The sequence below is a fragment of the Mycobacterium sp. NGS48 genome (genome assembly GCF_059812585.1).
In genome coordinates this window covers 336,044-391,717 of sequence record NZ_JCALCY010000003.1, presented here as the reverse complement: position 1 = coordinate 391,717, position 55,674 = coordinate 336,044, and the positions used below count along the sequence as shown (strand labels likewise).

The following is a 55,674-nucleotide window of genomic DNA, read 5'->3' as shown; positions in this document are numbered from 1 at the left end:
CGCGTCGAGCTGCACGGCGACTCCGAGCAGGCCGCCGAGCGTGCGGAGCAACATGACGTAACCGGGTGGGATCGTCAACTGCCGGGCCACCTTGAACCGGTCGGCGAATCCTTCCGCGAGCGGATCGGTGGTGATCAGGGCTGACTTCTGGAACCAGCGCCGGGTGAAGTGAAACTCGCCGGAGCGCAGCGGATCGATGTAAGCCCACAGCGGCCCGAGGTACTCCACCAGCTGCTCGGCAGTCAGATCGTAGTGCTGGGGCATGAACCCGAGCTTCTTCAACAACCGGATTGCCTCATCCCACTGTTCATCTCGCGCCCAGCACAGCAGTTCGCCGAATTCGGCGGGCACACCGCCGGGATGCTCGGCGACGGCGCCGAAATCGATAACTCCCAGCCGGCCGTCCGCCAGCATCATGAAGTTGCCCGGATGGGGGTCGGCGTGCACCAGCCCGACACGCGCGGGTGAGCTCATGGTGAACTCAAGCAGTAAGGTGCACACCGCGTCTCGTTCATCTTGGGTGCCCTCGGCGATGATTGTGGAAAGGCGCCGACCCTCCGCCCACTCCGAGATGATGACCTTGGGCGCACTCGCGACCACCGCCGGTACGAAGAATTTCTGGTCGTTCGCAAAGGCTTTCGCGAAGGCACGCTGATAGTCGGCTTCCTGCCGATAGTCCAGTTCTGCTTCGATACGCTCGCTGACCTCGGAAACGAGGCGGTCTACGTCCGCTCGCGGCACGATCTGCTTGGCGAGCCAGGAGAACCGTTGGATCAGCTTGAGATCCGCGCGTAGCGCGTCGTCGGCGCCGGGGTATTGGACCTTGACCGCGACCGTGCGGCCGTCTTTCCACGTGCCTTTGTGAACCTGTCCGATACTCGCCGAGGCGACCGGGGTGTCGTCGAAGGATTCAAAGCGTTGGCGCCACTTGGTGCCGAGTTGGGCGTCGAGCACCCGGTGCACCTTTGCTGCCGGCAGCGGCGGCGCCTCGGTCTGCAGCTTGACCAAGGCCTCCCGGAACGGATCGGCGAACTGCGGAGGTATTGCCGCCTCCATCACCGACAGCGCCTGACCGACCTTCATGGCGCCGCCTTTGAGCTCCCCCAGCACTTGGAACAGCTCGTCGGCGGCAGTTTCCAGCAGTTCCGCGTTGACTTCTTCCTTGGACTTGCCCGTCATCCGCTTGCCCACACCCAGCGCGGCCCGCCCGGCCACTCCTGCGGGTAGTCCCGCCAGTTTTGCGACGCGTCCCAATCGGCCCCGCACGATGTCGGCCATGAGCACATCATGCCTGGCGGCAACCGTGGTGTCTGCTCGCGAGGGTTAGGCCGCCCCGGTGACCATGTCGACGAACAGCCGGTGGATGCGACGATCGCCGGTCATTTCCGGGTGAAACGCCGTCGCCAGCACGGGGCCCTGCCGCACCGCGACGATGTGGCCGGCCGCTCGGGCCAGCACCTGGACATCTGCGCCCACCCGCTCCGCCCAGGGCGCCCGGATGAACACCGCGTGCACCGGATCGTCGAGACCGTCGAAGGCGATATCACCCTCGAACGAGTCGACCTGTCGTCCGAAGGCGTTGCGCCGCACCGTCATATCGATGCCACCCAGGGGCAGCGCCTCGCGCCCGCCGACACCGGCATCGAGTATCTCTTCGGCCAACAAAATCATCCCGGCACACGCCCCGTAGGCCGGAAAGCCCTCGGCCAGCCGCTTGCGCAGCGGATCGAGCAGGTCGAGTTCGCGCAGCAGGTGGCTCATTGTGGTGGACTCCCCGCCGGGGATCACCAGTGCATCCACCGCGTCGAGTTCGTCGCGGCGGCGCACCGGTTGGAAATCGGCTCCGGTTTCACGCAGCGCCGCCAGGTGTTCGCGGGTGTCGCCCTGCAACGCCAGGACACCTATACGGGGTGCGCTCACTGGCTCCCCGGTCGGAAGTCGCGTTTGTAGCGGGTCAGGCCCTCCTGCATCACCGCCGCGACCATTTCGCCGTACTGGTTGAAGAGTTTGCCCTGGGTCAGCGACCGCCCACCGCACGCCGACGGCGACAACTGGTCATACAGGAGCCATTCGTCGGCGCGGAACGGCCGCATGAACCACATCGCGTGGTCCAGCGACGCGACCTGCAAGTGGTCGCGCTCCTGAAGGTGGATTACCTGCGCCGAGCCGAGCAGAGTGAGGTCGCTCATGTAGGCCAGGGCACAAATGTGCAGCACGGGGTCGTTGGGTAGCGGATCGCGATGCCGAAACCACACCTGCTGCTGGGACGCCAGTCCGGGCAGGAGTGTCAGCTGCTCCCGCGGCACGATGCGCACATCCCACTCTTCGAACTGCCGGAATCCCGCGTCGTCGAACACTTTCATCGACGACAGCCCCGGCAGGTCGTCGGGCGGCGGCGCCGAGGGCATCACGTCTTGGTGCTCGATGCCGCTCTGGTCGCTCTGAAAGGACGCCGACATGGAAAAGATCGTCTCGCCGTGCTGGACGGCGTTGACCCGTCGGGTGCAGAACGAGCCGCCGTCACGGATACGTTCGACGAGAAAGATCGTGGGCGCCTTGGCATCTCCGGGCCGCAGGAAGTATCCGTGCAACGAGTGCACCAAAAAGCGCGAGTCGACGGTGCGCACCGCCGACACCAGCGTCTGGCCGGCGACATGGCCGCCGAAGGTGCGCTGCCAGGCGCCTGATTCGGCGGAGAACACACTGCCCCGGTAGATGTTGACCTCGAGCTGCTCGAGATCGAGGATCTGCTCGATCGCCACGGATCGTTCTTACCAGCCGCGTTCGGCCAGGCGGTGCGCCGCCGCGATCTCCTCGACGTTGATGCCGACCATGGGCTCACCCAACCCTCGCGACACTTTGGCCAGCACGTCGGGGTCGTCGTAGAAAGTGGTGGCCTTGACGATGGCGGCGGCCCGCTGGGCCGGGTCGCCGGACTTGAAGATGCCCGAGCCGACGAACACCCCTTCGGCGCCGAGTTGCATCATCATCGCGGCATCGGCGGGAGTGGCGATGCCTCCGGCGGTGAACAGCGTGACCGGCAGCTTACCGGCCCGGGCCACCTCCACCACAAGCTCGTAGGGCGCTGCGAGTTCCTTTGCGGCAACATACAATTCGTCTTCCGACAACGACGTCAACCGACGGATCTCGCCGCCGATGGCCCGCATGTGCGTGGTGGCGTTGGAGACGTCGCCGGTGCCGGCCTCACCCTTGGACCGGATCATCGCCGCACCTTCGCCGATGCGCCGCAGCGCCTCGCCCAGATTGGTGGCACCGCAGACGAACGGGACGGTGAATTTCCACTTGTCGATGTGGTGGGTGTAGTCGGCCGGGGTGAGCACCTCGGACTCGTCGACGTAGTCCACGCCCAGGCTCTGCAAAATTTGCGCCTCGACGAAGTGCCCGATGCGCGCCTTGGCCATCACCGGGATGGTGACCGCGGCGATGATGCCCTCGATCATGTCCGGGTCGCTCATCCGAGACACCCCGCCCTGGGCGCGGATGTCGGCGGGCACCCGCTCGAGCGCCATCACCGCGACGGCGCCGGCGCCCTCGGCGATGCGGGCCTGCTCGGGCGTGACGACGTCCATGATGACGCCGCCCTTGAGCATTTCGGCCATGCCGCGCTTGACTCTCGCGGTTCCGATTTGCCCGCGGCCGTTCGACGAACCGGCGCTATCCACTGCTGATCTCCTTCACCTGGTACTAAGCCAGTCTAAAGCGTCCAGAAAAGCCGATGGTAAACGGCGCGACCTGGACGGATCGATCAGCCCGGGGGTGGTGCTACGATCCCGCGCATGCTGCCGACCGGTGGACCGCGAGGTCGCAGCACTGATCGAAAACCGCGCCGGCAGTGAGCGTCCGAGCCGTCCCGCCCCTCGCCATTGTCCTGCTGCTCGGGACGATTGCGCGCTGCGTCCTGATCCCGCTGACCCACGGCCAGGACTTCGTGGTCTGGGACATGGCCAGTGCGGCAACCCTGCGCGGCGTCAACATCTACACACACCATCCGCACTACCCCGCCGGGCCGTACGCGTACGTCCCACTCTGGCTGTACCTCGAAGTGCCGTTCCAATGGCTGGCCCAGCACAGTCGCATCCCGTTCCAGGTGACAGGCAAGCTGCCGATCGCGGCCGCCGATGTGGCCTGCGCGCTGCTGATCGCGGCCGCGGTGCGCCGCCGAGGCCGCAGCGGGTTGGTGGCAGCCGGGGCCGCCGCAGGGTTCTTTCTGAACCCGCTGGTTCTCTACAACAGCGCCTACTACGGCCGGTTCGACTCGCTGGGCTGTGCGCTCCTGCTGGCCGCGGTGCTCAGCGTGTCCGCGCGGCGCAACATCGGGTCGACCGCCGGCTACTACGCCCTGGCAGTCGCCGCGAAGACGTTCCCGATATTCGTGCTGCCGACCATGCTGCGCCATGTCAAGGGCCGGCGAGTCGCGACCATGGCGATCCTTGTCCTGGTCGTCGCCGTTCTGTGCCTTCCCTACCTGCACAGCTTTCACGCGCTGTATGCCGATGTGGTTCTTTACGACGCGACGAAGCTTCCCCAGGGGTTGTCGTGGCAACGGGAACTGCTCGGGCTGCTGACGCACGAACAAGCCAGGTGGCTCAGCTATCTGCTGCTGATCTGCTTCGCGGCCGCCGCGGTTCTCCTCGCGTCGCTGACCGACGTGTGGCTTGCTACGGCGCTGACCCTGGTGGCTTTTCTGCTGGCTAGCAAAGTCGTGCTCGAGCAGTACCTGGTCTGGCCACTGCCTTTCCTGATCGTGGTCGGGGCGGGCGCCGCGGCCGGGTTGGCAGCGTCGACCCTATGTCTGGCCGGGTTGCTCACCACGTTCGGCATGCTCGACAACGCCAGCTTCCATCCCTTCGAGCCGGCCGCGGCGATGCCGTGGTTGTTGGCCGGGATCTGTCTGCTCGGGTTGGTGGTGTGCCTGACTCTCAGCCGGATCGCTGCTCAGCGGATGGACTGCAGCTGCCGCCGCGGCGCCGAGGACTCACCATCGGCCAGTGTCATCGCATCGGCCAGCAACTCGGATAACTGCAGCGGGTAAACGGTCTCGCCGGCGGCCACCAGATCGGCGATGTCGGCCACGTCACACCAGCGGTGACAGTGGATGTAGCGGCGTTCCAGCTCGGTCCGGCCGGCGCTGGACGGCTCGAAGCGGTGGGTGCGGTAGACGAAGAAGAACTCCTGGCTGTCCAGCACTGCGCCGTTGAAGTCGAATACCGCGTCGCGTCGCCAGATCGGTCCGACCATGTCGGCGGGCTCGGCCCGCAAGCCGGTTTCCTCGGCGAGCTCGCGGGCGGCGGCCTGCGCCAACCCCTCGTCGTCGCCGACCTGCCCGCCCACGGTGAACCACCAGCGCGGTGCGGTGTCATGGGGCAGCGCCGGGTCGGATCCGCAGAGCAGCAGCACGGCGCCGGTGTCATCGAGTAGCACCACCCGCGCCGACGTCCGCCGGTTGGCCGCGCCGTGGCCGCTCAGCCCATGCATGCGCGACCGCTCAGCGATCTCGAAATAGCTTGGCAATGGGGCTCTTCCGCCCAGGCGCAGCAGCCGCACTATCGTTCGCTCGCGCAGCGCCAGGGTGTCGCGGACCGCGTCGTTGTGGAACCGGCGGGCCAACAGCACCCGGGCTTCGGCGTCGGCCAGCTCGGCAACCAGCGCCGACGGCAGCAACGCCGGATCGACAGCAGCCAGCGCTGCCGACAACTCGTTTTCACACGCCTCGCGGTCGTGGCGGGGCGCACGTTCGGCCGCATCGGCCAGCGCCGCCAGCCGCTTGCCATGAGCCGCGCCGTGAAAGGCATCGATCGCGACGGCGCGGGCCACCACCGCGCGGCGGGCCAGCGCACCGTCGAGCGCCTGCCAGGACAGGTCGCAGCGCACATGTAAGCGGTCCAGGCGGTTGGCGGTGTGATAGCCCCAGGCGCCCAACGCCACCAGCAGCGCGACCAGCGCCGCGACCGCCACCAGCAGCCACACCATCAGCTGGCCACCTGGACCTTGGTACCGGAGCCGGCCACCGTCTCGTAGACCCGCATGATCTGGTTGGCCACCACCGACCAGTCGTAACGGTGCACGGCCTCACTGCCGGCGGCGACGTAGCGTCCGGCCAGCACATCGTTCTCCAGCACTGCGACCAGGGCTTCGGCCAGCGCGGCGCCGTCGTCAACCGGCACCAGCCGGCCCGCCTCGCCGTCGCGCAGCACCCGCCGGAATGCGTGCAGGTCGCTGGCCACCACCGCGGTACCCGCAGCCATTGCCTCAACCAGCACGATGCCGAAACTCTCGCCGCCGGTGTGGGGTGCACAGTAGACGTCCGCACTGCGCAGCGCTGAGGCCTTCCCGGCATCGTCGACTTGGCCAAGGAACCGCAGATGCTTCGCCAAATCGCCTGCAGTCTCGCGCAATTCGTCTTCATCGCCGCGCCCGACGATCAGCAGCTGCACGTCGGGAAGGTGCTCGACCAGCGTGGGCAACGCGTCGAGTAACACTGCCATCCCCTTGCGGGGCTCGTCGTAGCGGCCCAAAAACAGCACCGTCTTGCCGGGCCGCGGATATCCCTCCAGCCGCGGCGCCGACGCGATCGACGCCACATCCACGCCGTTGGGGATCTCCACCGCGTCGGATCCCAGCGCCTCCATCTGCCAGCGCCGCGCCAGGTCGGACACCGCGATGCGGCCGACGATCTTCTCATGCCAGGGCCGCAGCACCCCCTGGAAGACGGTCAGCGTCAAAGATTTGGTGGTCGACGTGTGAAAGGTCGCCACGATCGGCCCCTCGGCCACCCGCAACGCCCACATCGAGAGGCTGGGCGCGTTGGGTTCGTGCAGGTGCAGCACGTCGAAATCGCCGTCGGACAGCCAGCGCCGAACCCGGCCGTGCACCGCCGGACTGAACTGCAGCCGCGCCACCGAGCCGTTGTAGGGAATCGGGATGGCCCGGCCGGCGGAAACGACATAATCGGGCAGCGCGACATGCGGCGACGACGGCGCGAGCACGCTGACCGTGTGCCCCCGGGCGCGCATCACCTCGGCGAGTTGCAGGACATGCGACTGCACCCCGCCCGGGACGTCGAACGAGTACGGACACACCATCCCGATGCGCATCAGGGGCCCCCCAGTTTGGCCCGTCGCTCATCGCGGTTCATTGCCCAGCTTCTCCCCGGGCCGTCCCGGCCCGCATCGTCGCTGGGCGCAGATCAGCCAGCCATTGCGGCTGCAGCATATGCCAATCGGCGGGGTATGCGGCGATGTTGCGGGCGAACTGGTCAGCGAGCGCCTGGGTGATGGCACTGACGTCGCGGCTGGTGCAGTCCAGCGCCGGGGAGATCTCGCACCCCCATCCGTCGCCCTCGAACCGGCAGTGCACCGGCAGCAGCGCCGCGCCGGTCTCGATGGCCAGCTTCGCCGGTCCGGCCGGCATCCGGGTGGGCTCGCCGAAGAAGTCGACCTGAACTCCGGTGCGGGTGAGGTCGCGCTCGGCCATCAGACAGACGACCTTGTTGTCCCTCAGCCGTTGGCTGAGCAGTTCGAACGGTGGCCGCTCGCCACCGGACAGCGGGAGCACCTCGAAGCCGAGGCTTTCGCGGTAGTCGATGAATCGCCGGTACAACGACTCGGGTTTGAGCCTTTCGGCGACGGTGGTGAAGGTGCCGTGGGTCTGCGTCAGCCAGACGCCGGCCATGTCCCAGTTGCCGCTGTGCGGCAACGCCAGCACGGCCCCACGGCCGGCGGCCAGCGCCGCCTCAAGGTGTTGTTGTCCCAGGATCGAGTCGTCGAGCTGTCGGGCCAGCTTGCGGTGGTCCATGGTCGGCAACCGGAACGCTTCCCGCCAGTAGCGCGCATAGGAGGCCAGCGACGCCCGCATCAGGGCACCGGGCACGTCGGCCGGCGGCACCCCGATCACCCGGGCCAGGTTCTTACGCAGCTGCTCGGGTCCGCCGTTGCGCGACGCGTAGAGCGCTCCCGCGTCGAACACGTTGCGCGCGGCCAACTCCGGCATGGTGCGCACCGTCATCCAGCCGGCCGCATACCCCCAGTCGCTCATTCGACTGGCCAGCGGGAAGCGGCTGAGCCCAGGCACTTTCAGTCCCGCCGGCAGCGAGATCACGGTTCGCTCTTTTCCGACTCCCCCGGGCGCAGCGGATCCGCCGCACCCGGCGAAGTCCGCACGGTATGCAACCGCTGCGCGCAGGTGACCATGCTGGCCGCCGCGAGCAGCCACATCGCCACGTGTAGCGCCCAGGGCAACGGGAACAGTGGCAGGTCGGACAATCCCGCGCCGACCAGCACGATGATCAACCGTTCCGGTCGTTCGATGAAGCCGCCGTCGCCGCGCAGACCGCTGGCTTCGGCGCGGGCCTTGATATAGGAGATCACCTGCGAGGTGACCAGGCAGATCAGCGTGGCCACCACCAGCGACGGGCTGCGCATGCCGAACGCCGCCCACCACGCCAGCCCGCAAAACACCGCGCCGTCGCTGATGCGGTCACAGGTGGCGTCCAGCACCGCGCCGAACCGGCTGCCGCCGCCGCTTTCCCGCGCGATCGCGCCGTCGAGCAGGTCGAACATCACGAAAAACCAAATCACCACGGCGCCCGCAAACAATCGGCCGGTCGGGAACAACGTCAGCGAGGCAACCACGGCCGCGGCGGTGCCCAGGATGGTGACGCCGTCCGCGGTGAAACCCACCCGCAGGAACGCCCTGGCCAGCGGCGTGGTGACGCTGGCCACGCCCTCGCGGGAAAAGAACTTGCTCACGGTTGCCTGGCCCACTCGGTGGCCAGCAGCTCACGGGTATCGCGCAGCAACTGCGGAATGACCTTGGAGTCACCGATGATCGTGATGAAGTTGGCGTCACCGCCCCACCGCGGCACGACATGCACGTGCAGGTGCTCAGCCAGCGACCCACCCGCCGACGTGCCCAGGTTCAGTCCGACATTGAAGCCGTGCGGCCGCGACACGTTCTTGATGACGCGAATCGCCTTCTGGATGAACGCCATCAGCTCCGCGCTCTCCTTGTCGGTGAGGTCCTCGAGTTCGGATACCCGCCGATACGGCACGACCATCAGGTGCCCGGGATTGTACGGGTAGAGGTTGAGCACCGCATAGACCAGTTCGCCGCGGGCGACCACCAGGCCATCCTCATCGGACAGCTGCGGGATGTCAGTAAATGGCTGAGTACGACTGCTTTCGTCCTGCTTCAACGGACCCTCGGCCAGGTAGCTCATCCGGTAGGGCGTCCACAACCGCTGCAGGTGGTCCGACTCGCCGACGCCTCTGTCGACGATGAAGTCGTCGTCAGCCACGACTGCTCACCTTCACTGAATCTGCTGTAGGAGCGGTGTTTTCGCGTTCCGCAATCCATTTGACGATGGCGTCGACGGCGTCGTCACGGCTCACCCCGTTGATCTGGGTGCGGTCCGGAAACCGGAAACTGACCGCGTCGGCGGCCACGTCACGATCTCCGGCCAGCAGCATGAACGGCACCTTCTGGTTGGTGTGGTTGACGATCTTCTTGGCCATCCGGTCGTCGCTGGAATCGACCTCGACCCGCACACCGTTCGAGCGTAGTTGGGCCGCAACATCTTCCAGATACGGCACATGACCGTCGGCGACAGGGATGCCGATCACCTGTACCGGCGCCAGCCACGCCGGGAACGCGCCGGCGTAATGCTCGGTCAGCACGCCGAAGAACCGTTCGATCGACCCGAACAGCGCACGGTGGATCAGCACAGGCGTCTGCCGACTGCCATCGGCGGCCGTGTACTCCAGGTGAAACCGGTCGGGCATGTTGAAGTCCAGTTGGATGGTCGACATCTGCCAATTGCGCCCGAGCGCGTCGTTGACCTGAACCGAGATCTTGGGCCCGTAAAACGCGGCCCCACCGGGATCGGGAACCAGCTGCAGTCCCGACTCCTCGGCCACTGCGCGCAGTGTTTCGGTAGCTTCGTCCCACACCTCGTCGGAGCCGACGAACTTATCGGGGTCTTTGGTAGACAGCTCCAGGTAGAAGTCGTCCAAGCCGTAGTCGCTGAGCAGGTCGAGCACGAACCGCAGCAGCGACGCGAGTTCCTCACGCAGTTGCTCTCGGGTGCAGTAGATATGGGCATCGTCCTGGGTCATCCCGCGCACCCGGGTCAGCCCGTGCACCACGCCGGACTTCTCGTAGCGGTAGACACTGCCGAACTCGAAGAGCCGCAACGGCAGTTCGCGGTAAGACCGTCCGCGGGAACGGAAGATCAGGTGGTGCATCGGGCAGTTCATCGGCTTGAGGTAGTAGTCCTGCCCCGGTTTGCGCACCGTGCCGTCGTCGTCGTACTCGGCGTCGATGTGCATCGGCGGGTACATGCCATCGGCGTACCAGTCCAGATGCCCGGAGGTCTGGAACAGGTCCGCCTTGGTGATGTGCGGAGTGTTGACGAACTCGTAGCCGGCCTCGATGTGCTTGCGCCGCGAATACTCCTCCAGCTCGCGGCGCACAATTCCGCCTTTGGGGTGGAAAACCGCCAAACCGGAGCCGATTTCGTCGGGGAAGCTGAACAGGTCCAGCTCGGCGCCCAGCTTGCGGTGGTCGCGACGTTGGGCTTCTTCGAGCAGGGTCAGGTGGCGGTCGAGGGCTTCCTGCGATTCCCAGGCGGTGCCGTAAATGCGCTGCAAGCTGGCATTGTTCTGGTCGCCGCGCCAGTACGCCGCCGAGCTGCGGGTCAACCTGAACGCTGGTATGTGGCGGGTGGTGGGGATGTGCGGACCGCGGCACAGATCGCCCCAAACACGTTCTCGGGTACGGGGATTGAGGTTGTCGTAGGCGGTGAGCTCGTCGCCGCCGACCTCCATTATTTCGGCCATCATTGCCGTTCCGACGGACTTGTCGTCGACGAGTTCGAGCTTGTAGGGTTCACCGGCCAGTTCGGCGCGGGCCTCGTCCTTGGATTCGTAGACCCGCCGGGCGAACAGCTGCCCGTCTTTGACGATGCGGCGCATCCGCTTTTCCAGCGCCTCCAGATCGTCCGGGGTGAACGGTTGCGCCACGTCGAAGTCGTAGTAGAAGCCGTCGGTGATCGGCGGCCCGATCCCCAACTTGGCGTCTGGGAACATGTCCTGGACGGCTTGGGCCAACACGTGGGCACACGAGTGCCGGATGACGCTGCGACCCTCGTCGGTGTCGGCCGCCACCGGAACGACCTCGGAATCGACGTCAGGTGTCCAGCTCAGGTCACGCAGTTTGCCGTCGGCGTCGCGCACCACCACGACGGCGTCGGGCACGCCGCGGACCGGCAACCCTGCGTCCCGTACCGCGGCGGCCGCGGTCGTGCCGCCAGGAACCCGGATCGGGGCGGGCTGCGCAGGGGCGGTCATGACGGCGGTCTCCAAGGCTCGGGGGATCGACGACCATGCTATCGGGGCGGTCAGCAGCCAAGCAGGAGCCGTCGAGCAACGAGCGGACTCAGCGGCGCCGCTTCCAGCAAAATCGTTGGTTCACCCCCGCATACCGTCACCCGGCGTGGACGTAGCGGGCCGCTTCCGGCGCGTGATCGGCGGTAACGCAAATGTCGTAGCGCTGGGCTTCCAACGTTTGCACGCTGGAGAAGTCACGCCGGCCTCGAGTCGACCAGTGTGCGACGAATCCGAAGACTGCACCCCAGAACGCACCGATTGCCACCGCGATGAGCAGCGCCCATATCCAATACGGCCCGACCGTGAAGATCGCGAAAAGCAACCCGATGAGCAGACCCCACCAAGCACCGGCGCCGGCGCCGGCCCACGCCGCCCTTGCGTTGGTCAGGCGGCCGGTGACGTGTTCAACCGTGCGTACACCGTCGCCGACGATGCGGACGTGCTCCACCGGAAACCCGCCGTCGGACATCCGGTCGACCAGTTGCTGCGCAGCGAAGTAATTGTCGAAGGATGCAACAACCTCCCGTCGGACGGGCGGCTCGGCGCGGGCCTGCTGCTGGCTCGCACCGGATTGACCAGACGGATAAACCATTGCAATCTCCTGACGCGTTCTCGACAGCTACTTGCCTCTGGGGTTGACGTGAATCGCGGACCGCAAACGGATTGCCGGCCCGAGGTCACGAGAACGATCGCGGCGAATCAGGCGATGTCCGGCAGAATGTGGCCGTGGTGGTGCAGACGGCTCTGGCACTGTTGCTCGCCGCTGTCGGCGTGATCGTGGTGGTGAGTTGGGTCAGTGAACGCACCGGACTGCCGGGCGCGGCGCTTCTCACTTTGGTCGGCATCGGGTATGCGCTGCTGCCAGGGCCGAACCTCAGCCTTGATCCCGATGTCGTGATGACATGCATATTGCCGCCGCTACTGTACAACGCGGCGCTGGAATCGTCGCTGGTCGGGATACGTCACAGCCTGCGCACTGTCATCAGCCTGTCGGTGGTTCTGGTGCTGGTGACCGCGTCGGCGGTCGGGGTGGCGTTCAGCCTGTTCGTCGGCGGCGCGACGCTCGCAGTGGGCATGGCGCTGGGTGCCGCAGTGGCGCCGACAGATCCGGTGGCCGCGCTCGCCGTCGCCCGAAAGGTCGGGCTACCGCTCAACATCGTCACGCTGATCGAGGGTGAAGGATTGCTCAACGACGCCACCGCGCTCACCACGTTCTCGGTCGCCATTGCAGTCGCTCGCGGCGCCGGATTCTCAGTGCCGTCGGCAGCCGGAATATTCGTGCTGGCGGCCGTGGGTGGTCTGGTGATGGGCGTGGCGCTGGCGTACTGCCGGCGTTTCATCAGGCGCTGGACCCGCGACGTGCTGACAGCCAACGCGATCTCGCTCGCGACACCGTTTTTGACCTATCTGGCAGCCGAGAAGGTCCATGCCTCCGGTGTTTTGGCGGTTGTGGTGTGTGGGCTGATCGTTGGCCACCACTCGCCACGATCGGAATCTGGCGCGAGCCGACTCCAGACCCGCGCCGTCTGGCGACTGGTCAACTTCCTGCTCGAAGGTCTCGTCTTCCTGCTGATCGGTCAGCAACTGCCGGCTATCCTCCACGGCCTCGTTGGTTACGAACTGTCGACGATCATTGCGGCAGTGACGATCACGGTCGCGGTGGTGCTGTTGGTGCGACCGCTGTGGTTGTTGCTCACCCAGGCGCTTCCTCGACCGCTGCATACCCGGCTCGGCAACGTCTCCAGCGACGATGCCCACCGGGACCGCAACGCTCAGCGTCTCAGCGGCCGTGAAGTTTCCGTGCTGAGCTGGGCCGGCACCCGCGGCGTGGTAAGCCTCGCCGCGATTTTCGCGCTCCCATTTGTCACCGACGGTGGCACACCGTTTCCCGACCGGAGTCTGCTGCTGTTCTGCGCCTTCGTGGTCGTGTTGGTGACACTGATCGGACAGGGCATCACCTTCGCTCCGGTGGTACGAGCCCTGGGCCTGCATGCCAATGCCGTCGACGAAGTGCGTCTGCGCAATCAGGCTCGAACGGCTGCCGTGCAAGCTGCCCTCGACAGACTGGACGAACTGCACCAGCAGGACCATGACGACCTTGATCCGCGGGTTATCGATGGCGTGCGCCAGCAGTTGGCGGCGCGGCTGGAGCGTTATCGACATCGACTCGATCTGCTGGAGTCCTGGGATTCCGGTGAGATAGCGGCCTCCCCTGCCTACGAGGCCAATATCGGTATCCGCCGAGCGGCCATCGAGGCCCAGCGGGATGAACTCGTGCGCCGGCGCGACGCCGGCATGCTGCCCGACCGGAGCCTTCGCGTGCTCGAACGCGAGCTCGACCACGAAGAGGAAATGCTGCCGGTGGCGACACCGCTGCCACGCCCGCGCAAGCCCTGACAACTGCCGGCTGATGACCGGCAGCAGGCACCGTCCGGCCGAGCTTGGTGGAACTACGAGTGCTGGGCGATCGGGCTCGTCAGCCACGACTGCTCGACGCCAACCAATTCCGCCGACCAATGGGCGACGCCGAGCAGCCACATCGTCGTCACCACGATCGTCGCGGTAAACGCGACACCCAGCGCCTGTATCCACCGGCTCCTACGGGTGAACCACGCCATCACCGCGTCATATCGGCCCCTGGCGTACGTCAGCAACCGGTGCGCCCAGGCGAATTCACTGGCGAGGATGGCCAAGCCCAGGAACACGATGGCCCACCCCGGCCCGGGATACGGAATCGCAATGATGCCAATTGTCAGAACGGTAAAACCGATCACCGCGACGATCATCCGGAAGCCGAGGTCGACGACGGGCCAACGGCGAAGCCGATCTCGCCACCGGGTCCAGCGGTGCGCGATTGGCGGTCCCGATGGTTTCACGGTTGTCCCGGCCGTAGCCGGACGAAGAGCGCCTCGGCGTCGGCCAAAACGGTCTCGCCGTCGAGCAGGCGTCCCTCGACGAAGATCTTCCGGCCGCCGGTGCGTTCGATCCCCGCATCGACCTGTAGCTCTGTTTCGATCGGCACAATGCGACGGTAGTTTAGGTGCAGATAGGCAGTGCGCTGGTAGGGCCCGCGGGTGAGCACCGCCGACGTCAGGCCCAGCACCGAATCGAACAGTTGCGCAATCGCGCCGCCGTGCACGGCACCGTTACGTCCCAGATGGAACCGGCGGAAGCGGGCCCAGCCCTGGATGCGGCCGTCGTCAGTTTTGGCCATTTTCATCGGCACCGTCAGCAGGTTGCCACGCATCGGCAAATCCATCCGGCGGCCCGATGGCGATCGCCATTCGTCGGTCTCGTACGGACTGAGCAGATCGGACACCTTCTCGACCAAATCCGCCGCCTCGCTGATCACCTCGTCGGGCGCATCAACGGCACGCGCGTGATCCTGCAGCGCGCGCACCGCGTCGATGAACCTGCCATAGTCGGGCCCGCCCCTGACGGTCGGATCCGGCGGATTGAATCCGCCGCCGGGATGCCGGGCGTTCACTCTGCGCTCAGCGCGTGACCTACTCGCACTTTTGTACCGTAGCCGCAGAGTCAATTCTGTTGCGCTGCGCCAGCGGTCCCCAGCGTCTCGAACTCGTCGTCGGACAGCGTGATTTCGGCGGCGGCGACGTTTTCCTCGAGGTGCGCCACGCTGGAGGTGCCCGGAATCGGCAACATCACCGGCGAGCGTTTCAGCAGCCAGGCCAGCGACAACTGCGCGGGTGTCGCGTGGTGTTCGGCGGCCATCTGCTGCAGCGGCCCGTCGGGCGCGGCCAGCGGTCCGGCGGCCAGCGGGAACCACGGGATGAAGCCGACGCCCTGCTCGGTCACCGCATCCAGCAACGGTTCGGCGTCCCGGGCCGTCAGGTTGTACATGTTCTGCACCGACACGATCGGGGTGATCTGCTGGGCGGCGGTCAGTTGATCGACGTCCACCTCCGACAGGCCGATGTGGCGAATCTTGCCTTCCTCGCGCAACTTCACCAGCTCACCCACCTGGTCCGCCAACGGGAAGTTGCGGTCGACGCGATGCAGCTGGAACAGGTCGATGGTGTCGACACCCAGACGCCGCAGACTCATCTCGCACTCCTGGCGCAGATAAGTGGGGTTGCCCAACGGCACCCACACATCCGGCCCGGTGCGCAGCAGCCCCGCCTTGGTCGCGATGACCAGCCCCCGGTAGGGATGCAGCGCCTCGCAGATGATCTCCTCAGACACGTACGGGCCGTACGAGTCGGCGGTGTCGATGAAGTTGACGCCGATCTCCACGGCGCGGCGTAACACTTGCACGGCTTCGTCGCGGTTGGCCGGCGGGCCCCAGACACCCTTGCCGGTGATGCGCATGGCGCCGAATCCGAGCCGGTTGACTGTGAGGTCACCGCCGAGAGTGAAGGTTCCGGAAGCCTGGGCAGGAGTTTGAGAGCTTGGTGCGGTCATGAAGCCGACCGTACGCCGCCAATGTCGATAGCCCGTTACGTCGTGGCAAGCTGAGCGGGTGGACTTGCGCGTGCTGGCCGATTTACCGCTGACCTATTCCGAAGTGGGCGCGACCGCCGGCCCGCCGCCTCCGGGCTATCACCACATGGGCTTTGCCACCCAGATCGGTGCGGGCCAAAAGCGTTTCGACGACGCCGCCGACGCGGTGATGCATTGGGGAATGCAGCGCGGCGCCGGACTGCGGGTGACGGCCAGCAGCGAGGTGGTCGAGGTCGGCGCCGTGCTGCTGGTCAAGCTCGGCTTTCTGCAGGCACCGTGTCGTGTTGTCTACGTCATCGACGAACCGGATGTCAGGGGATTCGCCTACGGCACGCTGCCCGGTCACCCGGAGTCCGGTGAAGAACGATTCGTCGTACGCCATGACCCGGTGACCGCGGCGGTGTTCGCGGAGGTGTCGGCATTCTCGCGGCCGGCGACGTGGTGGAGCAGGGCCGGCGGACCGGTCGTGACGCTGGCCCAGCGCATCATCGCCAAGCGCTACGTGCGCGCGGTGTGATGCGCTGGGCCGCACGGGTTCGCAGCCGGTCGGGCTGCGTCAGGGTTGCCGGGTGGTGTGGAAGCCCTGGGCCAGCCGGCCGAGCGCGACGGCGCCGACCAGCAGGCCGAAGTCACGCAGCGCGACGTCGTAGTGCCCGGACAGCGTCAGCAGGTCGATGATGATGCCGGCCAGCCAGGCCACCACCACCCAGGCCCCGATGCGCGGCGCGACCGCTATCAGGATTCCGGCCACGATCTCGATCACGCCGACGAGGTACATGCACTGGTCGGCGTTTCCGGGAACGATGTCGTTGATCCAGTTGGCCAGATACAACTCGCCCCAGTGATAGGGATGGGTCAGGAGGTTGAAGAACTTGTCCAGCCCGAACAGAATTGGCGCGACGGTGAAGACGACGCGCAACGCGAAGTACGCCGAGTACGTCGGATCCTTCAACCGCTCCGCGAGGGTGGCCGTTGGGGCCGGTGCGTGGGTATTAGTCATGGCTCGCTCCTTACTCTAAAAGATCCTAATTTGAACGTTAGAACAAGGAGTACTCTAACGTCAAGGGTTTAATCCGTTAGAAGTGGAGCTATGAGAGACTTGCAGCGCGACGCGGCCGGAATCGGCGCGCTCGCCGATCCAGTGCGACACGAGCTCTACCTGTTCGTCTGCTCGCAGGCGGAGCCGGTCAGCCGGGATCAAGCAGCCGACGCGGTCGGTATTGCGCGCCACCAGGCGAAGTTTCATCTCGACCGGCTGGAGGCCGAGGGTTTGCTGGAATCTGGCTATGCCCGGTTGTCGGGTCGGTCCGGCCCTGGCGCGGGTCGCACGTCGAAGCTGTACCAACGGGCCAACCGCGACATCGCGGTCAGCCTGCCGCAGCGGGAGTACGAGCTGGCCGGCCGGCTGATGGCCGAAGCCATCGCGCGGTCCGCGCAGACCGGCATGCCCGTCGTCGAGGTGCTGCAGCAGGTCGCGCACGACTACGGCCGCGCCATCGCCGATGCCGCCGTCCGCGATGGCCGGCAGCCGCCCGACGCGCAGGCAGCGCTCGAGCTGGCGACGACCGTGCTGGCCGACTACGGCTACGAGCCGCGGCGCGCCGACGGCGAGGTCTATCTGGCCAACTGCCCGTTTCACGCGCTGGCTCAAGAACAGACCGAACTGGCGTGCGGCATGAACCATGCACTGATCACCGGTGTGACCGATGCGCTCACACCGCACTGCCCCCGGGCGCGGTTGCAGCCGCAACCGGAGCGGTGCTGTGTGGTGCTGAGAAGCGGCTAGCCCCAGCGGGCGAGCAAACCTTCGGCGCCGGTGCAGAGCCGGTCGATCACGTCGGCTACCGGCGTCACGCCGGTCACCATCCCGACCCCTTGTCCCGCGTCGACCGGAGCCACCCGATAATCCTCGGCGGCGATCGCCTCGGCGAGTTCGGCCTGTGCGCCGGAATCGCCGGCCAGCGCGTCTTCGCGGCCACCCCACCGTGCGACGAAGTCGTTGCTCAGCACCCGCGACGGAAACCGCTCGGGCCATGGGCGATCACGACCGACGTCGAACACCCGAGTCGTGGTGGTGTCGCTCTCGCGGGCAGCAATCAGCATCCGGCGGGCGGCGTCGCTGGTCAGCGCCTCCGAGGAAGCCGACAAGCAGGTGCCCAACCATGCCCCGCCGGCACCGGCGGCCAGCACCGCGGCGAGGCTGCGCGGCGAGGCGATGCCACCCGCGGCCAGCACCGGCAGTGACACCGCGTCCAGCACGGCATCCAACAGCGGCAGCATCGCGACCCTCGCCTCGCCGTGACCACCGCCCTCCGCACCCCGGGCGACGAGAACGTCGATACCGGCGTCCTGCGCGCGCCGGGCCTCGTCGCCGTCGTAAACCTGGGTGGCGGTGGCGATTCCGGCATCATGGGCGCGACGGACCCACGACCAGTCGGTCCCGAAACTGACCGAGAGCAGGACAGGCCGGGCGGCCAGCGCCGCGTCGAGCAGGCCCGGCTCCTTGCGAATCACCCAGTCCACCAAGCCAATTCCGAACGTTCCGCCCACGTGCTGCAACTCGGCGGCCAGTGCCGATGCCGACCCGGCACTGCCCATACCGACCATGCCCAGCCCGCCCGCCGCCGTCACAGCGGCTGCGAGCCGTCCGCCGGCGACTCCGCCCATCGGTGCGTTGACGATCGGCACCCGCAACCCCATGCGGCCTGACCATGGTGTCGACAGCACAGCGCCGGCTACGCCGAGGGAACGTTCTTCACCACGGTGAGGATGATCACCGAATCCTCGAGTGATTCCAGCGCGTGCCGGCGCGGCGGGATCGTGACGTGGTCACCGGTTTTGCCCTCCCAGGCTTCGTCACCGGCGGTCAGCCGCACATGACCCTGCAGGACCTGCAGCGTCGCCTCCCCCGGGCTGTCGTGTTCCGCCAACTCCTGCCCGCTCAGCAGTGCCAGCACGGTCTGGCGCAATTCGAGCGCATGACCGCCGTGGATGGTGTGAGCGGCCCGGCCGCTATGCGCCTCTCGCGCCTTGGCGAGCTGTTCGGCGGCCAGGCTGGTCAGTGAGACGGAGTCCATCGGTGATTTCCTTCTGGTCGGAGGTGGGCTTTCAGCTGGATAGTAGAAGAACCCCGGCTACGGCCAATGCAACCACCTTGATCAGTTCGAGGCCGACATACCCGTAATGGGCGCGCGAGCGCGGCGCGTTCAGACCGGCGAGCACCTTGTCGGATCGGCGGTTCAACCGCGGCCGCACCGCGCCCAATTGCAGGCCAAGCATGGCAAACGCGACGATGAACGCCACCGTGACACCGGTCCGGGGCGGGCTGGCCACCGCGGCCACCAGGATCACCACGGCGAAAACGACCTCCACACTGTTGAGCGCGCGGAAGACCAGTCGGCCGATGCCCAGCCCGATCTGCGTGGTGACGTTGGGTGCGCGGAACTTCAGCGGCGCTTCGAGGAACGAGATCGCCAACACCATGCCCAGCCAGACGAAGATGGCGGCGACGGCGACGGCCGCCCCGGGGGTCATCTGCGAGAGCCCAGGGTGAGGTGCGTCATGCACAGGTCCGGTTCGGCGAAGGCGTCCAGCCGATCGACCGCGACCGGCGCCTGCCAGGTTTCCAATGCTCCCTGCATGAGCCCCAAGTGAATCGGGCAGACAACGGCGGTCCGCGCTTCGGCCAGTTCCAGGAATGGGCAGTGCCGCAGACCAACCTCCTTTTTACCGCGGCGCTCCGGCGCAAACCCGAGGTCGTCGAGCACGTCGACCAAGTGCTCGATCGATTCCTCGGTCCCGAGAGTTCCGGCCCGTTGGCCGCTTCCGGGCGGCGGTTTTAACTGCTTGCCCCACGCCCGACCGGCGGCCAGCGCCTTGGCGCCCGGATCTCGTTCTGCGGCAAAGCCCATCGCCAAGATCTCGGCCAGCAACCGGTAACGCCGCGGGCCACCGCGGTCCATCTGCCGGGTGGCCCGGAACAGCAACGGCGGCCGGCCCGGCCCTTTACGGTCGGGCGCCACCTGCTCCACCTGACCCTCACCGACCAGCGTGTCGAGATGGAAACGGACGGTATTGGGATGCACGTGCAACTCGTCGGCCACCGCGGCGATGCTCATCGGCGCCGTCGCCGCCTTCAATACCCGAAGGACGTCGCGCCGCCGACCGACGTGTTCGGTTGGTGACCTGACGTTGTCGCTCATTCTTCCTGAGTTTCGTCCGCCTTCGGCAGGCCGGCCACCAAGGGGGTGTCGACGCCGAGCGGGCCGAGCTTGGCGGCGCCGCCCGGTGAGCCCAGCGGCTCGTCGCGGCCCGGCAAGGTTTCCGAGAAGAACGCGTCATTGTCGGCCAGATAGGGCTGCAGGTCCTCGGGCAGATCGTCCTCGTAGTAGATCGCCTCGACCGGACAAACCGGCTCGCAGGCACCGCAATCCACGCATTCGTCCGGGTGAATGTAGAGGGCACGCCCGCCCTCGTAAATGCAGTCAACCGGACACTCCTCCACGCAGCTCCGGTCCATCACATCAACGCATGGTTTCCCGATCACGTACGTCATGGGCTAGAGTTTACACAATTTGCCTTGTAGAAACTAGAGCGAGGTGCGAGACCCAAGGCCGACAATGAACTCGGTGTTCTTCGGCCGCCAACAGACGATCTAAAGATAGGCGAGGCTTCCCTATCGCACAGGTGATGCGGTAGTGTTTACACAAGTTAATTTGTACAAACTCTGGGAGGTTGAAAACCCATGGCAGAGAACGAACTTGACGTCCGAGAGTTGCCCAAGCCCCAGAAGCATCCGACGATCTTCGCCACCTACGGCGCACTGGCGGTCGACGAATCGTTTGTGCTGGTCAACAACCATGATCCTAAGCATTTGCACAACGAGTTCGAGGCCGACCACGCCGGCAGTTATGGCTGGGAGTACGTCGAGAAGGGCCCCAAGGTCTGGCGGATCCGAATCATCAAGCGCGCCGCTACTCCACTTCCCCGGGTGCTGACCAACACCGCCGACCTGGCGGCCGCGCCCGACGTGACCGGGGCGGTGTGGAAACTGGAAGCCCGCGAGCGCGACCTGGATTCGAACGTGATCGCGCTGGCACCCGACGGCGGGATCGACGCGCACGCCGGCGCCGACGTCGACGTCTTGATCCACGTGCTCTCCGGTAGCGGTCGGCTCACCACCGACCAAGGCGTGATCGACTTGGTTCCGGGCGCGTTGCTCTGGCTGCCGAAGCGATCCCGGCGCCAGTTCAGCGCGGGTCCCGAGGGGCTGCGCTATCTGACCGTGCACCAAAAGCGGGAAATCCTGCCGCTCACACCGACTGTCCGCCAAGCAGTCTGATGACCGACTACGACAGGCTGCCGTCGGCGGACCGCACCGATGACGCGGTACACGGGCACTGGCTGCTGGCGCGGCTGGGCAAGCGGGTTTTGCGCCCGGGCGGGATCGGATTGACCCGCACTCTGTTGGCCCGCGCTGATGTGTCCGGGGTCGACGTGCTCGAACTGGCTCCCGGAATGGGCCGCACCGCCACCGAGATCCTGGCGCGCCACCCCCGCTCGTATCTCGGTGCCGAGCAAGACCCAGACGCCGCTCGGGCGGTGCGCAACCTCGTTGCGGGGCACGGCGATGTCCGGGTTGCCGACGCAGCCCAGACCGGCCTGCCCGACGCCGCCACCGACGTGGTGATCGGCGAGGCGATGCTGACCATGCAGGGCGAGACCGCCAAGCAGGCGATTATCGGCGAGGCGGCGCGGGTGCTGCGACCGGGCGGACGCTACGGGATCCACGAACTGGCGCTGACGCCGGACAGCATCGCCGAGGACATCAAAACCGATGTCCGGCAGTCTCTTGCCCGTGCGATCAAAGTCAACGCGCGCCCGCTCACCGTGGCTGAATGGACCCAGCTGCTCGCCGAGGCGGGCCTGGTCGTCGACGAAGTCGCAACGGCGCCGATGGCGCTGCTACAGCCGCGGCGGCTGGTTGCCGACGAAGGGCTGTGGGGAGCGCTGCGGTTCGCCAAAAACCTGCTCACCCACCACGACGCGCGACGGCGCGTGCTGATCATGCGCCGCACTTTCCGCAAATATCGTGAGCAGCTGATCGCCGTGGCGATCATCGCTCACAAACCGGCAACCGACTGAATCCGCGTCACTGAGCGTCGATTTCGTCGAACACGCGCTGGGCGATCCGGAAAGCGCTGTTGGCATCCGGCACGCTGCAATAGACAGCGGTCTGCAGCAGCACTTCTCTGATCTCATCGCGGGTCAACCCGTTGCGCAGCGCCGCCCGGATATGCGCCGCCAGTTCCTCGTCGCGTCCACGAGCGATCAGTGCGGTCAGCGCGATCAGGGAACGGCTACGCCGGTCCAGGCCCGGTCGCGTCCAGATCGCGCCCCAGGCGAATTCGGTGATGAACGTTTGGAACTCGCGGGTGAAGTCGGTGATCTGCGAGTCGGCGAGTTCGACGTAGTGCTCGCCGAGCACTTCGCGCCGCACTGCCATCCCGCTCTCGTAGCGGTCACTTGCCCCAGCCATCTATCTCCACTTCCCTAGCGCGGAAAGAACTTTGGCAATACGTCCGGGCTGCTCGGCGGGGGCCAGGTGCGCGGCGTTGGGCACCTGCACGAACCGGCCACGGCTGACATTGGCGGCAATGAAACGCACCGAATCGGGCGGTGTGGCGATGTCGTCGGCCCCGGCGACCGCGACGATCGGTGTGTCGATTTCACCGAGCCGGCCGCGGGCATCGAATTCGGCCAGCGCCTCACAGGTTCGCGCGTAGCCGTCGTCGTCCACTTCCCGCAACGCGTCGAGCAGCGCCCGCGCCGAGGCCGGGTCACGCTCGAAAAACCCCGGAGCGAACCACCGACGGACAGCTCCGGATACCACTTCGCCGGTTCCGCCGGTACGGACGACCTGCGCTCGGGAGTGCCAGTCATCCGGGTCGCCGATTTTCGCCGCTGTGCAGATCAGCGCAGCAGACATAAAGCGTTCGGGGCGCGCGAGCAGCAACTGCAGTCCGACGACGCCGGCGACCGACACACCGGCATAGGTGACCGGTCGCTTGCCCACCGTGTGATCCACCAGCTTGCCGACAGCGGAGGCCAACTCGCCGATCGTGAAGGCGCCCCGTGGCGGCGGGCTGGCGCCGTGGCCGGGGAGATCCCAGCCAATGACCTGATAGCTGTCCGTCAGACGCCGGGCCGCGGCCGACCACAACGCGACCACGGATGTGCCCAGCGACGGACCGACGACCAGCGGCGGCAGGTCGGGTGAGCCGCCCAGGTGGCATCCGCGGATGGCAGGGGTACTCAACGTCGTTCCGTGAGAACACGTTGCGCACGGTCGAGGCTGTCATCGATCAAGAAATCCACGGTACCGAAATAGGTTGGCGACGGGGTGCTTTCGACCAGATCTGCGATCGTTCGTTGCTCGCCGGCCACGTCGGCGCCGTCCAGGTTGTCGGCCATGCGGTCTGGGTGGACCTCCAACCCGTCGAGCAGTTCGCTGCACTGCGCGGCAGCGACGACGGTGCGGCGGGCCAACGTCCGCAGCGTGTCCCATTCGGCGTGCCACGCCCCGTCCGGGCGCTCGTCGTGGGCGAGCGCGGCGGCGATGTGCAGAGTCGCGGCCAACGGCGGCGCTGATATCGCAGTGCGCCGGAGCAAGATGGACAGCACGGGATTGCGCTTGCCCGGCATGGCGGACGACCCGCCGCGATCGCCGACGGTAGGCTCGCTCAACTCGGCGATCTCGGGACGGGCCAGGGTTACGACATCCGAGGCAATATGGCCCCACGCGTCGGTGCATCCCACCAAGGCGTCGGCGAGCGCGGTGATCGGCGCCCGGGTGGTATGCCACGGCGTTCGGACCGCCAATCCCAATGCCGCTGCGGTTTTTTGCGCCAACTGGATTGAGACTTGCGCGGGGCCGCCTGTGCTTCCGGCCAAGGTGGCCAGCTCGGTCGTCGCCGCCAGTGTGCCGCCGGCACCGCCGATCTGGGCCGGCCAGGCCAATGCGCCGAGGACCCGATACGCCTCGACCACGCCGCCCAGCCACCCGGCCACCTTGGCGCCGAATGTCGTTGGCACGGCGTGCTGGGTTAACGTGCGGGCCACCATCGGTGTGGTCCGATACTTCTCCGCAAGAGCTGACAGTGTCGAAATCTGTTCGGAGAGTCGGCTTTTCAGGGTATCGGCGACATCGCGGGCGGCCAGCATCAGGCCGGTATCCAGGACGTCCTGGCTGGTGAGGCCGCGGTGGATCCAGGCGCCGGTCGCCGGAGCAGCGCGCTCACGCAGCAGTGCGACCAACCCGATCACCGGGTTGCCGCCGTCTTCGGCGGACACGGCGAGCAAGTCGCAGTCCTGCGAGCCCACCAATTGGTCCAGATCGGCGTCGGCTGCCTCGACCGGAGCCAGCCCGGCGGCGGTCAGTGCGTTCAGCCAGGCCGATTCCACCGCGAGCATCGCCGCAAGCAACGCTTCGTCGGTCATCAGGTCACCGGCGCGGTGATCTCCCGGCCACAGCAGGTTTGTCATCCGTTATCACTGTGGTAGGCCAGGAAAATCGTCTCGTGCTCGCCTTGCAGGTGGATGTCGAAACGGTATCCGCTCTGCTCTGCGGAGCACAACAGGGTGTTTCGTCGTGCGGCGTCGACCACCGACAGCAGCGGCTCGGCAGCCAAATCGCCGTGCGGCAGATAGGCGCGGGTGAACAACCGATTCAACAACCCGCGTGCGAAGACGGTGATCGCGAAGAACGCAGCACGTCCGGCGGTTACCGACCCGGGTGTCAGCGTCGTGAAGGTGTAGCGCCCGGACTCGTCGGTCGCGCATCGTCCCCAGCCGGTGAATGTCGCGCCGTCGCGACGTAACGAACCGGGCTGCGAGACGATGCTGCCGTCCGGGCCCGGCTGCCACAGTTCGACCAGCGCGTCGGGGACGCCGACACCGGCGCCGTCAAAGACCACGCCATGCAACTGGATGGCGTCGGCGTCGTCGGCCAATCGGTTGTCGCCGGCATACGGCAACGCGCAGTGGAAGAATGGCCCGACTGTTTGCCCTGCCGTGCACGCCAATTCACTCATGCTCGCAGTGCTCCAGCACGATGTCCCAGCGGTAGCCGGTGGCGTATTCGGGTTGAGTCAGCCCGTGGTCGTAGGTGGCGATCAGACGTTGTCGCGCCGCCGGGTCGAGGACGGACTGGAAGATCGGGTCCAACCCGAACAGCGGGTCGCCGGGGAAATACATCTGAGTGACGAGGCGCTGGGTGAAGGCCGTGCCAAAGACCGAGAAGTGAATGTGCGCGGGCCGCCAGGCGTTCTGGTGATTTCGCCACGGGTACGGGCCCGGCTTGATGGTCAGGAAGCGGTACGTGCCGTCGGGCTGCGTCAGACAGCGGCCCACCCCGATGAAGTTCGGATCGATCGGCGCCGGGTGTTGGTCACGATCGTGGTTGTAGCGGCCACTGGCGTTGGCCTGCCAGATCTCGATGAGTTGTCCGGCCAGCGGCCGGCCCGCGGTGTCGAGCAGCCGCCCGGTCACGATGATGCGCTCGCCGATCGGCTCGCCGGCACCACAGGCGGTGAGGTCGGCATCGCCGGAGACGACGTCCTGGTAGCCGAAGCACGGCGCCGCGCGCTCGACTCGCTCCGGATCGACGCGGACGAACGGCGATTGCGGATGGCGCAGGGCGCTGCTGCGGTACGGCGGGTAGTTCAGCTGCGGCTGCGGTCCATCGGCACTGCCGGTTGCCACGCCGGCGATCTCGGCCGTGATGTCGCTTTGGGACGCGAGGTGCTCGGGTGCAGCCCACATAGCGCCTGACGCTACTAGTACCGCCCGGCTGTCCCGCGCGGGACTACATCGCGCGAAGCAGCGCCGCTTTGCCCTTCACCCGCAATTTTTCCAGAGTGGAGCCCCGCAGCTGCTCGATGCGGGATGCCATCTTGCGGCCCAGCGCCTCGAGTTCTTCGTCGGTGATGTGTACCGATGCGGGAACCGGGATCATGTCGCGTTCCTCTTCGTCGGCGTGCGCCTCTAGGACCGTTTTGAACGTTTCCCATTCCAGTTCGTAGGTGGGCGCAGTCGGCGGCGTGCGCAGCAATACGGCGAGCTGGTCGGTGACTTGGCGGTGTTCGGCGTGCGCGATCGCGATCAACCTGCTGGCCGCCGCGAGGGCCGGGTAATAGATGTCGTCCTCGATACGGAAGTGGATATCCAATTCCACCAGCATCTCGTCGAGAATGGCCTGCCGTTCCGCGGTGCCTGCCGGCGCCGCACTGACCTTGGCTCCCAGACCTTTGAGTACTTTGTGGTGGTCCTGCAGCACCGTGTAGGCGTTCATTTGGCCACTCCCCTTCCCGCCTCGAGGCTCGACGCGCCCTGAGGATGGTGCCCGTCGCCGCGCAACTCGATCATTCCGTCGGTGATCCGCGCCTGATAGCGGGGCAGCGGCGCCGCCGCCGGGCCGCGCAGCACCTCCCCCGAGTCGACGTCGAATCGCGAACCGTGCCAGGGACATACGATTCGCCCGCGATCTACCCAACCGTCGGCCATCGGCGCAGCGAGGTGCGGGCAGAACTCACCGAAGGCGGACACCTCGTCGTCACCCGTCCGGCACACGACCAGCCCCACCCCGTCGATCTCGACTCGCTGCGGCTTGCCGTTCTGCAGCGACGTCGCCGGCAGCACCGGCGTCCAGTCGCGGGTGCGCAACCGCTGGCCGGATTGATCGATGCCGATTCCGGACTCGAACACCAAGGCGCCGCCCAGGTAGCTGCTGCCCACGGTGATGCCGTAACCCACTGCGCTGATCGCGATTCCGCGCAGGTGGCGGCCGCGTCGGCGATCCGACCACGACTTCACGTACAGCGCAGTCGCGAGGACGTTCAGCAGACCGTGCACGACTCCGACGCGGCGGTCTTCCTCGTGGGTGTGCTGCCAGTCGGTGACGCCGGTGACCGCCGAGGCGATGTTCGCCAGAATCCCCAGACCAAGCGCGCGTCGCGCAAACCGCGATGCGTCGACCAGTTCGGACGCCGGTCGGCCCGGCAGCACGCTCAACGCATCCAGCGCCACCGTCGTCCCGAGCGCTCCGCTGGTCAGCGACGCCAATGGCGGATGAACCGGATGCCCGAGCCACGCGCCGTTCAGCGCGTTGGAAACGCGGTCCCGGGCGCCGCCCAGCGCGTTGTAGACAAGGCCGAGCGTGTGCTCAAACCGGTAACTGGGGCGATCCAGCCGGTCCTGCCGCCCGATGAAAGACAGCGTTCGGGTGCCCCACTTCGACCGCTGAACCATAAACCTCTGCCTTTCCTCATTTACGGTATACATCCTCGCTTTGTCACGGACTATAGCTTGATATGCCCAGCGTGCACGATTTCCATAACCGCATCTTCGGATTCTTGTGAGATTGTTCACGCTCCCAGCGCACAGCCAGCGCTCCGTTGACCGTCCCCGATGGTTCGGGCATTCTCTAAATAGCGGAAGTGCTCTCTGCATAGCAGATCATCGACGGGAGTTGGCCGGTGACCGACTACAGCCACGTCTTCGACAACGTTCGACGCGGGATGATCCCCGCCCACATCTACAACGACGACGACATTTTCGTTTTGGAGCAGGACCGGATATTCAGCCGCACCTGGCTGTTCGTCGGCCACGAGTCGGAGATCCCCCACGACGGCGACTACGTGGTACGGCGGGTGCTGGGTGACTCATTCATCATCACCCGCGGTTCCGATGGCGTGATCCGAGCGATGTTCAACATGTGCTTACACCGCGGGATGCAAGTATGTCGCGCCGAGATGGGCAATGCTTCCAATTTCCGTTGCCCGTACCACGGTTGGGTCTACCGCAACGACGGCCGGCTCACCGGTCTGCCGTTCCACCGCGAGGCCTACGGCGGCGACGACGGGTTCACCAAGAGAGGTCAAACCCTGTTACCTGCACCGAATCTGGCGAGCTACAACGGTTTGATCTTCCTCAATCTGGATCCGGGCGCCGAACCGCTGGAGGACTTCCTGGGTGACTTCCGGTTCTACTTGGACTTCTACACCAAGCAGAGCCGCCACGGCCTGGAAGTGCGGGGCCCGCAACGCTGGCGGATCAATGCGAACTGGAAGATCGGGGCAGAGAATTTCGCCGGCGACATGTATCACACCCCGCAGACCCATGCTTCGATCGTCGAGATTGGACTGTTCCGTGAGCCCAAAGCTCAAAAACGCAAGGACGGCGCCACCTACTGGGCCGGCCGGGGCGGTGGCACCACCTACAAACTCCCGCCGGGCGCTTTCGACGAACGGATGCGCTACGTCGGATACCCCGACGAGATGATCGGCCGGATCAAGGACGTGTGGTCGTCGCGCCAACAGCAGATCGTCGGCGAGGACGGGTTCATGATCTCGGCCGCTTCGTGTTTTCCCAACCTGAGTCTGGTGCACAACTGGCCCAAAGTCGCAGATGGCGAAGCGGTATTGCCGTTCATCTCGATTCGGCTCTGGCAGCCGATCAGCGCGAACCAAACCGAGGTGTACTCATGGTTCGCGGTGGACTCGGCCGCGCCGCCGGAGTACAAAAAGAATTCCTACAAGGCCTACCTGATGTGCTTCGGGTCGTCGGGCATGTTCGAACAGGACGACGTGGAGAACTGGGTGTCGCTGACCACCACTGCGGGCGGCACGATGGCGCGCCGGCTGCTGCTGAACAGCCGGATGGGTCTGCTCTCCGATGACGGCCCCGTGGTCGAGACGCTGCCCGCCACTGCGTTTCACGGGCCGGGCCGCGCCCAAGTCGGCTACAACGAGAACAACCAGCGTGCGCTACTGCAGCTGTGGGCCGATCACCTGGAGACGGTATGACTGCCCGACACCCGTTGCCGTTCAACGATCTTCGGCACCTGCAGGCACACCAGTTCCTGGTTGACGAAGCCTACCTGCTCGACGCACAGCAGTACGAGGCGTGGCTGGACACCTTGGCCGACGACATTGTCTACCTGATGCCGGTGCGGGTAACCACCGCGCTGGGCGCCGGATTCGACACCTCGCCCGGCATGGCGCACTTCGACGAGGACAAATACTCACTGAGCCGACGGGTGGCACGGTTACGCACCGAGCACGCCTGGACCGAGGATCCGCCGTCACGGCTGCGGCACTACATCACCAACGTTCGCACGTTCGCCTGCGAAGATGATGATCATGTGGTCGTCGAATCCGCCGAGTTGCTGTTCCGCAGCCGCGGTGATGCCAACGAAGCGGCGCTGGTGTCCTGCGGTCGCACGGACGTACTGCGCCGCGACGGCGAGCACTGGAAACTGGCGCGGCGCACCATCATGGTCGACGAGTCGGTGTTGCGGATGCAGAATCTGGCGGTCTTTCTATGACCGATGAACCCCTCACCATCGCAAACGAATTCACCGAAGTGCAGGTGCGTCGGGTCGATACGCGCAACGGGTCGCGGCTGTTGATTACCGCGCCAAAATCCGGGCAGTCGATCAGCCTGGATGCACTCGAGCTGGAAGCCCTGACCCGCCAGAACACCCGCACGTTGGAGGCAATGGTCGGCACGACGCATGGACCGCTGCTTCCGGACGACGGGCCGGCACCATGACGGGCTGGCTGGACGGCAAACGTGCCCTGGTCGTCGGCGCCGGATCGGGCATCGGACGAGCCGTCGTCGACGCTTTCCGTGCCGAGGGCGCCAAAGTCGCTGTGCTGGAACGCGATCACGCCAAGTGTGAGGCCCTGCGCCAGGAGTGCCCGGAGGTGCCGGTGGTCCAGGGCGACGCGATCGAGCGTGCCGCCAACGAACGCGCGGTCGCCGCCACGGTCGACGCGTTCGGCGGTCTCGACGCCCTGGTCAACTGTGTGGGAATTTTCGACTTCTACCGGGGAATCCTGGACCTCGACGCCGACGATTTACCCGCCGCGTTCGACGAAATCTTCCGGACCAACGTGCTCAGCCACCTGCAATCGGTCAAGGCCGCCGTGCCGGCGCTGAAAGCCGGCGCCGGGGCGTCGATCGTGCTCGCCGAATCCGCATCGTCGTTCTATCCCGGCCGCGGCGGAGTGCTGTACGTGTCGTCGAAATTCGCGGTGCGTGGGTTGGTCAGCACGCTCGCCCACGAACTGGCGCCGGACATCCGGGTCAACGGCGTCGCGCCGGGGGGCACGCTGCACACCGACCTGCGCGGAGCGGCCAGCCTCGGGCTACAAGATGTCCGCCTCGACGACACACCCTGCCGGGCCGACGATCTAGCCGCGCGTACACCGCTGAACGTCGCGCTCTCCGGCCGCGACCACGCTTGGAGTTTCGTATTCCTGGCCTCCGACCGCTCGCGCGGCATCACCGGCGACACCGCCCATCCGGACGGCGGATCGGGCCTGGGGGCATCGTGACGCTCGACGACCAACGCGCGCTGGTGGCACAGGCCTGCCGGGTGGCCGCAGCGCGCGGCTTGGTCGACGGCATCCTCGGCCATCTCAGCCTGCGCATCGACGACGAGCACCTGCTGATCCGCTGCCGCAGTGACACCGATACCGGGGTGGCGTTCACCCGGCCGGAGGATATTCGGCTGATCCGTTTCGACGGCAGCGCCGGCGCCGCAGCCGAACTCGACGGTTACCGAGTGCCCAACGAGCTTCCGATTCACATCGAAACCCTGCAAGCCGACGAGGGGCATCGGGCGGTTGCCCATCTGCATCCGCCCGCCGTCGTCGCCGCCGATCTGGCCGGCATCGTGCTCCGGCCGATCTGGGGTGCATACGACATTGCCGGCGCATGGCTCGCCCGCGGTGGTGTGCCCGTCTACGAACGGGCGGTGCTGATCCGAAACCCTCAGTTGGGCAAGGAAATGGTCGCTGCGATGCGCGGCCGGCCGGTGGTGATCTGCCGCGGCCACGGGATCACCAGCGCCGCCGCCAGCGTGCAGCAGGCAGTGCTGCAGGCGATCAGCGTCGACGCCCTGGCCCGGATGGCGTTACGCGTGCGCTCCGCCGGCGGCACTGTGCACGACATCGACCAACGGGATTGGGCCGAACTGCCCGACTTGGGTGCCGGCTTCACCGTCGACGCGGCCTGGCGGCACGAAGTCGCGCGACTCGGGTAACCGCCCTGTCGACCGATCAGAGTTGCTCGCCAATCTCCTTGGCCGCCTTGGCAAGGTCGGTAGCCACCGACGAATACTGCGGCCTACTCAGCCGATGCTGCGGTGCTGCGGCATTGAGCGCGAGCCGCAAACCCGGCGCCCGGGTCGGTATCACCACCGCCACCGAGGCAACACCTTCCTCGCTCTCCTCCCGGTTGACGGCGTAGCCCTGATCGCGGATCCGGGACAGCTCGGCTTCCAGCGCCGTGCGCGTGGCGATCGACCGCTGGGTAATCCGCTCTAAGTTCTCGTCGGGCAGCAGTTGATGCAATTCCGGTTGTGACAGCTGGGCCAGCATGGCCTTGCCGGTCGACGTGCAGTGCGCCGGCATGGTGCGACCCAAGCGGGAGGCCACCCGCACCGCCGTCGGCCCCTCGACCGCGGCGACGAAGCGCACCACTGCACCGTCGAGCATCCCGATATGAATTGTCTCGCGCAGTCGTTCGCTGAGCCCGCGCATGATCGGCATGGCGGTTCCGGCGATGTCGATGCGGCCGAAGATCGCGAATGCCACTCCGGTCAGCGCCGGACCCGGCAGGTACGCCTTCGACACGGGGTCCTGGCGCACAAATCCGCGGTAGGTCAACATCGCCAGCAGTCGGTGTGCGGTCGAGGATGCCACTCCCAGATACCGGGTCGCGTCCGTCAGCCGGATCTGGGGTTGATCCCCCAATAGCAGCAATAGTTTGAGCGCGTTGTCGACCGACTCGATCGGATACTGCGGCGCAAGTGAATCGGCGGTCCGCTTCGCCTTCTTCGGCATGTCAGAGACGGTACCTGCGATAACGCCGATCCTGACTATCATGGGGACGCGTGGCGACTGACCGGATCCGTCTGCTGCTCGCTGATGTAGACGGCACGCTAGTAGATCAACAGAAGCAACTCACCGACGCGGCCGTGGACGCGGTGCGCAAGCTACACGACGCCGACGTGTTGTTTGCCGTCACCAGCGGGCGACCGCCCAAGGGGATGGCCATGCTGATCGATCCGCTTGATCTGAAAACGCCGATCGCCGGCTTCAACGGCGGCATCTTCGTCAAGCGGGACATGAGCGTCATCGAACAGAAGGTTCTCCCCGACGACCTCGTGGTACCGATCACGGAGGTGATCAGTTCGTTCGACCTCGACGTGTGGATCTACCAGGGTGCGGATTGGTATGTCCCCGACCCGGACGGCTCACACGTGGATCGCGAGTCCAACACGGTCCAGTTCACGCCGAAGGTGATGAAAGACCCGAAGGACCACACCGAGTCGGTCGCCAAGATCGTCGGGGTCAGCGACGACCACGACGCGGTCACTGCGGCCACCAAGGCGGTCAGTGACCGCTTCGGGGACCACGTCGCGGCGTCACCGTCGCAGCCGTACTATCTCGACGTCACCCATCCCGAGGCCAACAAGGGATCCGTCGCCAAATACCTTGCGGCCCAGTACAAACTCGCGCCGGAACAGATCGCGACGATCGGCGACATGCCCAATGACATTCTGATGTTTGAGCACTCCGGGCTGACCATCGCGATGGGAAACGGCGACGAGAAGGTGAAGAAGGCCGCCGACGAGGTCACCGACAGCAACGACAACGACGGCTTCGCCAAGGCCGTCGAGCGTTTCGTCTTGCCTGAGGCCTGAATTCCCGGCGGCTAGTCTCGCGGCCATGTCGGGCATCGTTTACCGCCGGTACGTGGCTATCGGCGACAGCCAGACCGAGGGGTTGTGGGACGGCGACGACACCGTTGGCCTGAGCGGGTTCGCCGACCGGCTGGCCTGCCGGCTCGACGCTATGTATCCCGGATTGCAATACGCCAATCTGGCGGTGCGGGGTAGGCGGATCCGTGACGTGCTGCACGACCAACTACCGCCCGCGCCGACCTGGGCCTGTTGTATACGCGGCTGGCCGAGTCGGGAGCAACCGTGCTGACGACGACCTTCCCGCTGTCGCCAAACTCGTGCCGGTCGGCCGTCTGCTTGCCGCACGAGTGGTCCGGATCAACGACGTCATCCGCAGCGCTGCCCAAAGCTATGGATTCGGGCTCGTCGATCTGTACACCGCCCCGTCCATGCACGACCTCGACACCTGGAGCGCGGACCGCATTCACGCCTCCACCAAGGGACATATTTTGTTGCGGCCGCCGCGGCGGAGGCCTTGAATCTGCCGTCGAGCAATCATGATTGGGCGCGCTCCGATGGCGTGGCGGTGCGCTCGTCGCTTTCGGCGCGCGCCGGTGCGCAACTGCGATGGGCACAGAACTTGCTCCTGCCCTGGCTTTGGCGCCACCTGTGCGGCCGCTCTACCGGCGACAGGCGGCTACCCAAACGTCCATACCTCGATGACGTCACAGCGCGTCGCGCCCGCTGACCACCCCGGTCAGGCATCCTTATCGCATGACGGTGGATGTCCTGCTGCACTCGATCCCGCCGCTGACGGTGTACCTGATCGTCGGCGCCGTGGTTGGGATCGAGAGCCTCGGGATTCCGCTTCCCGGCGAGATCGTGCTCGTCACCGCGGCGCTGATGTCGTCACGCCACGAATTGGCCGTCAGCCCAATCGGCGTCGGGGCGGCTGCGGTGATCGGAGCGGTGATCGGCGACACGATCGGCTATTCGATCGGCCGGCGGTTCGGCATGCCGCTGTTCGATTGGCTGGGCCGGCGGTTTCCACACCACTTCGGCCCCGGACACGTCGACCTGGCCGAACGGATATTCACCCGATGGGGTTCGCATGCGGTCTTCTTCGGCCGGTTCGTCGCGTTATTGCGAATCTTCGCCGGCCCGCTCGCCGGCGCTTTGAAAATGCCCTATCCACGGTTTCTCGTCGCCAATGTTTCCGGTGCCGTGTGCTGGGCAGGCGGTACCACCGCCCTGATTTACTACGCCGGAGTCGCAGCCGAGCGCTGGCTGCAGCGATTCTCCTGGATCGCTCTGGTCGTCGCGGTTGTGGTTGGCGGCATTGCCGCGATTCTGCTCCGCAAACGCACTGCCCGGGCAATCGCCGAATTCGAGGCCGAAAACCCTCGAGAATCGGACCCGACGGCGGCCTGAGGCGACGGTTTCGCTCGGTTAGTTGGCAAACGTCGCGCCCGATGCTGAGCGCCGCCGACAGCTACTCCGCAGCAGGCACCTGAACTCGCCAGCGCAGAGTTTGCTATCAAGCCGCAACAGGCTGTTGGCGCTCGATGCTGCCCCCGCGCCCCGCGGGGCCGCTGTCGGATGAGAGCTGTTGATAACAGCTGTAATCGACATTTACATCGCGTGCGGCTGGCCAGCTCCGTCCGGAAACCCGGACAGTCATCCCCATTTGCGGAACGTCGGGTCATTCCGGTCGGATCCAGCCCATTCTTAGCAACTCCACATAGACATGCCGAGCAATCTCTGTTATAAAAATGAAATCTAGAAAATACGAGGTCTGTCTTCAGGCACGTAGGGCGGGCATCCTTCGCGGCGCGAAGCGCCGATTTGAGGAGTTCACCATGAGTTTTGCCACGGCAGAAGCATCGTCCAGTCATGTGATGTTGAGCAGCCGTCTGGTCTCGGAACTGGCTGGCGCACGAAGCACACTGCGGACCACCAGCGAACGAAGCGGATCCGCGGTCATTGTCCATGCCGGAGGCGAAGTCGACGCCTCCAACGAAGACACCTGGCGACACCTGCTGAGCGAGGCGGCGGCCGCTGCCAGTTCCCCGGGTGCTCTCGTGGTCGACACCAGCGGCCTGGACTTCATGGGCTGCTGCGCGTTCGCAGTGCTGGCCGAGGAAGCAGAGCGCAACCGGCAGCGTGGCGTCGATATCCGCCTGGTCAGCAACCAGCCAGTCGTCGCGCGACTGGTCGCCGCCTGCGGGCTTGGCGACCTGATAGCCGTCGACGAGAGCGTGGACACGGCGCTGGCGAACTCGACTGGCGAGTCCTCCGACTGGTAAGCCACGTGGCGGGTCAGCGACGTATGCGCTGAGCGAGCAGCTGTTTCCCTGATCCGGCTAGTTGATTGAGGGCGTCCGGGCGTGCGGCCATCGCCATCAGCAGAGCTTCGCCCGGGCCTTCTACCTCAGCTCCGCTGCCGTGCGACCAGTCCAGGTCGGTGGCAGCCAGCCGGATTCCTCGAGCCCGCCACACACCACGAGTAGCGGGAGCGCGCAAGGCGTAGTTCAGCACGGCTTGCATCCGCTTGGGGTCGATGGCGCGCGCGATTCCGAGTGGCCGGCGGATGTCCTGCTGGTGGATCATGCCGTCGACGAGCGCGACCATGCCATCGAACATCGATGTGAAACCCCGCGGCGGGATGCAGGCGCGCATCAATTCGGTGAGCTGCTCGGGCGAGCGGGGCGCATACTCAGCGACGCCGATCGCGTTGACGCGGTTGACCAGCAGACCGCCTTTGACGAAGCGCCGCAACAACTCCCAGCGATTCAGCTCGTCATAGCTGAGCACGTGGGCAACGACCTCACGGACCCGCCATTTAGCGCACAAGCTGGGTTGCTCCCATTGCGCCGGCGATAGTCCCGCGAGCAGGTCGGCGAATTCTTCGCGTTCCGCACACGCCATCTGCATCGTGCTCAACTCGGTCATTGCAGTACGACCTTAGTTGGTTTACCGGTCCCGGGCCGGGGTAAGCGTGCTTGTGAAGACCATTCGTCCGCCGCCCTACACGATCGGAACAGCGTAAGACCATGGGAATCAAAGACTCACCCGTCGTCGTGGTGACCGGCGCGAGCGCCGGTATCGGCCGAGCGACTGTGCAACTGCTCGCGAAGCGAGGAGCACGCATCGGACTGCTGGCACGGGGCGAGGCCGGGCTGGACGGCGCGGCATCCGACGTGCGCGCGGCAGGCGGTGAGGCGCTGGCGATCTCGACCGACGTGTCGGACTACGACGCCGTGGAACAGGCCGCGCAACGCGTCGAGGAACGGTTCGGCCCCATCGACGCCTGGATCAATGTCGCATTCAGCTCGGTCTTCGCGCCGTTCGCCGAGATCAAACCGGAGGAATTCCGCCGGGTCACCGAGATCAGCTACCTCGGCTTCGTGTACGGCACCATGGTTGCGTTGAAACGAATGCGTCCGCGAAATTCCGGAGTCATCGTGCAAGTGGGATCGGCACTGGGCGCGCGCGCAATTCCGCTTCAGTCGGCGTACTGCGGCGCCAAACATGCCATCAACGGCTTTACCGAATCGCTACGAACCGAATTGATGCATGAGAAGAGCAAGGTGCGGATCACCGTGGTCCAGATGCCCGCGGTCAACACCCCGCAGTTCTCCTGGGTGCTTTCGCGTTTGGATCGGCACCCGCAGCCGGTGCCGCCGATATACCAGCCAGAAGTCGCCGCGCGCGGCGTCCTGCATGCGCTCGACCATCCCCGCCGCAAGCAGTACTGGGTCGGGGCGAGCACGGTCGGAACGATCATCGGGCAACGGTTCGCGCCTGCGCTGCTCGACCGCTATCTGGCCCGGACCGGATACGACTCGCAACAAACCGATCAGAAAGTCGGGCCTGATCAGCCGGTTAATCTCTGGGAGCCCGTCGATGGGCCGGAGGGCAAGGATTACGGCGCGCATGGTGTGTTCGACGACCAGGCCCACGGCCACAGTGCTCAATTCTGGGCCACCCGGCATCGACGGTCGTTGCTCGGCGCCGGGCTGACGGCTAGCTTGCTGGCCGCGTCGAGGTGGGGTCAGCGCCAGCTTCACTGAAAACACTTCTGCCACATCCGTTTCAGTGGCCTCATCTCCTGGAATCGTGTCGGTGGGCGGCGATACGATTCGAACATGCGTTCTAGCAGTCGAGAAGAGATCACCGAGGTCTTCGATGTGCTCAAGACCGACATGAAGCGCGCCCTGGATCTGTCGTTCGACGTGTTGACCACCCCCGAACATCTGGCGCTGCTGGAGTGCTGCGAAATGCTGCGCCGCCAGCTGCCCGCCATCGAGCACCCGATGATCAACCAGCTCGCCGAGCAGGCCGGTGAGGCCGAGTTGGGCGGCAAGCTGTCATGTGCGCTAGCGGAGCGGTTGCGGATCACCCGCGCCGACGCCGCCCGCCGCATCGGTGAGGCCGCGGATCTGGGCCCACGCCGGGCGTTGAGCGGCGAACCGTTAGAGCCGGTGTTGCCCGCCACCGCTGCCGCCCAGCGCACCGGGACCATCGGGTCCGGGCACGTGGCGGTGATCCGCAGCTTTTTTCACCGGCTGCCCGACGCCGTGGATGTGGAGACCCGGATCGAAGCCGAAGCCCACCTGGCGCAGCTGGCCGGCGAACATCGCCCCGACGACTTGCACAAGCTGGCCGACCGACTCACCGACTGCCTCAACCCCGACGGCGATTTCACCGACAATGATCGCGCCCGGCGGCGCGGCCTGGCTCTGAGTAATCAACACGCCGACGGGATGTCGCAGCTGACCGGCTGGGTGACTCCAGAGTTGCGGGCCGGCATCGAAGCAGTCTGGGCCAAACTGGCCGCCCCCGGCATGTGCAACCCGGAGGACCCCGCACCGGCCATCGACGCAAAGCCCTCCGAGCAAGCGCTGCAGCGTGACAGCCGGTCACTCGCCCAACGAAACCATGACGGCCTCAACGCCGCGATTCGCGCGCTTTTGGCATCCGGTGAATTGGGCCAGCACAACGGACTACCCGCCACCATCATCGTGTCCACCACACTCAAAGAGCTCGAATCCGGCGCCGGCAAAGCCCTCACCGGTGGCGGCACCCTGCTACCCATGACCGATGTGATCCGGATGGCCTCCCACGCTCACCACTACCTGGCCATTTTCGACAAGGGCAAAGCCATCGGGCTCTACCACACCAAACGCCTGGCCTCACCGGGCCAACGCATCGTGCTCTACGCCAAAGACCGCGGCTGTACACGCCCCAACTGCACCGTGCCCGGCTACTACTGCGAAGCCCACCACTGCACCCCCTGGGCCCAATGCCACACCACCGACGTCAACGACCTCGCCCTCGCCTGCGGCGGCGATCACCGCCTGACCGAACAAGGCTGGACCACCCGCAAAAACGCCCACGGCGACACCGAATGGATCCCACCCCCACACCTCGACCACGGCCAACCAAGGACAAACACCTACCACCACCCCGAAAGACTGCTCCGCGCAGACGAAGACGACGACGACGTGCCGTAGCGACTCAACGCTTCCGGAGCGCGGATGCCAGCGCCCAGGACACACCGGCACCCACTACCGCGATCGCGGCCAGTGGACCAGCCACCCGGACCGCTCGAACCCGTGTCGAGGGCTCCGGACGCGTCGGCCGACCGCCGACCATGACCTGCGCCAGGTGCAGCGGCGTCGCCGCGCCCGCATCGCTGATCTGCGTCTGGCAGGAGAATCCGTCGGCCACCACCAGCGCGTCGGGGTTATCGCGAATCTTCGGCAGCAGTGCTTGCTCGCCGCAGTCCATCGAAAGTTGGTACTTGCCTTGCTCAAATCCCCAGGAACCGGCCAATCCGCAGCAGCCGCCGGTTACTGATTGCACGTCGAGACCCATCTTCGCCAACACCTGCTGATCCGCATCGACTCCGCCGGTTGCTCGCTGGTGGCAGTGCCCCCACAGCAGCGCCCGCGCACCGGACCGCTTCGGAAGCTCGACGTCGAACTTCGTGAAGAACTCGGCAAAATGATAGCTGTTGCGTACCAGGCGGTCTGCGTCGTCGTCATGCGGCAACAGCTTGGGCAGCTCGTCTTTGAACACGGCGAGGCAGCTGGGCTCCATCCCCACGATCGGTGTGCCGGCCCGGATCTCGTCACGTAACTGCGACAGCACATCCTGCAGGTAGCGCTCGGCTACATCCAGGAAGCCGTAGTCGTACAGCGGTCGGCCACAACAGATGTGCTTGGTCGGCATCACCACCTGCCAGCCGGCCGCCTCGATCGCCTCCACGCAGGCCACCCCGACATCGGTGTGCAGCCGATTGTTGAACGTATCCGGAAACAGGATGACCCGCGGCCCGCCGGCATTGACCACCGGGCGCCCCGAAAACCACTGTTGCAGTGTCATCGGCGCAAACGTCGGAAGCGGCCGGTGCCGGTCGATCCCACCTACCGCTTTAGCGATTCGTGACAGCACCGGCGTCTGGGTGGCGAAGTTTGCCAGCTCGGGTACCGCGCTGGCCAACCGTGCCGCCTGGTCGATGAACCCGAACGCATAGGCATAGCGCGGCCGCCACCGGCGCGCCGACTTGAAATGGTGATACAAGAATTCCGCTTTGTAGGTCGGGATATCCACGTCGACCGGGCAGTCGCTGGTGCAGCCCTTGCACGCCAGGCACAGATCCAGCGCATCGGCCACGTCGGTTGACTGCCAGCCGTCGGTGATCACTTCACCGCGCAACATTTCGAACAGCAGTCGCGCACGCCCACGAGTGGAGTGCTTCTCCTCCCTGGTCACCTGATAGCTCGGGCACATCGTGCTCGTCGCCTCGGGCACCCGGCATTTGCCGACACCGACGCAGCGCAACGCCGCGTGCGAGAAATCCCCGCCGTCGTCCGGGTAGGCGAACTTCACCTTCGGCCGCAGTGGGTTGTAGTCGGTGCCCAGCTTGAGATTCTCGTCGAAGCGATATGGGTCGATGACCTTGCCCGGGTTCATCTTCCACTCCGGATCCCAGATCAGCTTGAACTTGCGCATCGCTTCAAGCAACCGTGGACCGTACTGCTTGCCGAGCAGTTCGGCGCGCTGCTGCCCGTCGCCGTGCTCGCCGGACATCGAACCACCGTAGCGCGCCACCAAGTCGCCGGCCGCCTCCATGAAGTGCCGGTAGTTGGCCAACCCGTCGCGGTGGCGCAGGTCGAAATTGATCCGGGAATGGATGCAGCCTTCGCCCAGGTGGCCATACATGGCACCACGCAGACCGTGGTCGGCGTAGAGCTGCTGCAGATCCCGCAGGTAGTCGCCAACTCGCACCGGCGGCACAGCCGAGTCTTCCCAGCCTGGCCAATGGTCGCCACTGTCAGCGGGGAAGGCGGTCGACCCCAGCCCGGCCTCGCGGATCGACCACAACTCGTCGCTGTTACCGCCGTCCTGCTTGCTGCGAGCCAGCACGATCCGGTCGTCGTCGTAGTCCTTCTTCTTCCGCAGCCACTGGAGGAATTCCTCGGCCCGGCGCAGCGATTCGCCCGGCTCGTCGGATCCAAACTGCATGAACGCCCAGGCGCCGCCGGATTCGGGCCGGGGCAGCGCCGCCCGGCCGGCCGCATTGGTTCCGGTCAGTTCCTGGTCGTGGACCAGCATGTGGTCGACGGCCTCCAAACCGATTGGTTTCCAGGCCATCAGGTCCGGTACCGCGTCGCCGGCCTCGCCCAGCGAGTCGTATTGAATCACCACCAGCGTGCGGTGGATCATGGCCGGTGTCAGCATCACCGTCGCCGTCAACGCCACCGCGCAAGTGCTCTCGGTCCCGACCAGCGCGCGGGCGACGTTGAAACCCTTCTCCGGGAGCAACTCGTCGAGGTTGTATCCGGACACCCGCCGCGGCAGCTCGTCCACCGATGGATACCCTTTGCGGATGTCGTCGGCATACTCGTCACGCAAATCCCTTAGGGCGGAATAGATTTCACCCTTGCGTCCGCCGGCGGCGATAATGGCTTCAAGATCATTCTCCTCGTTGACGCCCACTGAGAACCGCGCGCCGTCATAGGTGACGACATCCAATGACTGCGTGTTATCGGATGTGCGCGGTCCGGGTCCGTAAAGATGCGACTGGATCGAGTGCACACCGCAAGAGTTGTTACCGATATTGCCGCCCAATGTGCATCTCGAGTGCGACGACGGGTCCGGGCCGAAAACCAGTCCGTACTCGCCAGTGGCCTTATTGAGCTGCTCGTTGATCACCCCGGTTTGCACGGTGGCCACGCAGCTGTCGGCATCGATGTCGAGGATCTCGGTGAGGTACTTCGAAAAGTCGATCACGACAGCCACATTCACGGTCTCACCGGACAGACTCGTCCCACCGCCCCGGCACAACACCGGGGCACCGTAGGTGTGACAGGCCCGCACTGTCTGGACGACGTCGTCGATCGTCTTGGGCACGACCACACCGATGGGCACTTGGCGGAAGTTCGATGCGTCGTTGGCGTACATCGCCTTGGTGGCAGTGTCGAATCGCACCTCACCGCTGACGTGCCGGCGCAGCTGGTTCTCCAGCCCTGCGACGTTGACTTTGTCGACCGACGCCGGCCGGGATGGGACGGTCTGCGTCATTCGTCCTCACCTTTGACGGTCTGCTTGATCGACTCGGTGAACTCGTGCATCTTCTGTTTGGCGCCCTTCCCCCACTGCCGCAAGTCGGTCGAGAATGAAGTTGGCGGTCATGGGTGCCACGGCGGCAGTGACGACGCCGGTGGTCACTGTCGACGTGTACCCGAGAGTTGGGGTGTCAAACGGCCGAAAGACTGGCGCGTGCACTGCGGAGGTCGTCGACGAAGGACGCGTAGGCCTTGTCGCGGTCGGTCCGGTCCCGCAGCACCGCAGACGGATGCACGGTGGCTGCCAGTTGGGGCTCTGGGTCCCACCGCACGTCGAAATCCTGCGGCAGGTCGATGAGCTCGCCGCGGTGTGCCGAGAGGCGAAAGGCGCTGCCCAGCAATGCCTGGGCAGCGGTCGCGCCGAGCAGCACGATCAGCTGAGGGTGCAGTGAGTCGATCTCGGCCAACAGCCAGGGGCGGCACGCGACGACCTCGGTGCGGTTGGGCTTCTGGTGTATCCGTCGTTTGCCGCTTTTGCGGGTGAACTTGAAATGCTTGACCGCGTTGGTTTGATACGTCAGATCGGGATCGATGCCGGCGTCGTCGAGCGCTCGCGCCAGCAGCCGCCCGGCCGGTCCGACGAACGGCAGGCCTTCGATGTCCTCCCGATCCCCCGGCTGTTCGCCGACGAGCATGATCGGCGCGTCCCGATGCCCATGCCCGAAAACCGTTTGGGAGGCGTTCTGGTACAGCGTGCAGCCGTGGCAACAGCCTGCCGCGGCTTCCAGCGAGTCCAGACTGCGGTCTTCGGGCAGGTAACGCTCCGCGCCGGGGACCTTGGTAGTGCTCATCGGCTCACGCGGCGAATTCGGGTGCGATCTCCGACTCCCAGAAGTCGAAGAACCGGTCCTGGTCCGGACCGATCTGCTGGATGTAGACCTCGTCGAAGCCGGCGGCGGCGAATGCCCGGATCCGCTCGACGTAGGGCTTGGCATCCGGCCCGCAGGGCACCGACTCCGCCACCGCAGACTCGGGAACCAGACTGGATGCCTGCTCGAAATCACCTGGTCTGGGTAAGGTCTGGCCGACCTGCCCGGGCAACTGCTCGTTTGCCCACAAACTGTGCGCGGTGCGCAGGCCGTCCTCTTTGGTCGGCGCGTGGCACACTTTGAAGCCGGCCTGGGTCGGCTTACCGGATCCGCCGTTCTCCCGGAACTGCGACACCAATTCGGCATCGGGCATGGTGCACTGGAAACCATCGCCGATCCGGCCGGCCAAGCCGGCGGCCTGCGGCCCGTAGCCGGAGATATAGATCGGGACCGGTTGAGACGGCAGCGTGTAGAGCCTTGCGTTCTCGACGGTGAAGTGTCGGCCGTGGTGGCTGACCTCTCTGCCGGAGAACAGCTTTCGGATCACGGCCACCGCCTCTTCGAGCATTTCGCGGCGGATCGCCATCGCCGGCCAGTGCTGACCGGTGATGTGCTCGTTGAGCGCTTCCCCGGTCCCCACCCCGAGGACGAACCGCCCGTCGTGCTGAGCGGCGCACGTCGCGGCGGCCTGGGCGATCACCGCTGGATGGATCCGGATGATCGGACAGGTGACAGCCGTGGTCACCGGCAATGAGCAGGCCTGGGACAGCGCGCCGATGACTGCCCAAACGAACGGACTCTGGCCCTGTTGTTCGGTCCATGGATGGTAATGGTCGGAGATCCAAAGCCGCTCGAAGCCGGCGGCCTCAGCTCGAACGGCTTGGCGGACCAATTCGTTCGGATGGAATTCCTCGCTGGTGAGGAGGTAGCCCAGCCTCGTCATGGTTGCGGGCATACCCCTCCGGCGAGGGCCGAAACAGGTGTAAGCACCCGCGTCTTGGGGTACTGCATCGAACGTGGCCACCGCATTCTGGCGCTGGTGTTCGGCGGCTGCCGCTGGCGCGCTCGCTGTCGCAGGGTGTTCGTCGCCTCAACAGCCGGAGAGCTCACCGGAAGTAACGCTGGTGCATGTCGACGCGGCGCTGCACAGTCCGGTGTGGTCATACGGCACGCACACTCTGCTCGGGCTCACCGATGACCATCGGCTGGCGAAGGTCAGCGGCGCCGAAAAACCGGAGACCGCACGAACCACGCTGTCGGGCCCGCTCGGCGCCGGCCGCAACCTCCAGATCAGCCAGATGGACGACCGCAATGTCTTCGTGCCGCAACCGCAGCGTGGCGTCGTGGGCATCGTCGACATCGGCAGCTTGCAGTCCGTCGGCCAGTTCGATGCCGGTCCGGCTCCCGACTACCTCTCCGAAGACGCCGGCATGCGGATATTGCTCGCGTTATCCGCTGATGGAACGACCGTGACACCGGTGGATCAATACGGCTACCGCAAACTGCCGGCTGCCACGATCACCGGCGATCGCGCGGATTCCATCGACGGTTCCACGCGAGGACGCGAAATCGACTACCACGTGTACGCGCCGTCGGGAATCCGATACTACAAAGGCCCCTCCTCGCCACCGAGAGAACGCGGCGCGTTCGCGATAGACGTCGCCGCATCGGCGGGTAACAACACCAAGGTGACCCGCACCTATGTCGCCGACCACGACCACGCAACGCTCTACTCCATCGACTCCCGCCGCGGCGGCGAAGGATTGGAAGTGGTCGGACGTGCGGAACTGCCGTCGTCGCCGATCCGCTACCTGGGAACCGACGACACCCGGATCTACGCGGCAACCGACCGGCAATTGGTGACGCTCGAGGCGAACAGCTTCGGCGGCTACCCGAACTACGCCATGCACGTGATCCACGTAGTGGATTACCGCTCGAGTTTGCCTGCCGGCCAGGCGAAGTCGGCGCCGCTGTCCGGGATGGAGGTCGGTCCACACCAGGTGTTTCTCACGCTGCGCGGAACACCGTATGTGGTCGGCGTCGCAAAGCCGCATCTATGACTGTAGGAGGACCGGTGACTGCGCCGATCGGCATCGACGACGATTTCGAGTTGATCAACGAGCAGATTGCTGCCCTAAAGGAACTCGGGCAAAAGCAAGAACTCGCCGAGGGCGACCGCTACGACTTCAGCATCCGGTGGGGCACCGCACTTTCCGGGCGGCTGCGACGACTGGTGCTCTACAGCGCCGAAGGCATCCTCAGTGAGGTCGACGAAGCCCGATTCCAATCGCTGTGCGAGGAGTTGCGCGGGCTATCCGAGCTGATCGATCGATTCGAGCTGGCTCACCCGGTGTTCACCGCTCCTGCACCCGCCACAGCTAAACGGCATCGGGGACCTCGACGGACCAGCTCGCGGCACGGGCCCCGTCTGCATCGCGGGTGAGGAAGTCCTTCTCCCGCAGTTTGATTCCGGTGCGCGGCCTGGGGCACTCCGGGGTGCGGCATGTCAACGCCACCATGTAGGCATCGTCGTCCTCGTCGAGAAACAGGAAACCAAGGTAGAGCGCATCGCCGACGTCGAATTCGGTTGCGCCGCAGCCGTCGCAGTGTCCGCCTTTGGCCTTGACCTGGTCCAGCACCTGCTCGCACTCGGTCAGATTCAGGCTGACCAGCTCCGGACGCACCACAGGGTCGTCGGTCATCAGATCTCCACATCCTTGTCGTAATGGATGTTGTCCTCGCGCCAACCGCCCAACCCCATGCCGATACCGCGGTGATCGTCGACAAACTCGATTTGGTTGATCCACTTGGCCATCTTGAAGCCGACTTGGGTCTCGACCCGCAGCCGCAGCGGCGCACCATGTTTGATCGGCAACGGCTGGCCGTTCATCTCATAGGCCAGGATGGTCTGCGGCTTGTAGGCCAATTCCAAATCCATTACCTCATAGAATTGGCCCAAGCCGTCAGAGCTGGGCTCGTCGCGGCTGTTGTCCTGCATGGTCAAAAAGCAGATGTAGCGAGCGTGCGGCAACGGCTTGACTTCCTCGAGCAACCGGCTCAGATGAATCCCGCTCCACTGACCGATGCTCGTCCAGCCCTGTACGCAGTTGTGCAGCACCCGTTGCGTTTCCGGTTCGCCCAAGGCGCGTAGCCCCGCCAAGTCGAGCGTCACCGGTTTTTCCACCAGGCCGCCGACCCGCAGTCGCCAGTCGACGAAGTTGTGCACCGCCATCACCTTGTACTCGCTCGAGCATGGCGGCTTACCGTTGACTCGGTGCTCTTTGGAGAGCTTGTGCACCGGGTAGTCCTGTCGCGAGTTCAGCGGCCGCAACAGCATGAGTTTGGCCCGGGTGTTGATGATGCCCAGGACTTTGTGGACCTGTGTTGGCCGGCGAAGGCTCCATGTCGTCGCGGCGACGTGGACGGCGACGATTGCACCGATGATCACGAACGACCAGAACGTCGCCCAGTTGATGTTGCGCACCGCGCCGAAGATCATCGCCGCGGTGAGCTGGCCCCAGCCCCAGAAGAAGATCATCGACAGGTGGATCACGATGAAGACCAAAAACGCGACCAGACCAAAGAAGTGCAGACTGCGCGCTCGTTGCCGACCGCCCCACAGCCGGACATACCACGGGAAGCGCGCCTCGACCGCCGGTGACTGCGCGGCGCCGGTCAGGATCTGGAACGGGGCAAGAACGAAGATGACGCCGGCGTATGCCAATTTCTGGATGGCGTCCAGCGGTTCGCTGGGTAACAGCGACGGCAGGTTAAACGTCATGTAGGCGACGATGTCGTTCCAGGCCTCGGAGAATATCGACCACGAATAGGGCCAGTATCGATGCCATTGTCCGGTGGCGAACAACAGGATGTAGTACGACAGGCCGACCAGAATCCACCCGATCACCGCGAAGAAGTGCCAGTGGCGGCCGAGGCCGAGTTTCTTGTGGCCGGGCAACGCGACGATCGAGCTGTAGGACTCCTCCTCGTCGAGAGTGTCATACAACTTGTTGGTCGGCATTTCCTTGGTGGTGAAGCGGGCCCACTCGGTGCCGGGTCGGCTGTCCTCGCGCCAATACAACTTGGGGTGCGTGCCTAGGATCTCAATCCCGCTGCGCAACAGCAACGTCAGGAAGAGCACGTTGAGCCAGTGGTCGATCCGCAGCCACACCGGGTAGTCGAAGGTCATCAGTCGTGCCAATTCTGTCGTTGCGGGTAGGCCACGTTGATGCCCAAGAGCACCGTCATGTGCACCGCGATGAAGCCGCCCGCGCAAGCCAGCGCCCACGTGCCGGGTGCGACATCCCAGCGACCGGTCAACGCCACCAGCCCCGGCAGGCTGGCCGCCCGGCTGGCCAGATACAAGCCGAGAAAAGCCACCGACACCAGGTCGCCCAGCAACCAACCCAGCTGCGGCAGAAGGGGATTCAGCGCCAGCCACATGACACCGGCGGCCACTAGGCAGCCAGCGATCAGCACGGCGGCGTAGATGACGAAGTAGACCGGCGGCGACGTCTCTCGGGTCAGGGCATAGATGTGGGCCGCGACAATGCCCAGCAGCAGCACTCCACCCAGTGCCGTCACCGTCCGCGGCAGGTCGAAAGCGACATAGCCACCCAGTCGCAACATCCGGTACAGCCGACTGCGCTGCAAAACGCGCACGACAAGGCCCACGGCGGCTGCGTACCCCGCGACGATTGACGGCAAACCATCGCTACCTGCCAGTTCCGGTGCCGACCGACGGCCCTACCGAGTCGGCAAGCCGGTGCGAGGACTCGAACAACAATGCATGCACGAACGCCTGCGGAAGGTTGCCCCGCAGCTGGCGTTGGTCGACATCGAACTCTTCGGTGAGTAAGCCGGGTGGGCCGCAGGCGGTGCGATTGCGCTCGAACCAGCGCACCGCCGCCAAGTCGTTGCCTTGCTGGTGATCGGCTAGTGCCATCAGGAATCCGCAGAGCAGGAAGGCCCCTTCGGCCTCGCCGAGCGGACGCTCGTCGGGTTCGAAGCGGTACACGAACCCGTGCCGGCCGAGGTCGCTGCGCACCGCTTCGAGCGTGGCAACGCTGCGCGGGTCGTTAGGCGGTATCGCCCCGCGGATCGCCGGAAGCAGCAGCGCGGAGTCGACCCGCGAATCATCGGGCGCCCGTTGCCATCTGCCGGATGGGTGCAAACAGTCCGAATCGGCATCGGCGATCAGCACGTCGGCTAACCGCTGCCACTCCGAGCCCTGCTGTCTCGGTGCGACCTCGCCGGCGCGTCGCAATCCGGCCGCACAGATCAGCCGGGAGTGCGCCCATCGCCGGTCATCGATTTCCCAGAGTCCGGCATCGGCCTCGCGCCAACGCTTCTCGATGGACTCGACCAGGGTGCGAACGGCACGCCAATGCACGCTGTCCAGCCGGTCCAACCGCGCCGCAGCCGCCAGCAGCAGCAATGCTTCGCCGTGGGCGTCCAGCTGAAATTGGTCGGTCACCCAATTGCCGGTCTTGACTGCCGCACCCGGATAACCCGGCAAGTCGAGGTCCTGCTCCTCCGGTACGGCGTCACCGGTGATGCAGTAGGCCGGCTTCAACCCCGGGCCGTCGTCGAGAACCCGCTCACTGACGAACTTGACGGCGTCGTCGAGCAGCGGATAGCCACCCGCGGCGGCGACTGCTTGCCCGGCGTAGCACTGATCGCGGATCCAGCAATAGCGGTAGTCATAGTTGCGTCCCTGCTCAGCTCGCTCGGGCAACGACATCGTCGCCGCAGCGACCATCCCACCCCCGCTGCTGGTCAGGCCCCGCAGCACCGCATACGCGGTTTGGGTGTCGAGGTCCGCGATGGTGCCGGAGAACTCGGGAACGGCTTGCATCCAGGCATGTTCGGTGTCACGCCAGGCATCGTTGGGCCGCACCACATCGGACGGCAACTCCTGGTCGGACAGTTCCAGCACCAGGTCGTGGTCGGTACCGGGACTGGCTTCGACGACCGCCTCCAGCGCCCCGTCGTCGCCGCGCCGAGCACCGCCGGCACCAAGCCAGCGGAAGCGGTGCGGCCCCGATCGACCGGTCCATACTCCGTCGCTACAGGACAAGTCGCGGATGCCCTTAGCGCCGAACTCCGCACGAAGGTCGAGTCTGATCCGCATCCGAGTGGGCCGATCGAGGGCGCGGATGCGCCGAAGTATCACCGCGGTGTGCGGGTCGCCGGGAAATGCCAGCGCCTCGCGGCATTCGACGATCCCATCCGTGGTCACCCATCGCGACCGCCAGATCAGCGACCGGTGCTCGTATCGGCCGCCCCAGACATAGCGCGGGTGGTCCGGCGAGACGGAGTAGACGCCACCAGCGCCCAGCAATGAGCTGAACACAGCGGGACTGTCCCAGCGCGGCAGACACATCCAGCAGCAATCACCGCGCGGCCCGACAACAATTCCCCGTTCTCCGTCAGCCAGCAACGCGTATTCCCGAAGTACATGCGGCGCAAGCTGTTCAGCTAGTAGTGGTTTGTTCGCCATAGTTTCCTTCATTTCGCCACGTCGGGCATACCCGGTTTGCGTTGCGGGTAGTCACCTGGCATGCCTTCGCGTGCCGGCTCAGCAATTCTTGTCGAATCCGTCGATGCTTCCGCCTATTCGATTCCCACCGACGCCCCGGAATCGGACGGCACGTTGACGTGGGATTCGACCACTTTCGTGCTGGTGACAGTGCGGGCCGGCGGTCAGGTCGGCACTGGCTACACCTACGGCGGCACAGCCGTGGTGACCGTGATCCAGTCCAAGCTGGCCGACGTCGTCAAGGGCAAAGACGCGCTGCAGCCGCCGGCCCGATGGGCCGAGATGCAGCATGCGGTGCGCAATTTGGGTAAACCGGGCGTGGTCGCCGAGGCCATCTCAGCGGTCGACGTCGCGCTGTGGGACTTGCGGTCCCGGCTGCTCGACGAACCACTCTCGGTGGCGCTCGGCGCCGTGCACGACGCCACGCCGGTCTACGGCAGCGGCGGATTCACCTCTTACGACAACAACGCCCTTCGCGAGCAGCTGTGCGGATGGGTCGACGCCGGGATACCGCGGGTCAAGATGAAGGTCGGCCGCGACCCAGGCGCCGACACCGCAAGGGTGGCCGCGGCCCGCTCGGCGATCGGCGACTCGGCGGAACTTTTCGTCGACGCCAATGGGGCCTACAACCGCAAACAAGCGCTGCTGTGGGCGCAACGCTTCGCCGAGTATGACGTGCGCTGGTTCGAGGAGCCGCTGACCTCCGATGACCTCGACGGCTTGCGGCAGCTCTGCGAGCAGGGCCCTGGCGGTATGGACATCACCGCCGGCGAGTACGGCTACCACCTGCCGTATTTCCACCAGATGCTGGCAGCGGGCGCCGTGGACTGTTTACAGGCGGACGTCACGCGAGCGCTGGGAATCACCGGCGTGCTCAAGGTCGCCGCGCTGTGCGACGCACGCGGCATGGACCTGTCGCTGCATTGCGCGCCGCAGATCAGCGCCCACGTCGGAACGGCGATATGGCATCTACGGCATCTGGAGTACTTCCATGATCATGTGCGGATCGAAGGCATGGCGTTCGACGGCACGATCGACCCTGAGCCGGACGGGGCCCTACATCCGGACCGGACCGCCCCCGGCCACGGATTGACCGTCAAAGAGGCCGACCTGCAGCAGTTCCGGGTGGCCTGACACCGGTCGTGTTTTCAGCCTGCTTGCTCATAGGTAGTTCACAGCCTGTACTCATCTGCACGGCGTAACGTCACACGTTGTTAGTTCGACAAAGTATGTAGATGGCGGCCCGTGCGGTGCACGCCTCCGCCCAGACCGTGGCTAGGTGGCAAAGCGTTTGGAGGAGATGTGGACATTGTCCTCGGGGTCTCGATGGCGCCCAGCACAATCGGCATGGTTTTGGTCGAGGGTGACAATGCCGACGGCGTCACGGTCGAGGAAGACCACTTCGATGTCGCCGCACCCGGCGACGCAGTCACGCTCGGCAGCCCGGACCAGGTGATCTCGGCGATTCTGGGGACTCGCGAGGCCGCTACCGCAGGCGGCTACCGGTTGACCTCGACGGGCGTCACCTGGACCAACCCCGTCGACGCTGCCGCACTTCGCGAGGCACTGGCCGCCCGCAAGATCGAGAACGTCATGTTGGTCTCGGCGTTTCTGGCCGCGGCCGCGCTGGCCCAAACTGTCGGCCAGGCAATCGGTTACCAGCACACCGCGATGCTGTTCGTCGAACCTCAGACCGCCACGCTGGCCGTTGTTGATGCTTCCGACGGCTCGGTCACCGACGTGTACCGGCGCCCGCTGCGCAGCGCCGACATGGCTGGTGAGCTGGCGGCAATGGTCGCCGATCTGGACGGATCGGCGACCCGTCCGGATGGCTTGTTCGTGGTGGGCTGCGGTGTCGACATCGCACCGATCAAGCCGGCGCTGGAGACGGCGACCTGGCTCCCGGTGAGCGCGCCCGAAGAGCCCGACACGGCGCTGGCCCGCGGGGCGGCGCTGGCATCGGCCAACGCACCGCTGTTCGCCTCGTCGACCGCAGCTTTGGCGTATGCCCAGGATCCTGGTACCGGCCGGGTGGACCCGTATGCCGTCGCCCCCGGTTACCTCGACGTGCGGGTCGATCGGCCCGGCGTCGAGATCGGCGAGGAGGACATTGCCTATAGTGCGGTGGCCGACGACGACGGCGACGCCGATACCACTGTGCTGTCCGAGGACGGCGGTCTCGACGAACCCCGGTCGGGGCGACGGCCGATGCTGCTGGTCGGTAGCGGATTGGCCGTCGTATTCGTAATCGCGGCCCTTGCGCTGGAAGTCGCGCTGGCACTGGGCATCCGGCCGACCGTCGCGCTATTGCCCAACCCGGTGCAACAACTCATTGTGCCCACCGAGCAGCCGCCTGCGCCGCCCGCGGCGGCAGCTTCGCAGCCGCAACCGCAGGCGGTTCACATGACCGCACCACCCGCTCCGCTTGATCCCGTCGTCGCGCCACAACCGCTCGCGGTGCCGGCGCCTGCGCCTCCGCCACTTCCGGACGCCGCGCCAGTGCCGGTTCCCGCTCCGGTGCCGGTGCCGGTGCCGGTACCGGTCCGGATCCCGCTACCCGCGCCGCCAATTCACGTGGCGGTTCCGCGGCCGATCCAGGCGCCGATTGCCCAGCCGCCGGTCACGGCACCGCTACCACCTGTCCATCTGCCGGCACCCCCGCTACATCTGCCGACACCGCCCGCCAAACCGCCGACACCGCCGGGACACATTCCGACGCCACCAGTGCAGGCGCCCACCCCGCCCGTCCAATTTCCAAAACCGCCCGCGCATGTACCGACGCCGCCGCGGTGGCAACTACCGACGCCGCCCGTGCAGGACCCTGCGCCCCCGATACACCTGCCCACGCCGCCAGTGAGCATGCCTGCGCCGGAGCCGCCGATGCGCTTGCCGTTTCCACAGGCACCGCCATTCCCTCGGATGCCGGCTCCGCAGGCGCCAAGGCTGCCCACCCTGCCCGCTCCGCGATTCCCTCGGATGCCCGCTCCAGCCGCCCCGGCGATGCCGCACTTCAACTTCCCGACGCCGTCATTCCGGTTCTAGCGCCGTGGGACCGAGGCAGATGAGTTAGCTAGGTTTGCAGCAACAGCTTGAGGCGTTTGGCATACGCGTTGAGCGGTTCGCTATCCAACATCTCGTGATGCGCACAGTCAACCGACTGCTCGGTGATGTCCCCGGCGACATACGGGCGCCAGCTTTGCAGCTTGGATGAACCGTTCCCATTTCCGTTTCGGGTAGCGGAAAAGAGGAACATATCGCCGTCGAACACGGCAGGCACATGCTCCAACAGATGCATCCGGTTGGCGTTGGCACTTTCGACGATGAACTTCAGCAGCGGTCTGGGCGGAAGGGGATATTCGGCCACTTCCTGTTGGTGAATCAATTCCTCTACTTGGCGATAGGTCAGCGGTTCAGGCTGGGCTGGAATAGGTATCCGATTGCTCCGCAAGATGCGGTCCAGCAGACGACTCTCGTCTACGGCCCCATCGCTGGTGGCCTTTCCGCTCCCGTTTGACGCGGCATCGAGCAGGACAAGACGTCGGACTACGCATCCGCGTCGACGAAGCTCGATGGCAAGCTCGTGGGCGACCACGCCGCCAAAAGACCAGCCGAGGATGTTATACGGCCCGGTCGGATAAACCGCTTGGAGCCGGTCGGCATAGTTTTGCGCCATCTCACGAATCGATCCAGCATCGGGCTCGCCATTCTGCTGGGCTTGTTGAATGCCGATGATCGGGCAGTCCAGATAATCGCCCAGGGCCCGATACCGCCAGCTCAGCCCGAGGCCGTCATGGATACAGCACAGCGGAACGCCGGTACCTTTCCGGAGGATCTGAACAGGTGCCACTTCCACCGAGTTGGCCCGGCTGCCCATCTGGCGGCTCAGACTTCTCACCGAGGGCGCGTCGAATAACGTCCGCACCGCGACATCGGCGCCCAGCGCAATGTTGATCGCCGCGATCAAGCGCATCGCTGAAATGCTGTCGCCACCCAGGTCGAAGAACGAGTCGTCGACCCCGACCCGCTCGAGGCCGAGTACGTGGGCATACGTGGCGGCCAGGGTTTCTTCGGTCCGGTTGGCCGGAGCACGATACGTCGTCGTGGTGTATTCGGGTGCCGGCAGCGCACGGCTGTCGAGTTTGCCGTTGGGGGTCAGCGGCAGCGCCTGCAATGCCACCACCGCCGCCGGCACCATGTAAGCCGGTAGCCGATGCGACAGGTGACCGCGCGCCTCGGCCGGATCGGCGTTGCCGGTCACATAACCGACCAGTCGTTTGTCGCCGGGGCGGTCCTCGCGGGCGACCACCACCGCCTGATCCACCCCATCGAGGGCATTCAGGGCTGCCTGGACTTCGCCGAGTTCGATGCGATAGCCGCGGATCTTGACCTGCTCGTCGGCGCGCCCCACATACTGCAGCTGTCCATCCGCACCCCAACGCACCAGATCCCCGGTGCGATACATCCGTTCCCCGGACTCCCCGAATGGGCAAGCCACAAACCGGGACGCCGTCAAAGCATTCTGGCCCACATAGCCGCGCGCCACCCCGGCGCCGGCCACATACAACTCGCCGACCACACCGGCCGGCGCCGGCCGCAACCACCCATCCAAGACAAACAGCGCGGCTTCCGGCACCGGCGAACCGATCGGCACCGTGTCCGATCCCCCGGTTAACGGCGCGCTGATCGCCACACACATCGTCGTCTCGGTCGGGCCGTAAGCATTGACCATCATCCGGCCCGGCGCCCACCGATCTACCACCTCGACCGGACAGGGCTCACCGGCCATCACCAGCGCGGTCGACTCCAATTCCTGCTGCGGCAACGCCGCAAGCGCCGACGGTGTCTGGGTCAGCACACTGACGTGCTCGGCAACCAGCACATCGTGCAACTCGTGCGGCGAGCGCGCTACCGCGTCGGGCACGATCACCAGCCGCCCGCCACCCAACAACGCGCCGAAGATCTCCCACACCGATACATCGAAGGCCAGCGAATGACACTGCGACCACACCCGAGCCGTCGGCAAGCCGGCATCCAATGACGCCAACAGTTGCGTCACGTTGCGATGAGTGACGGCGACGCCCTTGGGCATCCCGGTGGTGCCCGAGGTGTAGATCACATAGGCGGCGTCATCAGGGTCCGGCACCGGGAGCGCCGTGCCCGGCGGGTTGTCAACAGCATCCTCGACATCCACGACCACGACGTCGAATTCGTCGAGTCGGTCAGCCAACTCGGCGGTGGTGATCACCGCCACCGGCGCAGCATCGCCGAGCATGAACCCGACCCGCGCCGCGGGCAGCGTCGGGTCGATCGGCAGATACGCCGCCCCGCTTTCCAGCACCGCCAACATCGCCACGATCGCGTCGACAGAGCGCGACAACAGCAACCCCACGCACTGTCCCGGGCCCGCCCCGTGACCGGCCAATACATGCGCCAGCCGGTTCGACGCCTCCGCGAGGTCTCGATACGTGATCGACTCCCCCTGGCACGTCACTGCGACCGCATCGGCGGTGCGGGCCAATTGCTCGGCCAACAACATCGGAATCGACATCGGCGCACTCGTCGAGCGGGCCAACACCGCCCGGTTCCCGATCTCATCCAGCCGGGCATGCTCGGCCGCATCGAGCACATCCACCGACGCCAACGGGCGAGTCGGATCGGCCGTCATGGCCGTCAACACCCGCTGCAGCCGCCCGATCAACGCGTCGATGCCGGAGGCGTCGAACACACCGGTGTCATATTCGACGCGCAGCCCCAGTTCCCGGCCCGGCTGGGCCTGCACGGTCAAGGGGTAATGGTTGTATTCGGAGATGGTGGAGTCGGTGATGGCTAACTCGTTGTCGCCCAACAACGCACCGGTGTCGATCGGATAGTTCTCGTAGGCGAAAAGCGTGTCGAACAGCTTCTCCTGACCGGTGACCCGGTGGATCTCGCTAAGCGCCAGATGGTGATGCTCGAACGTGTCGTTGTAAGCGCCTTGCAACTGATCCAGCAGATCTGCGGCGGTAGTTGCCGACGTGATGCGAGCCCGCACCGGCACCGTGTTGATCAATAACCCGACCATCGATTCGACACCGGCCAACTCGGCCGGCCGACCTGAGACCGTGGTGCCGAACGCGACATCGTGCTGACCGGTCAACGACGCAAGCAGCAGCGCCCACGCGCCCTGCAGCACGACGTTGACGGTGGTTTGACGCGACCGCGCCAACTCGTTGAGCGCCTGGGTGGTCTCGGCGGACACCCCAGATGCTGTGACGCCGCGGGCACCCAGTCGCCGTGGTTGCGGGGGGCCGACCAACGTGGGAGCGTCAAAGCCGGCGAACGCCTCGGCCCAGGCGGCGCGGGCGGCATCGAGGTCCCGGCCGGCCAGCCAGGTGAGAAATGTCCGATACGAGACCGTCGCAGGCAGCGGCTGCCCGGTGAAGCTTGCGAATATCTCACCCAGCAGGATCGGCAGCGACCAGCCGTCGAGCACGACGTGGTGAATTGTCAGCACCAACCGGTGCCGGTTCGCTGCGGTGCGAATCAAAGCCGCGCGCATGGCCGGTTGGTCGGCGAGGTCGTAAACCGCGGCACGCTCTGCGGCGCAGAGCTGTTGGATCTGCTCATCGCCGTCGAGGTCATCGTCGTCGAGTTCGACGTAGCGCCACGCCACCGCGGGATCATCGGGGATGATCTGCACCGGCGCGTCGAAGTGGCGGCAGAACCGGGCCACCAGGTTGGGGTGCCGTTTGGCCGCGGTGTCCATCGCATCGCGCAGACGGTTGCTGTCGAGCCGACCGCTCAGCGCGACGTTCAGCTGTACCGCATAGAGGTCGTCCTCGCTGTCCTGTGCGGTGGCGTGGAAGAGCAGACCCTGCTGCAACGGTGTCAGCGGCAAGATATCGGCGACGTCGTAGTGGCGTTGCAGCTCGTCGATCTCGCGTTGGCTGAGCCGGGCCGGCGCGATATCCGACGGGGTCAGCCCGCCGCCACCGGCTCGCACATGCGCGCAGATACCGGTCAGAGCCTCAAACCACAGTTGGCTCAGCCGGCTGATCTGCGCTTCATTGAGCGCCGAGACCGCCCATGC

General features: G+C 65.8%; 57 protein-coding genes and 1 pseudogene (2 of these 58 only partly in view). 21 read left to right on the top strand and 37 right to left on the bottom strand.

Translation table 11 applies throughout. The features are described 5' to 3' along the window. The 4 genes in view from AC5Y42_RS08750 to pdxS are tightly spaced (at most 45 nt apart) and all read right to left on the bottom strand, a layout consistent with a single transcriptional unit that may run on beyond the window. A protein-coding gene (locus tag AC5Y42_RS08750; protein WP_499897353.1) for an ABC1 kinase family protein crosses the window boundary here: on the bottom strand, window positions 1–1,278 show its 5' portion. It extends 108 nt beyond the left edge of the window; 1,278 of the gene's 1,386 nt are visible here — the first part of the coding sequence; the start codon lies at window positions 1,276–1,278; the stop codon falls past the left edge of the window. 45 nt (window positions 1,279–1,323) lie between these two features. Next, window positions 1,324–1,920: a pyridoxal 5'-phosphate synthase glutaminase subunit PdxT gene (gene pdxT / locus AC5Y42_RS08745; protein ID WP_499897352.1), complete on the bottom strand. Its 597-nt coding sequence runs from the start codon at window positions 1,918–1,920 to the stop codon at window positions 1,324–1,326. Continuing rightward, the gene (gene tesB / locus AC5Y42_RS08740; protein WP_499897350.1) at window positions 1,917–2,762 is read right to left on the bottom strand and encodes an acyl-CoA thioesterase II; all 846 of its coding nucleotides are present in this window, start codon (window positions 2,760–2,762) and stop codon (window positions 1,917–1,919) included. Before tesB ends, pdxT begins: the two co-directional genes overlap by 4 nt. A gap of 9 nt (window positions 2,763–2,771) precedes the next feature. Continuing rightward, window positions 2,772–3,683: a pyridoxal 5'-phosphate synthase lyase subunit PdxS gene (gene pdxS, locus AC5Y42_RS08735; RefSeq protein ID WP_499897347.1), complete on the bottom strand. Its 912-nt coding sequence runs from the start codon at window positions 3,681–3,683 to the stop codon at window positions 2,772–2,774. A 170-nt stretch (window positions 3,684–3,853) separates the two neighbouring features. Between pdxS and AC5Y42_RS08730 the strand changes: the two genes are divergently transcribed. Beyond that, entirely contained in the window at window positions 3,854–5,053 is a 1,200-nt protein-coding gene (locus AC5Y42_RS08730) for a glycosyltransferase 87 family protein (protein WP_499897345.1), read from the top strand. Here AC5Y42_RS08730 and AC5Y42_RS08725 read toward each other — a convergent pair. The 7 genes from AC5Y42_RS08725 to AC5Y42_RS08695 all read right to left on the bottom strand — a co-directional run bounded on the left by AC5Y42_RS08725 (window position 4,957) and on the right by AC5Y42_RS08695 (window position 11,997). Beyond that, on the bottom strand, window positions 4,957–5,991 hold the full coding sequence (locus AC5Y42_RS08725; protein WP_499897342.1) for an NUDIX hydrolase: 1,035 nt from the start codon (window positions 5,989–5,991) through the stop codon (window positions 4,957–4,959). The genes AC5Y42_RS08730 and AC5Y42_RS08725 overlap by 97 nt on opposite strands. Next, window positions 5,991–7,115, bottom strand: coding sequence for a glycosyltransferase family 4 protein (locus tag AC5Y42_RS08720; RefSeq protein WP_499897340.1), 1,125 nt, complete (start codon window positions 7,113–7,115; stop codon window positions 5,991–5,993). Before AC5Y42_RS08720 ends, AC5Y42_RS08725 begins: the two co-directional genes overlap by 1 nt. 37 nt (window positions 7,116–7,152) lie before the next feature. Next, the gene (locus AC5Y42_RS08715; protein ID WP_499897586.1) at window positions 7,153–8,055 is read right to left on the bottom strand and encodes a phosphatidylinositol mannoside acyltransferase; all 903 of its coding nucleotides are present in this window, start codon (window positions 8,053–8,055) and stop codon (window positions 7,153–7,155) included. 59 nt (window positions 8,056–8,114) lie between these two features. Next, entirely contained in the window at window positions 8,115–8,783 is a 669-nt protein-coding gene (gene pgsA, locus AC5Y42_RS08710; protein WP_499897338.1) for a phosphatidylinositol phosphate synthase, read from the bottom strand. Continuing rightward, window positions 8,765–9,316, bottom strand: a complete 552-nt coding sequence (locus tag AC5Y42_RS08705; RefSeq protein WP_499897337.1) for an ATP adenylyltransferase — start codon at window positions 9,314–9,316, stop codon at window positions 8,765–8,767. Before AC5Y42_RS08705 ends, pgsA begins: the two co-directional genes overlap by 19 nt. Then, the gene (gene thrS / locus AC5Y42_RS08700) at window positions 9,309–11,366 is read right to left on the bottom strand and encodes a threonine--tRNA ligase (RefSeq protein ID WP_499897335.1); all 2,058 of its coding nucleotides are present in this window, start codon (window positions 11,364–11,366) and stop codon (window positions 9,309–9,311) included. Before thrS ends, AC5Y42_RS08705 begins: the two co-directional genes overlap by 8 nt. 136 nt (window positions 11,367–11,502) lie before the next feature. Further along, window positions 11,503–11,997 carry a YflT domain-containing protein gene (locus AC5Y42_RS08695; RefSeq protein ID WP_499897333.1) on the bottom strand — a complete coding sequence of 165 codons (495 nt, stop codon included), beginning with the start codon at window positions 11,995–11,997 and terminating at the stop codon, window positions 11,503–11,505. A 134-nt stretch (window positions 11,998–12,131) separates the two neighbouring features. Here AC5Y42_RS08695 and AC5Y42_RS08690 point away from each other — a divergent pair, with 134 nt between their 5' ends. Continuing rightward, the gene (locus AC5Y42_RS08690) at window positions 12,132–13,802 is read left to right on the top strand and encodes a Na+/H+ antiporter (RefSeq protein ID WP_499897330.1); all 1,671 of its coding nucleotides are present in this window, start codon (window positions 12,132–12,134) and stop codon (window positions 13,800–13,802) included. A gap of 53 nt (window positions 13,803–13,855) precedes the next feature. On the opposite strand, the gene AC5Y42_RS08685 is transcribed toward AC5Y42_RS08690, so the two are convergent. From AC5Y42_RS08685 to AC5Y42_RS08675, 3 genes are read right to left on the bottom strand one after another with little or no spacing between them, the layout of a single operon-like run. Continuing rightward, window positions 13,856–14,281, bottom strand: a complete 426-nt coding sequence (locus tag AC5Y42_RS08685) for a TIGR02611 family protein (protein ID WP_499897328.1) — start codon at window positions 14,279–14,281, stop codon at window positions 13,856–13,858. Continuing rightward, window positions 14,278–14,892 (bottom strand): PaaI family thioesterase, encoded by a 615-nt coding sequence (locus AC5Y42_RS08680; protein ID WP_499897326.1) that lies wholly within the window; start codon window positions 14,890–14,892, stop codon window positions 14,278–14,280. The genes AC5Y42_RS08685 and AC5Y42_RS08680 overlap by 4 nt, the downstream gene beginning before the upstream one ends. Before the next feature lie 50 nt (window positions 14,893–14,942). Further along, window positions 14,943–15,827, bottom strand: a complete 885-nt coding sequence (locus AC5Y42_RS08675; RefSeq protein ID WP_499897324.1) for an aldo/keto reductase — start codon at window positions 15,825–15,827, stop codon at window positions 14,943–14,945. 58 nt (window positions 15,828–15,885) lie between these two features. Between AC5Y42_RS08675 and AC5Y42_RS08670 the strand changes: the two genes are divergently transcribed. Then, window positions 15,886–16,383 (top strand): DUF1990 domain-containing protein, encoded by a 498-nt coding sequence (locus tag AC5Y42_RS08670; protein WP_499897323.1) that lies wholly within the window; start codon window positions 15,886–15,888, stop codon window positions 16,381–16,383. Window positions 16,384–16,422: 39 nt separating this feature from the next. On the opposite strand, the gene AC5Y42_RS08665 is transcribed toward AC5Y42_RS08670, so the two are convergent. After that, window positions 16,423–16,866, bottom strand: coding sequence for an Rv2617c family stress response/phage resistance protein (locus tag AC5Y42_RS08665; RefSeq protein ID WP_499897321.1), 444 nt, complete (start codon window positions 16,864–16,866; stop codon window positions 16,423–16,425). 90 nt (window positions 16,867–16,956) lie between these two features. Here AC5Y42_RS08665 and AC5Y42_RS08660 point away from each other — a divergent pair, with 90 nt between their 5' ends. Next, the gene (locus AC5Y42_RS08660; protein WP_499897319.1) at window positions 16,957–17,652 is read left to right on the top strand and encodes a helix-turn-helix transcriptional regulator; all 696 of its coding nucleotides are present in this window, start codon (window positions 16,957–16,959) and stop codon (window positions 17,650–17,652) included. On the opposite strand, the gene AC5Y42_RS08655 is transcribed toward AC5Y42_RS08660, so the two are convergent. Genes AC5Y42_RS08655 through fdxA form a run of 5 tightly spaced genes read right to left on the bottom strand, consistent with a single transcriptional unit; the run spans window position 17,649 to window position 20,421 of the window. Next, the gene (locus AC5Y42_RS08655; RefSeq protein ID WP_499897318.1) at window positions 17,649–18,593 is read right to left on the bottom strand and encodes an NAD(P)H-dependent flavin oxidoreductase; all 945 of its coding nucleotides are present in this window, start codon (window positions 18,591–18,593) and stop codon (window positions 17,649–17,651) included. The genes AC5Y42_RS08660 and AC5Y42_RS08655 overlap by 4 nt on opposite strands. A gap of 8 nt (window positions 18,594–18,601) precedes the next feature. Continuing rightward, window positions 18,602–18,943 carry a cupin domain-containing protein gene (locus AC5Y42_RS08650; protein WP_499897316.1) on the bottom strand — a complete coding sequence of 114 codons (342 nt, stop codon included), beginning with the start codon at window positions 18,941–18,943 and terminating at the stop codon, window positions 18,602–18,604. A gap of 31 nt (window positions 18,944–18,974) precedes the next feature. Further along, on the bottom strand, window positions 18,975–19,400 hold the full coding sequence (locus AC5Y42_RS08645; protein ID WP_499897314.1) for a hypothetical protein: 426 nt from the start codon (window positions 19,398–19,400) through the stop codon (window positions 18,975–18,977). Beyond that, window positions 19,397–20,068: a helix-turn-helix transcriptional regulator gene (locus tag AC5Y42_RS08640; RefSeq protein WP_499897312.1), complete on the bottom strand. Its 672-nt coding sequence runs from the start codon at window positions 20,066–20,068 to the stop codon at window positions 19,397–19,399. Before AC5Y42_RS08640 ends, AC5Y42_RS08645 begins: the two co-directional genes overlap by 4 nt. After that, window positions 20,065–20,421: a ferredoxin gene (fdxA, locus tag AC5Y42_RS08635; RefSeq protein WP_499897310.1), complete on the bottom strand. Its 357-nt coding sequence runs from the start codon at window positions 20,419–20,421 to the stop codon at window positions 20,065–20,067. The genes AC5Y42_RS08640 and fdxA overlap by 4 nt, the downstream gene beginning before the upstream one ends. 189 nt (window positions 20,422–20,610) lie before the next feature. Here fdxA and AC5Y42_RS08630 point away from each other — a divergent pair, with 189 nt between their 5' ends. Further along, window positions 20,611–21,207, top strand: coding sequence for a DUF2249 domain-containing protein (locus AC5Y42_RS08630; RefSeq protein WP_499897309.1), 597 nt, complete (start codon window positions 20,611–20,613; stop codon window positions 21,205–21,207). After that, window positions 21,207–22,010, top strand: a complete 804-nt coding sequence (locus AC5Y42_RS08625; RefSeq protein ID WP_499897307.1) for a class I SAM-dependent methyltransferase — start codon at window positions 21,207–21,209, stop codon at window positions 22,008–22,010. The genes AC5Y42_RS08630 and AC5Y42_RS08625 overlap by 1 nt, the downstream gene beginning before the upstream one ends. A 7-nt stretch (window positions 22,011–22,017) precedes the next feature. On the opposite strand, the gene pcaC is transcribed toward AC5Y42_RS08625, so the two are convergent. From pcaC to AC5Y42_RS08590, 7 genes are read right to left on the bottom strand one after another with little or no spacing between them, the layout of a single operon-like run. Further along, window positions 22,018–22,404: a 4-carboxymuconolactone decarboxylase gene (gene pcaC / locus AC5Y42_RS08620; RefSeq protein WP_499897306.1), complete on the bottom strand. Its 387-nt coding sequence runs from the start codon at window positions 22,402–22,404 to the stop codon at window positions 22,018–22,020. Further along, window positions 22,405–23,184, bottom strand: coding sequence for an alpha/beta fold hydrolase (locus AC5Y42_RS08615; RefSeq protein WP_499897304.1), 780 nt, complete (start codon window positions 23,182–23,184; stop codon window positions 22,405–22,407). After that, a complete protein-coding gene (locus tag AC5Y42_RS08610; protein WP_499897302.1) occupies window positions 23,181–24,410 on the bottom strand; it encodes a lyase family protein in 1,230 nt (409 codons plus the stop codon). The genes AC5Y42_RS08615 and AC5Y42_RS08610 overlap by 4 nt, the downstream gene beginning before the upstream one ends. Further along, complete coding sequence (gene pcaG, locus AC5Y42_RS08605; RefSeq protein WP_499897301.1) at window positions 24,407–24,958, bottom strand: protocatechuate 3,4-dioxygenase subunit alpha; 552 nt, start codon at window positions 24,956–24,958, stop codon at window positions 24,407–24,409. Before pcaG ends, AC5Y42_RS08610 begins: the two co-directional genes overlap by 4 nt. Continuing rightward, window positions 24,951–25,688 (bottom strand): protocatechuate 3,4-dioxygenase subunit beta, encoded by a 738-nt coding sequence (pcaH, locus tag AC5Y42_RS08600; RefSeq protein ID WP_499897300.1) that lies wholly within the window; start codon window positions 25,686–25,688, stop codon window positions 24,951–24,953. Before pcaH ends, pcaG begins: the two co-directional genes overlap by 8 nt. 43 nt (window positions 25,689–25,731) lie before the next feature. Further along, complete coding sequence (locus AC5Y42_RS08595; protein WP_499897298.1) at window positions 25,732–26,217, bottom strand: hemerythrin domain-containing protein; 486 nt, start codon at window positions 26,215–26,217, stop codon at window positions 25,732–25,734. Beyond that, window positions 26,214–27,173 carry a Rieske (2Fe-2S) protein gene (locus AC5Y42_RS08590; RefSeq protein ID WP_499897297.1) on the bottom strand — a complete coding sequence of 320 codons (960 nt, stop codon included), beginning with the start codon at window positions 27,171–27,173 and terminating at the stop codon, window positions 26,214–26,216. The genes AC5Y42_RS08595 and AC5Y42_RS08590 overlap by 4 nt, the downstream gene beginning before the upstream one ends. A gap of 269 nt (window positions 27,174–27,442) precedes the next feature. Here AC5Y42_RS08590 and AC5Y42_RS08585 point away from each other — a divergent pair, with 269 nt between their 5' ends. From AC5Y42_RS08585 to phtC, 5 genes are read left to right on the top strand one after another with little or no spacing between them, the layout of a single operon-like run. Next, window positions 27,443–28,729, top strand: a complete 1,287-nt coding sequence (locus AC5Y42_RS08585) for an aromatic ring-hydroxylating dioxygenase subunit alpha (protein ID WP_499897584.1) — start codon at window positions 27,443–27,445, stop codon at window positions 28,727–28,729. Further along, entirely contained in the window at window positions 28,726–29,250 is a 525-nt protein-coding gene (locus tag AC5Y42_RS08580; RefSeq protein ID WP_499897295.1) for a 3-phenylpropionate/cinnamic acid dioxygenase subunit beta, read from the top strand. The genes AC5Y42_RS08585 and AC5Y42_RS08580 overlap by 4 nt, the downstream gene beginning before the upstream one ends. Beyond that, entirely contained in the window at window positions 29,247–29,477 is a 231-nt protein-coding gene (locus AC5Y42_RS08575) for a dihydrodiol dehydrogenase (protein ID WP_499897294.1), read from the top strand. The genes AC5Y42_RS08580 and AC5Y42_RS08575 overlap by 4 nt, the downstream gene beginning before the upstream one ends. Then, window positions 29,474–30,265 carry a 3-(cis-5,6-dihydroxycyclohexa-1,3-dien-1-yl)propanoate dehydrogenase gene (gene hcaB / locus AC5Y42_RS08570; protein ID WP_499897293.1) on the top strand — a complete coding sequence of 264 codons (792 nt, stop codon included), beginning with the start codon at window positions 29,474–29,476 and terminating at the stop codon, window positions 30,263–30,265. The genes AC5Y42_RS08575 and hcaB overlap by 4 nt, the downstream gene beginning before the upstream one ends. Continuing rightward, complete coding sequence (gene phtC, locus AC5Y42_RS08565; RefSeq protein WP_499897582.1) at window positions 30,259–30,975, top strand: 3,4-dihydroxyphthalate decarboxylase; 717 nt, start codon at window positions 30,259–30,261, stop codon at window positions 30,973–30,975. Before hcaB ends, phtC begins: the two co-directional genes overlap by 7 nt. 16 nt (window positions 30,976–30,991) lie before the next feature. On the opposite strand, the gene AC5Y42_RS08560 is transcribed toward phtC, so the two are convergent. Next, a complete protein-coding gene (locus tag AC5Y42_RS08560; protein ID WP_499897292.1) occupies window positions 30,992–31,777 on the bottom strand; it encodes an IclR family transcriptional regulator in 786 nt (261 codons plus the stop codon). A 50-nt stretch (window positions 31,778–31,827) separates the two neighbouring features. On the opposite strand from AC5Y42_RS08560, the gene AC5Y42_RS08555 reads away from it, so the two are divergent. From AC5Y42_RS08555 to AC5Y42_RS08540, 4 genes and pseudogenes are all read left to right on the top strand, one after another. Beyond that, the gene (locus tag AC5Y42_RS08555; protein ID WP_499897290.1) at window positions 31,828–32,640 is read left to right on the top strand and encodes a Cof-type HAD-IIB family hydrolase; all 813 of its coding nucleotides are present in this window, start codon (window positions 31,828–31,830) and stop codon (window positions 32,638–32,640) included. A 25-nt stretch (window positions 32,641–32,665) separates the two neighbouring features. Next, a pseudogene (locus tag AC5Y42_RS08550) lies at window positions 32,666–33,367 on the top strand (SGNH/GDSL hydrolase family protein). A 26-nt stretch (window positions 33,368–33,393) separates the two neighbouring features. Beyond that, entirely contained in the window at window positions 33,394–34,050 is a 657-nt protein-coding gene (locus AC5Y42_RS08545; protein ID WP_499897289.1) for a DedA family protein, read from the top strand. Window positions 34,051–34,478: 428 nt separating this feature from the next. Continuing rightward, a complete protein-coding gene (locus AC5Y42_RS08540; protein ID WP_499897287.1) occupies window positions 34,479–34,925 on the top strand; it encodes an anti-sigma factor antagonist in 447 nt (148 codons plus the stop codon). Between the two features lie 13 nt (window positions 34,926–34,938). On the opposite strand, the gene AC5Y42_RS08535 is transcribed toward AC5Y42_RS08540, so the two are convergent. Next, window positions 34,939–35,553: a maleylpyruvate isomerase family mycothiol-dependent enzyme gene (locus AC5Y42_RS08535; protein WP_499897580.1), complete on the bottom strand. Its 615-nt coding sequence runs from the start codon at window positions 35,551–35,553 to the stop codon at window positions 34,939–34,941. A 119-nt stretch (window positions 35,554–35,672) separates the two neighbouring features. On the opposite strand from AC5Y42_RS08535, the gene AC5Y42_RS08530 reads away from it, so the two are divergent. Continuing rightward, window positions 35,673–36,692 carry an SDR family oxidoreductase gene (locus tag AC5Y42_RS08530; RefSeq protein WP_499897286.1) on the top strand — a complete coding sequence of 340 codons (1,020 nt, stop codon included), beginning with the start codon at window positions 35,673–35,675 and terminating at the stop codon, window positions 36,690–36,692. Between the two features lie 75 nt (window positions 36,693–36,767). Continuing rightward, window positions 36,768–38,135: an HNH endonuclease signature motif containing protein gene (locus AC5Y42_RS08525; RefSeq protein ID WP_499897284.1), complete on the top strand. Its 1,368-nt coding sequence runs from the start codon at window positions 36,768–36,770 to the stop codon at window positions 38,133–38,135. A gap of 4 nt (window positions 38,136–38,139) precedes the next feature. On the opposite strand, the gene AC5Y42_RS08520 is transcribed toward AC5Y42_RS08525, so the two are convergent. From AC5Y42_RS08520 to AC5Y42_RS08510, 3 genes are all read right to left on the bottom strand, one after another. Next, complete coding sequence (locus AC5Y42_RS08520) at window positions 38,140–41,211, bottom strand: FAD-binding and (Fe-S)-binding domain-containing protein (RefSeq protein WP_499897283.1); 3,072 nt, start codon at window positions 41,209–41,211, stop codon at window positions 38,140–38,142. 175 nt (window positions 41,212–41,386) lie between these two features. Continuing rightward, a complete protein-coding gene (locus AC5Y42_RS08515; protein WP_499897281.1) occupies window positions 41,387–42,046 on the bottom strand; it encodes a UdgX family uracil-DNA binding protein in 660 nt (219 codons plus the stop codon). A 4-nt stretch (window positions 42,047–42,050) separates the two neighbouring features. Then, window positions 42,051–43,007 carry a TIGR03557 family F420-dependent LLM class oxidoreductase gene (locus AC5Y42_RS08510; RefSeq protein WP_499897280.1) on the bottom strand — a complete coding sequence of 319 codons (957 nt, stop codon included), beginning with the start codon at window positions 43,005–43,007 and terminating at the stop codon, window positions 42,051–42,053. Window positions 43,008–43,080: 73 nt separating this feature from the next. Here AC5Y42_RS08510 and AC5Y42_RS08505 point away from each other — a divergent pair, with 73 nt between their 5' ends. Together AC5Y42_RS08505 and AC5Y42_RS08500 are read left to right on the top strand one after the other, a co-directional pair. Continuing rightward, window positions 43,081–44,124: a hypothetical protein gene (locus AC5Y42_RS08505; protein WP_499897278.1), complete on the top strand. Its 1,044-nt coding sequence runs from the start codon at window positions 43,081–43,083 to the stop codon at window positions 44,122–44,124. Between the two features lie 14 nt (window positions 44,125–44,138). Next, window positions 44,139–44,507 carry a hypothetical protein gene (locus AC5Y42_RS08500; RefSeq protein WP_499897276.1) on the top strand — a complete coding sequence of 123 codons (369 nt, stop codon included), beginning with the start codon at window positions 44,139–44,141 and terminating at the stop codon, window positions 44,505–44,507. Here AC5Y42_RS08500 and AC5Y42_RS08495 read toward each other — a convergent pair. From AC5Y42_RS08495 to AC5Y42_RS08480, 4 genes are all read right to left on the bottom strand, one after another. Continuing rightward, entirely contained in the window at window positions 44,443–44,766 is a 324-nt protein-coding gene (locus tag AC5Y42_RS08495; protein WP_499897275.1) for a hypothetical protein, read from the bottom strand. The genes AC5Y42_RS08500 and AC5Y42_RS08495 overlap by 65 nt on opposite strands. Next, window positions 44,766–46,256 (bottom strand): molybdopterin-dependent oxidoreductase, encoded by a 1,491-nt coding sequence (locus AC5Y42_RS08490; protein ID WP_499897578.1) that lies wholly within the window; start codon window positions 46,254–46,256, stop codon window positions 44,766–44,768. Before AC5Y42_RS08490 ends, AC5Y42_RS08495 begins: the two co-directional genes overlap by 1 nt. Next, window positions 46,253–46,693: an oxidoreductase gene (locus AC5Y42_RS08485; RefSeq protein ID WP_499897575.1), complete on the bottom strand. Its 441-nt coding sequence runs from the start codon at window positions 46,691–46,693 to the stop codon at window positions 46,253–46,255. Before AC5Y42_RS08485 ends, AC5Y42_RS08490 begins: the two co-directional genes overlap by 4 nt. Window positions 46,694–46,778: 85 nt before the next feature. Then, window positions 46,779–48,566, bottom strand: a complete 1,788-nt coding sequence (locus tag AC5Y42_RS08480) for a glycoside hydrolase family 15 protein (RefSeq protein ID WP_499897273.1) — start codon at window positions 48,564–48,566, stop codon at window positions 46,779–46,781. A 60-nt stretch (window positions 48,567–48,626) separates the two neighbouring features. On the opposite strand from AC5Y42_RS08480, the gene AC5Y42_RS08475 reads away from it, so the two are divergent. After that, window positions 48,627–49,739: an enolase C-terminal domain-like protein gene (locus AC5Y42_RS08475; protein WP_499897272.1), complete on the top strand. Its 1,113-nt coding sequence runs from the start codon at window positions 48,627–48,629 to the stop codon at window positions 49,737–49,739. Window positions 49,740–49,907: 168 nt separating this feature from the next. Then, window positions 49,908–51,647: a DUF7159 family protein gene (locus AC5Y42_RS08470; protein ID WP_499897271.1), complete on the top strand. Its 1,740-nt coding sequence runs from the start codon at window positions 49,908–49,910 to the stop codon at window positions 51,645–51,647. A 28-nt stretch (window positions 51,648–51,675) separates the two neighbouring features. Here the strand turns inward: AC5Y42_RS08470 and AC5Y42_RS08465 are convergent, their stop codons facing one another. Further along, window positions 51,676–55,674: the 3' portion of a non-ribosomal peptide synthase/polyketide synthase gene (locus AC5Y42_RS08465; protein WP_499897270.1), read on the bottom strand. Its footprint extends 27,177 nt past the window's final position; only the last 3,999 of its 31,176 coding nucleotides appear in the window; its start codon lies beyond the right edge, outside the window; it ends in the stop codon at window positions 51,676–51,678.

Bases quoted from the DNA above. Each gene is read 5' to 3' on its own strand.
- AC5Y42_RS08725 (WP_499897342.1), bottom strand. From the start codon at position 5,991: ATGGTGTGGCTGCTGGTGGCGGTCGCGGCGCTGGTCGCGCTGCTGGTG.
- AC5Y42_RS08720 (WP_499897340.1), bottom strand. From the start codon at position 7,115: ATGCGCATCGGGATGGTGTGTCCGTACTCGTTCGACGTCCCGGGCGGG.
- AC5Y42_RS08715 (WP_499897586.1), bottom strand. From the start codon at position 8,055: ATGAGCGACTGGGGGTATGCGGCCGGCTGGATGACGGTGCGCACCATG.
- thrS (WP_499897335.1), bottom strand. From the start codon at position 11,366: ATGACCGCCCCTGCGCAGCCCGCCCCGATCCGGGTTCCTGGCGGCACG.
- AC5Y42_RS08695 (WP_499897333.1), bottom strand. From the start codon at position 11,997: ATGGTTTATCCGTCTGGTCAATCCGGTGCGAGCCAGCAGCAGGCCCGC.
- AC5Y42_RS08675 (WP_499897324.1), bottom strand. From the start codon at position 15,827: ATGACCGCACCAAGCTCTCAAACTCCTGCCCAGGCTTCCGGAACCTTC.
- AC5Y42_RS08665 (WP_499897321.1), bottom strand. From the start codon at position 16,866: ATGACTAATACCCACGCACCGGCCCCAACGGCCACCCTCGCGGAGCGG.
- AC5Y42_RS08660 (WP_499897319.1), top strand. From the start codon at position 16,957: ATGAGAGACTTGCAGCGCGACGCGGCCGGAATCGGCGCGCTCGCCGAT.
- AC5Y42_RS08650 (WP_499897316.1), bottom strand. From the start codon at position 18,943: ATGGACTCCGTCTCACTGACCAGCCTGGCCGCCGAACAGCTCGCCAAG.
- AC5Y42_RS08645 (WP_499897314.1), bottom strand. From the start codon at position 19,400: ATGACCCCCGGGGCGGCCGTCGCCGTCGCCGCCATCTTCGTCTGGCTG.
- AC5Y42_RS08640 (WP_499897312.1), bottom strand. From the start codon at position 20,068: ATGAGCGACAACGTCAGGTCACCAACCGAACACGTCGGTCGGCGGCGC.
- fdxA (WP_499897310.1), bottom strand. From the start codon at position 20,421: ATGACGTACGTGATCGGGAAACCATGCGTTGATGTGATGGACCGGAGC.
- AC5Y42_RS08630 (WP_499897309.1), top strand. From the start codon at position 20,611: ATGGCAGAGAACGAACTTGACGTCCGAGAGTTGCCCAAGCCCCAGAAG.
- AC5Y42_RS08625 (WP_499897307.1), top strand. From the start codon at position 21,207: ATGACCGACTACGACAGGCTGCCGTCGGCGGACCGCACCGATGACGCG.
- pcaC (WP_499897306.1), bottom strand. From the start codon at position 22,404: ATGGCTGGGGCAAGTGACCGCTACGAGAGCGGGATGGCAGTGCGGCGC.
- AC5Y42_RS08610 (WP_499897302.1), bottom strand. From the start codon at position 24,410: ATGACAAACCTGCTGTGGCCGGGAGATCACCGCGCCGGTGACCTGATG.
- pcaG (WP_499897301.1), bottom strand. From the start codon at position 24,958: ATGAGTGAATTGGCGTGCACGGCAGGGCAAACAGTCGGGCCATTCTTC.
- pcaH (WP_499897300.1), bottom strand. From the start codon at position 25,688: ATGTGGGCTGCACCCGAGCACCTCGCGTCCCAAAGCGACATCACGGCC.
- AC5Y42_RS08595 (WP_499897298.1), bottom strand. From the start codon at position 26,217: ATGAACGCCTACACGGTGCTGCAGGACCACCACAAAGTACTCAAAGGT.
- AC5Y42_RS08590 (WP_499897297.1), bottom strand. From the start codon at position 27,173: ATGGTTCAGCGGTCGAAGTGGGGCACCCGAACGCTGTCTTTCATCGGG.
- AC5Y42_RS08585 (WP_499897584.1), top strand. From the start codon at position 27,443: ATGATCCCCGCCCACATCTACAACGACGACGACATTTTCGTTTTGGAG.
- AC5Y42_RS08580 (WP_499897295.1), top strand. From the start codon at position 28,726: ATGACTGCCCGACACCCGTTGCCGTTCAACGATCTTCGGCACCTGCAG.
- AC5Y42_RS08575 (WP_499897294.1), top strand. From the start codon at position 29,247: ATGACCGATGAACCCCTCACCATCGCAAACGAATTCACCGAAGTGCAG.
- hcaB (WP_499897293.1), top strand. From the start codon at position 29,474: ATGACGGGCTGGCTGGACGGCAAACGTGCCCTGGTCGTCGGCGCCGGA.
- AC5Y42_RS08560 (WP_499897292.1), bottom strand. From the start codon at position 31,777: ATGCCGAAGAAGGCGAAGCGGACCGCCGATTCACTTGCGCCGCAGTAT.
- AC5Y42_RS08545 (WP_499897289.1), top strand. From the start codon at position 33,394: ATGACGGTGGATGTCCTGCTGCACTCGATCCCGCCGCTGACGGTGTAC.
- AC5Y42_RS08540 (WP_499897287.1), top strand. From the start codon at position 34,479: ATGAGTTTTGCCACGGCAGAAGCATCGTCCAGTCATGTGATGTTGAGC.
- AC5Y42_RS08535 (WP_499897580.1), bottom strand. From the start codon at position 35,553: ATGCAGATGGCGTGTGCGGAACGCGAAGAATTCGCCGACCTGCTCGCG.
- AC5Y42_RS08530 (WP_499897286.1), top strand. From the start codon at position 35,673: ATGGGAATCAAAGACTCACCCGTCGTCGTGGTGACCGGCGCGAGCGCC.
- AC5Y42_RS08525 (WP_499897284.1), top strand. From the start codon at position 36,768: ATGCGTTCTAGCAGTCGAGAAGAGATCACCGAGGTCTTCGATGTGCTC.
- AC5Y42_RS08520 (WP_499897283.1), bottom strand. From the start codon at position 41,211: ATGACGCAGACCGTCCCATCCCGGCCGGCGTCGGTCGACAAAGTCAAC.
- AC5Y42_RS08515 (WP_499897281.1), bottom strand. From the start codon at position 42,046: ATGAGCACTACCAAGGTCCCCGGCGCGGAGCGTTACCTGCCCGAAGAC.
- AC5Y42_RS08510 (WP_499897280.1), bottom strand. From the start codon at position 43,007: ATGACGAGGCTGGGCTACCTCCTCACCAGCGAGGAATTCCATCCGAAC.
- AC5Y42_RS08495 (WP_499897275.1), bottom strand. From the start codon at position 44,766: ATGACCGACGACCCTGTGGTGCGTCCGGAGCTGGTCAGCCTGAATCTG.
- AC5Y42_RS08485 (WP_499897575.1), bottom strand. From the start codon at position 46,693: ATGTTGCGACTGGGTGGCTATGTCGCTTTCGACCTGCCGCGGACGGTG.
- AC5Y42_RS08480 (WP_499897273.1), bottom strand. From the start codon at position 48,566: ATGGCGAACAAACCACTACTAGCTGAACAGCTTGCGCCGCATGTACTT.
- AC5Y42_RS08475 (WP_499897272.1), top strand. From the start codon at position 48,627: ATGCCTTCGCGTGCCGGCTCAGCAATTCTTGTCGAATCCGTCGATGCT.